Source organism: Agrobacterium sp. NPDC058088 (assembly GCF_042885035.1).
Lineage (GTDB): Bacteria > Pseudomonadota > Alphaproteobacteria > Rhizobiales > Rhizobiaceae > Agrobacterium.
Genome location: NZ_JBHVSU010000004.1, coordinates 1 through 57671 on the forward strand (window position 1 = coordinate 1; position 57671 = coordinate 57671).

Genomic DNA, 57671 nt, shown 5'->3' on the forward strand with positions numbered 1-57671 from the left:
GGAACTGAATTTAAAAGGAAATTTGAGATTAGTCATACAGATTAATCAATTTTAACGCCTTTGGCCGTGCAAACGATAAGCAGGACGGGCCTTCCCCTATATGGGGTTTCCATTTCGCAATTAAAGGACGCGGGCGACCTTAAGGGATATCAGTCGGAAGACGGGCTGAAACGGGCAACCAGGGCATGTGCATTACCGGGATAGGTGAAGCGCACATAGGTCACGGCACCGGAATTGCTCCAGGTGCGACGCTCGACCACAAGACAGGCCTGCCTGTCTGAGATGCCGAGCAGACGCGCGATCTCCTTCGATGGCGACTCGGCGCTGATCCGATGTTCGGCAGTACTCCACGGAACATGGCCGAGCAGCCAGGGCCCCGGCGCGATTTCAGTAAAGTCGGTTTCAGCCGCTTCCGGCACTGCCGTCAGACTGATGAGGCGCTGCTCGACGCAGAATTCGCGCGCGCCGGCAAAATGGATGCAGAGAATGTCAAGCAACGGTGTTCCGACGGAAACATCCAGCCGCTCACGATCCACGCTTTTTGCACTGCGTCTATCGCGCCCCACGATCTTGAAGCCATATTCGAGGCCAAGGGATTCGACTTCCGCCCCGATGTCATGAATTTGGAGGACCGCAGACTGGATCTGCGGCTGACGAACGAAACTACCTGACTTTTTGCGGCGTTCGATCAAACCGGCCTTGGCGAGCTGGCCCATGACTTTATTCACCGTCATCCGCGAACAGTGATATTGATCAGCGAGGTCTACCTCGAAAGGCAGCCGGTGGCCCGGCGGCCATTCTCCTGAAACGATCCGGCCCTCTATATCGCTGAGGATACGCTGGTGAAGGGTCTGTCCGGCCGATGCTTTCGTCACGTCCGCAGTACCTTTCCCCATTGGCTTTTTTCCGTTTCCGTCGAGCCCATATCAGCTATCGAGGAGTTCGACTATGACCTCGTTGAAACGTGCCGATATTTCGCGGCGGTGGATATGCCGACCGGCTTGCACCTGTTTCTTGCCGCGCACCCAGACGGAATCGACGCCGACACCGCCCGCAAACATCCACTGATCGAGAATTTGGGATATTGAAAGATAAGGAACGGCGGAAATATCAAGGGCCACAAAGTCAGCGCTTTTCCCGCTTTCCAAGCCATTTGGCGACGCCAGAGCCCTGCCACCGCCTTCAAGCGCCTGTCGGAAGAGTTTTTCTCCGGTAGAATGGCCGGCATCGGCGATGACATTGCGTGCCCGATTCGAGAGGCGCTGCGAATATTCAAGCATTCGCAACTCTTCCGGCACTGAAATCAGAATATTGGAGTCGGATCCGACACCGTAATGCCCACCTTCGGCAAGAAAGACCGGAGCCGGGAAGATGCCGTCGCCGAGATTGGCCTCCGTGATCGGGCAGAGGCCGGCAATCGCACCGGTCTTTGCCATGCGTCTCGTTTCGGTTTCCGTCATGTGCGTCGCATGGATAAGGCACCAGCGGCCATCGACTGGCGCATTGTCCAGCAGCCATTCCACCGGCCGCGCACCGGAAAAAGCGAGCGAATCGTCCACTTCCTTCGTCTGTTCCGCCACATGAATATGGATCGGTCCGTCTTTTGCCAGCGGCTCGATGGATGCCAGCTCGGCGCCGGTCACGGCGCGGAGGCTATGCGGCGCGATACCGAGTGTAGCACCCGGCAATTTCTCCACTACGCCTTGCGCGCCCTGCATCAGCTTACCGTAACTGTCGAGCGAATGAATGAAGCGTTTCTGTCCGTCGATCGGCGCCTGACCGCCGAAACCGGAATGGGCGTAAAAGACTGGCAGCAAGGTGAGGCCGATGCCCGTTTGCGAAGCGGCAGCCCCGATACGCTCCGCCATTTCGGCAATATTGCTGTAATGCGAGCCGTCGCTGTCATTATGCAGGTAGTGGAATTCACCGACCCGACCGAAACCCGCCTCCAGCATTTCCATATAGAGCTGAGCGGCGACCGCCTCGACATGATCTGGCGTCATGGAGAGCGCAAATTTATACATGACGGTACGCCAGCTCCAGAAACTGTCGTCACCGGGACCGCGAGTTTCAGCAAGCCCGGCCATAGCGCGCTGAAAGGCGTGGCTGTGGAGATTGGGCATGGCCGGAACGATGACGGCGTGACGCTCATCCTGCGACTGGGGGGAAGCACCGGTTTCGACGGATGAAATAACGCCGTCCTTGCAGATAATGCGAACATCCGTCGCCCATCCACCCGCCAGAAGCGCTGCGCCCGCGTGAATTGCCGTCATGCCACCCTCTCCTTTGGTTCTTTCCGGCAAGGCCATTTCAAACCCGAAATTGCGGCTTGCCAAGCCGATTATTATGTATATACATTTAAGCCATAAAGGAAAGGCGAAAAGCAAATGCCAGGGAACAAATCTGCAAATGGAATGGCGACCGGGAACGCCACGGCTTTGTGGCGCAATGCCCGGCTGGCGACTTTCGATCCTGCCATGGATGGAATCGGCGCTGTCGAAAATGCCGCCATTGCCGTGCGTAACGGCCGCATTGCCTTTGCGGGCCCAGAAAGCGATCTGCCTGCTGATCTCGCGACGACCGATGAGACCACCGATTGCGGCGGCCGCTGGATCACACCCGCCTTGATCGACTGCCACACCCATCTCGTCTTCGGCGGCAATCGCGCCATGGAATTCGAGATGCGGCTGAATGGCGCCACCTATGAAGAGATCGCCAAAGCGGGCGGCGGCATCGTTTCTTCGGTGCGCGACACGCGCGCCCTTTCGGAAGAGGTTTTGGTGGCGCAGGCCCTGCCGCGTCTCGACACGCTTCTTTCCGAAGGTGTTTCCACCATAGAGATCAAATCCGGTTACGGTCTCGACATCGAAACCGAACTGAAGATGCTGCGCGTTGCACGCAGGCTCGAGACGCTGCGGCCCGTGCGCATCGTCACCAGTTATCTCGCCGCACACGCGACACCCGCGGACTACAAGGGTCGCAACGCCGACTATATTAACGAAGTCGTTCTGCCCGGGTTGGAAAAGGCCCATGCGGAAGGGCTGGCGGATGCGGTGGACGGTTTTTGCGAAGGCATCGCTTTTTCTGTCGCGGAGATCGACCGGGTGTTCGCCGCGGCAACGCAGCGCGGACTTCCTGTCAAGCTACATGCCGAGCAGCTTTCCAATCTCGGCGGTGCAGAGCTCGCTGCCTCCTACAACGCGCTTTCGGCCGATCATCTGGAATATCTCGACGAGGCTGGTGCGAAGGCGCTGGCAAAAGCGGGAACCGTGGCCGTGCTTCTGCCCGGCGCCTTTTATGCGCTCAGGGAAAAGCAGCTGCCGCCGGTGCAGGCGCTGCGGGATGCCGGAGCCGAGATCGCGCTTGCAACGGACTGCAACCCCGGCACGTCGCCGCTTACCTCGTTGCTCCTGACCATGAATATGGGCGCCACGCTTTTCCGCATGACCGTGGAAGAATGCCTGACGGCAACCACACGTCATGCGGCAAAGGCGCTCGGACTGCTTGCGGAAACCGGCACGCTGGAAGCCGGAAAATCCGCGGATTTTGCCATCTGGGATATCGAGCGCCCGGCCGAGCTTGTCTATCGAATCGGCTTCAATCCGCTCCATGCCCGCATTTTCAAGGGACAGAAGGTTTCCCCATGACCATGAAAACCATCACGCTTCATCCGGGCGCCGTGACGCTTGCTGAGCTTGCCGCAATCTACTGGGAAAACGGCACGGCAAAGCTCGACCGCTCCTTCGATGCGGGCATTGAGAAGGCAGCGGCCCGCATTGCCGAAATCGCCGCCGGCAATGCGCCGGTCTACGGCATCAATACCGGTTTCGGGAAACTTGCCTCCATCAAGATCGACGCAGCGGATGTCGCGACGCTGCAGCGCAATCTCATACTGTCGCATTGCTGCGGGGTTGGCGCACCGCTTCCTGAAAATATCGTGCGGCTGATCATGGCGTTGAAGCTGGTTTCTCTCGGCCGCGGCGCATCCGGTGTGCGGCTGGAACTGGTTCGGTTGATCGAGGGCATGCTGGAAAAGGGCGTCATCCCCGTCATTCCTGAAAAGGGATCGGTCGGCGCATCCGGCGACCTCGCGCCGCTTGCCCATATGGCGGCAGTGATGATGGGTGAAGGCGAGGCCTTTTATGAAGGTGCGCTTGTTCCCGCCGGCGCAGCGCTTGCGAAGGCCGGGCTGACGCCGGTGGTTCTTGCGGCAAAAGAAGGTCTCGCTCTGATCAACGGCACGCAAACATCGACCGCACTGGCACTTGCCGGTCTTTTCCGCGCCCATCGCGCTGCACAGGCAGCGCTTGTGACCGGCGCGCTTTCCACCGACGCCGCCATGGGGTCGTCTGCTCCTTTCCACCCCGATATTCACAGCCTACGTGGTCATAAGGGCCAGATTGATGCGGGAGCAGCGCTTCGCAATCTGCTGGAAGGTTCGGAAATCCGCGTCAGCCATATCGAAGGCGACGAGCGGGTGCAGGACCCCTATTGCATCCGCTGCCAGCCGCAGGTCGACGGCGCCTGCCTCGATCTTCTGCGGCAGGTGGCCCGCACGCTGGAAATCGAAGCCAATGCGGTAACCGACAATCCGCTGGTGCTTTCAGACAATTCCGTCGTTTCCGGCGGCAATTTCCATGCCGAGCCGGTCGCCTTCGCCGCCGATCAGACGGCGCTCGCCATCTGCGAAATCGGTGCAATCGCCCAACGCCGCGTGGCGCTGCTGGTCGATCCGGCGCTTTCTTATGGCCTGCCGGCGTTTCTTTCCAAAAAACCGGGCCTGAATTCTGGCCTGATGATCGCCGAAGTCACATCCGCCGCGCTGATGAGCGAGAACAAACAGATGGCGCATCCGGCCTCGGTCGATTCGACACCGACATCGGCGAATCAGGAAGACCATGTGTCGATGGCCTGCCACGGTGCGCGTCGGTTGCTGCCGATGACGGACAATCTCTTTGCCATTCTCGGGATCGAAGCGCTTTCAGCCGTGCAGGGCGTGGAGTTGCGTGGGCCGCTGAAAACGAGCCCAGAATTGCAAAAGGCAATTGCCGCGTTGCGTGCCGTAGTCCCGTCACTGGAGGAAGACCGCTATATGGCACCGGATTTGAAGGCTGCAGCGGAGCTCATTGCGTCCGGCGCGCTGGTTTCGGTGATTTCTGGCGGCATTCTGCCGAAGCTGGAGGTTTGAGAATGATGCACGTTTTATCCTCCTCCTCCAACTCTGGTCGTGCACTGGGTTTGCCCCCCTCTGCCCTGCCGGGCATCTCCCCCTCAAGGGGGGAGAACAGATGCCGTGCCCGCTCGTTCAATAGATACAGAGTTATCCGCTTGCCGATCTCCCCCCTCAAGGGGGAGATGCCCGGCAGGGCAGAGGGGGGTAACCCCACGGCAAAGAGGGGCAATCGATGAACACGCCCTTCACGCTTCATCAAGGCACCTCGCCGATCATCCTCGGGCTGCCCCACACCGGCACGGATGTACCAGCCGACATTTGGGATCGTCTCAACGACAACGGCAGGCTCCTCGCCGATACGGACTGGCATATCCATGAGCTCTATGACGGGCTTATCGAGAATGCGACGACGGTTCGGGCGACGTTCCATCGTTATGTGATCGACGCCAACCGCGACCCGGCGGGGGTGAGCCTCTATCCTGGCCAAAACACGACCGGTCTCGTTCCTGAGACTGATTTCGATGGTAAGTCGATCTGGACTAAAGGGCAGGAGCCCACAGAGGGCGACATCGCCTATCGCCTTGAAAACTTCCACGCGCCTTATCACGCCGCCCTTGGGGCGGAAATCGAACGGGTCAAATCCATCCATGGCATCGCCATTCTCTATGATTGCCATTCGATCCGCTCGCATATCCCCTTTCTGTTCGAGGGCAAGCTGCCGGATTTCAACATCGGTACGGATATGGGCAAGACCTGCGATCCGGCGATCGAGAAAATCGCCGTTGAGGTCACCGCTGCGGCACAGGGTTATGACAGCATTCTGAACGGCCGCTTCAAAGGTGGCTGGACGACGCGCCATTACGGAAATCCGAAGACCGGCGTGCATGCCATTCAGATGGAGCTGGCGCAGTCCACCCATCTTCAAACCGAGCACCCGCCTTTTGCCTATGACACGGGCAAAGCCGAACGGCTCCGCGCCCATCTCAAGACCATTCTCACGCGCATGGAACAATTTGCGCTCGACACAAAATGATAAGGGGAAAGCACATGAACAATCCACGCCACAATATTCGCGATGTCCGCGCGCCGCAGGGCACTGAACTCAATGCCAAAAGCTGGATGACGGAAGCGCCGCTGCGCATGCTGATGAACAATCTCGATCCTGACGTCGCCGAGCGCCCGCATGAGCTTGTCGTTTATGGCGGCATCGGCCGCGCCGCCCGCACCTGGGACGATTTCGACCGCATCGTCGCGACGCTGAAGGATCTGAACGAGGATGAAACCCTCATCGTACAGTCCGGCAAGCCGGTCGGCGTGTTTCGCACCCACAAGGATGCGCCGCGCGTCCTGATCGCCAACTCCAACCTGGTGCCGCATTGGGCGAACTGGGATCATTTCAACGAGCTGGATAAGAAGGGCCTTGCGATGTATGGCCAGATGACGGCCGGTTCGTGGATTTACATCGGCACGCAGGGCATCGTGCAGGGCACCTATGAAACCTTCGTGGAAGCCGGCCGCCAGCATTATGACGGCAACCTGAAGGGCAAATGGATCCTGACCGGCGGTCTCGGCGGCATGGGCGGCGCACAGCCGCTGGCTGCCGTCATGGCCGGCGCCTGCTGCCTGGCCGTCGAATGTGATGAAACCCGTGTCGATTTCCGCCTGCGTACCCGTTATGTCGATGCGAAGGCCCACACACTCGATGAGGCGTTGGCGCTGATCGACCAGTGGACCAAGGCAGGCGAAGCGAAATCCGTCGGCCTGATCGGCAATGCCGCGGAAATTTTCCCGGAACTCGTCCGTCGCGGCGTTCGCCCCGATATCGTCACCGACCAGACCTCGGCGCATGACCCGGTCCATGGCTATCTTCCCGCCGGATGGACCGTTGCCGAATGGCGCGCCAAGCAGGAAAGCGACCCGAAGGCCGTCGCCGCTGCCGCCCGCACCTCGATGAAGGTGCATGTTCAGGCCATGGTCGATTTCTGGAACGCCGGTGTCCCAACGCTTGACTACGGCAACAATATTCGCCAGGTCGCCAAGGATGAGGGGCTGGAGAACGCATTCGCCTTCCCGGGCTTCGTGCCTGCCTATATCCGCCCGCTTTTTTGCCGGGGCATCGGCCCGTTCCGTTGGGCCGCCCTTTCTGGTGACCCGGAAGATATCTACAAGACCGACGCCAAGGTGAAGGAACTGCTGCCTGATAACAAGCACCTGCACAACTGGCTGGACATGGCGCGTGAGCGCATCGCATTCCAGGGCCTGCCGGCGCGCATATGCTGGGTCGGGCTTGGCGACCGCCATCGGCTGGGGCTTGCCTTCAACGAAATGGTCAAGAACGGCGAACTGAAGGCACCAATCGTCATCGGCCGCGACCATCTCGACTCGGGCTCGGTCGCTTCGCCCAACCGCGAAACTGAAGCAATGAAGGACGGTTCGGATGCCGTTTCCGACTGGCCGCTCCTCAACGCTCTGCTCAACACCGCATCCGGTGCTACTTGGGTATCGTTGCACCACGGCGGCGGTGTCGGCATGGGCTTCTCGCAGCATTCCGGCATGGTCATCTGCGCCGACGGCACCGATGATGCGGCACGCCGGCTGGAGCGCGTGCTGTGGAACGACCCGGCAACCGGCGTCATGCGCCATGCCGATGCCGGTTATGACATCGCCGTGGAATGCGCCAAGGAGCAGGGCCTGCGCCTGCCCGGCATTCTGGGTAATTGATTATTGTGCCGCGCGGTCCATCGCCGCGCGGCTTTCGCCTTCCGCAAACCAAGCCGGACGACTAGTATCCAACCCGCTCCTCCGTCTGAAACTTCCGAGTCGATTTTCTCGTTGTTACTGTCGCTCAGGCATAACGGTTCATTTTCGCGCCGACTATAACGCGGCGAGCTTTGATGGAGTGCGGAAGATAAGCATGGCACCACGACGTATCTCATTTGGCCTTTCCTTTTTGATTGGTGCAATTTTTCCCGCTTTCTCTTTCACCGTCGCTGCAGCCTCCGAAGCCCAAAAGGCCGTTCCGGTAAGAATTGATGTCGGCGGATACAAGCTGAACAGCCTGTTGATCGAACCGCAGAAAAAGGAAGACCTGCCGCCGATCGTTTTCCTGCACGGCGCGAGTGCAAGTCTTTATGATCCGCTATTTTCCTTCGCGGACAAACTGCGCGGCCGCGCAAGACTCCTATTCATAGACAGGCCGGGCCATGGCGGCTCCGACACTGGCGGCAGGGACAATATTCTGCCGGATGGGCAGGCTGATGCCGTGGCTCAGGTGATGAAAAAGCGCGGCATCCACAAGGCCATCATCGTCGGCCACTCCTTTGGCGGCGCCATCACCGCGGCATTCGCGCTTCGCCACCCGAAGATGGTGTCCGGCCTGGTGTTTCTTTCTCCTGCGGTTTACCCTTGGCCGGGAGGAATTGCCTGGTATTACACGGCAGCAAGCGCCCCGGTGACTGGCCCGCTTTTTTCGGCCTTCGTCGCGCCACCGGCGGGTTTCCTCGCACTCGACCAGGCGACGCGCGGGGTTTTTGCTCCTAACAAGCGTCCCCCAGACTATATCGAGGCAACCCGAGCATGGGCGGCATTGCGGCCGAAAGCTTTTCGCCATAACGCGCAGGAAGTTGCCGCGTTGAATGCATGGGCGCGGAGCACCGCGCCGAATTACTCCAAGATCAAGGCGCCTACCATCATCATAACCGGCGACACGGACAATGTGGTTTCACCAGAAATTCACTCTCGCCAGCTAGCACGCGATATCGACAAGTCGGTCCTGATCGTTGTGAAAAATCTCGGACACAAGTCAGACTACGTTGCGCGTGATCTTGTTGTCGAGGCGATCGAGAAACTCGCCGGAAAAAGGGTCGATCTACACACAGCGCAAAAGCGGCTTGAAGAACTTATCGCCGGCGATGGGAACTAACGCCCTCCTATCCAGCCGAACGCCTAGGGAATGCAGAAGATGAGGCACCTCCAAAAAAGCACCTACACGTCAATGCCCTGGAAAAATGGCGGCGGTGTAACAACCGAGATCATCGTTCATCCCGCAAACGCCTCGATGGCGGATTTCGACTGGCGCATCAGCATGGCCAACGTTGCGCAAGACGGGCCATTTTCAATATTTCCAGGGATTGACCGCACGCTCTGCATCCTCCAGGGGAACGGTATGAGCCTCGGTATAGACGCGCATGCGCCTGTAGCGTTGACCACGGAGAGCGACCCCCTGCCCTTCGCTGCGGATGTTCCGGTAGACGCCGTTTTGACGGATGGTCCCATCGTCGATCTCAATGTCATGTCTCGTCGCGGACACTATGCGCATTGCGTCGAAAGACACCGCGGCGCGCTCACTGTTCATTCAACTGTTTCAACGGTGACATTAATTTTTGCCACTGATCCTGTCAGCGTCTCATCGACCGGAGAAACCATGCATCTGCAACCACGCGACAGCCTTCTGCTCGAGCCCGGTGCCGGATTTGCCGTAAACGGCGGTGAAGGGAATGGTCGTTTCTTCGTCGTGATGTTTGATCAGGTCTAAAGCTGCGTCCTCTCAATCAAGCCCAAGCGGATCGGTAACCCGTGGCCATAACCCAAGGCTCGCCTTGCGGTAGGGCGTTTTTGCCGGATCGGTGGGATAGGAGGTGGGGGCTGCTATATAAACGATCTCCGCCGCGATGGGCGCGAAACCCGCGTGAAAGTGGTTGGTGGACTTGACGAGCAGAGCGTCTTTTTTCGCAAAATCGATCCCGAGATTGGAAAAGATATCCGGCTCATAAGTTTGCGTTCGGCTGGTGATGAGAATGATATCGATTTCGGTGCCGATCGGCCGGACGACGGCGGCGCGGCCGAGCGTGACACGGCTGTTGCGAAAACTCTGCCAACCGGCTTCGACCGTCCGCATGACCTTGATCCGGAAATCAAGCGGCTCCCCCCCTTGCGGACTGGATTTGCCGCCGATGCGCAAATCGATCTCCGCTCCCTCGCCCGCAGCGTGACAGAAGGACACTGCAATCGGATCCCAAATGGTTGCGACGGCGAAATTGTCCATGCCGCGCTCCACCATGCGCCGCAGAATATGTGTGGCGTCGCCGGCGACACCGCCGCCAGGATTATCCCAGATGTCCGAAACAACGACCGGCTTCTCCGGATTGTTGCTGCGAATGGTGAGAACAAGGTCCAGACCCGATTCCGTATCCAGCATCGGCATCGCGGTCAGTTTCCGCATCGCATAAAGCTCACGTCCGAGTTCTTCGGCCAGTGCATCACCCTTTTGCTTGTCATTGTCGGTGACGACAACGATACGGGTTCCCATATCCGGCACGTCGCCGGCCATGAAACCGTGAATGACGGAAATGGACAGGATACCGTCTTTGCCCTCCATCGCCTTCAATCGGTCGACATAAGAGCGCATCGGTTCGCGGCTGGTCGGGTAGATGGTGATCATACGGCAATCGAAGGTGGAGATGACCGGACTGATCTCCCCCCGAAGCGTGCGCAGCGCCATTTCCACGACATGCTCACCGCGCTCTTCGAAATCCGTATGGGGGAATTCCAGAAACGTCGCCATGATATCGAGATTTTTGACCCGAAGCGCCGTTAGATGACTGTGGGGATCAAATTCTGCCGCGACCAGCACATCCGGCCCGACCATTGCCCGGATGCGGGATAGAAAATCTCCTTCCGGGTCGTCATAACCCTGCGCCACCATGGCGCCGTGCAGGCCAAGCACCACGGCATCCACCGGCAGTGCAGCGGCAAGCTCGGCAAGAATGGTATCCCGCAGCGTTTCATAGGTCTGCCGCTGAATGAGACCCGCCGGTTCCGCCCAGCAGGACGTGCCTTCGATCACCGTAAACCCTTCCGCTTTCCCGCGGCGGCGCAGAATAGGCACGGGCGACGAGCAGAGTGTCGGCGTTTCCGGATGCTCCCCCGGACCGGCATAAAAAGCCGCGCGAAATGCGTCCATATCCGTCGGAACGGGTGAAAACGTATTGGTTTCAGTGGCGAGCGACGCCGTGAAGATGCGCATGTCTTTCGATTCTCGTTGCCGGTATCTGCATTCTCGCAGCTTCCGATTCATAATTTAATTAGCCGGGTAATTTTACCAGACCGTTCCCCGTGCCGCGACCTGTTCCACCCGGGTTACAACGCCATTTCGATGGAACACCATCCGGTCGAACAGATTGCTGACGACGCAGGTGTGGTTCGGTACGACTTGAACCACATCACCGATTTCAGGTCGGCTCGAAACGCAGCCGGATAGATCGACAACCGCGTGTTCTTCCGAAAGTGAAGTGATTTTTGCGCCTTCATAACCTTCGATCAGCCCATAATCGGTGAAACCAAGAAGATCCGAGGTCAGGGCCTTGGAGCCGCAATCCAGCACTGCCCGATCGGCCGTCGGTTTTGATACGACGGTGGCGAGAACATGCATCGCAAGATCCCAAGCGCTACAGTGCCCGGCGCGCAGCATCGAACGGTCATTATAGACATAGGTGCCGGCCCGATGTTCGGTGGCGGAAGGAACAAGATGGGCGGAATAGAAATCCGGTGAGCCGCCGCTGGATCGAACTGGGCAGTCTATGCCCTTTGCCGCAAGCAATGCCATGGTCCTGCGAATGAAGTTTTCCACCGTCTCGGCGCCGCCCGGTGCCGGATAGGTCAAAATGCCCTTGAATATGAGGCCCGGTGCCGCGACGATCTGTTCCGCAAGCGCCAATGCCGCTTCCGGCGTCTGCACGCCGCAGCGCTTGCCACCCGTATCGCATTCGACCAGAACGGCCAGCGGTCTTTCCGCATCAAATGTATCCGCAAGACCGGCAATCGTCACGGAGCTGTCGGCCACGACACTCAGCCTGCCGATGCGTGCATTCAGCGCCTTCAGCCGTGAGAGCTTGACCGCACCGAGAATATTGTAAGTGATCAGAATATCCTCGAAGCCGGCATCCGCAAAAACCTCCGCCTCGCTGACCTTCTGGCAGTTGATGCCGATCGCACCCGCCTGAAGCTGCTGCTTGGCAATGGCTGGTATCTTGTGCGTCTTGATATGCGGCCGAAAGGCCTTGCCATGCGCATCAAGATACGATTGCGCCTTGAGGATATTGGCTGCGAGCCTGTCCTCATCAATAACGGGCATGGGCGTCGAAATCGCATTGAGGGCTGTGCCCGCATCCGGCCAGGGATAGCTCATCATCTACTCGCAAAATTGTAAAACGGGGGCCTCAAACCAGCGGTTTATAGGCGATAACGTCCATTTCCACCTTGGCGTCCACCATCAGCGGCGATTGAACGGTCGAGCGCGCCGGCGGATGATCGATGAAATGTTTCTGGAAAACAGCGTTAAAGCTCGAGAAATCCCGGGCATCATCCAGCCAGACATTCACCTTGACCACATCGGCCAGCGTACAATCGGCAAGCGCCAGAACATCCCTGATATTCGCGACGACCTGCTCGGTCTGCGCTACGATGCCTCCAGTTACCACCTCGCCATCGACGGTAGGAACCTGGCCTGAGACGTAAACGAAATCGCCCGCACGCACGGCCTTGGAAAAGGGCCGGCGCTGTCCACCAGCCTGATTGTCCGCCGCCTCGTACCTAATCAGCTTCTGCTTTTCCACAAGACCTCGCAAATTATTTTCATAATGTTACAATATTTCGAGCTTTATAGCCCGTTTCGCGTCGTATTTCCACAACTGATGTAAATTATTTAGCAAACAAGCTTTCATAGACGTCATCTGGCCATCGATGACCAGTTTTTATGTACAATCAGGAAATATACCCGTCGTCCGCTGAAAGCGGAAGGCAATGCGCGCCTTCTATTATAGCGAGCTGCTGTTGCCGACATCACGCAAGTCGCCGGCACGCCAGCACGCAAAGTTTGCCGCGGCTAACACGGTGCGTGATAGGTCCTCGCGACCGCGGGAGACTATATGCTCTCGCTGGCCTTTAAGCCGTTCAACCCTGGGCGGAAACCCTGTCCGTTGTTGAGCCGATCCTATCCGTAACGGCCTGCGCGATCTTCTGCGCCTGCACGCGAATATCTGGAACAGCCGTTATCTCCCAAAAACGTCCCGCCGTCAGCGCACCCGCGGCGAAAAGACCGGGCCAGCTCTCCCCATCCCTTTGTAACAAACGGGACTGGTCATCTACCTCGACGCCCAGGCCGAAGGGATCGAGCAAGAGAACCTCGTCATCCCGCATGGTTTCCAGAAGGCGAGAATGGCCAATACCTGCGCGTTCCATGCCTGTACAATTAATCACCCAATCGACCTGCAGCTCTTTCAGTATCTGCGTGTGCCTGCGGCGATAACGCAAGGTGACCCCTTCCGCCTCTTCATCGATCGAGCGAAGGTAACCCGCGTGGATCTCGAGAACACCCTCCAAAAGCAACTTTGCGAAAGCACCGGAAACCTCAGGCGCAATGCGGTGCCGGTGAATATTCCACCATGGCAGGGCATGTCGAAGAAAGCGGCTGCGCTGCGCTGCCGTAAGGCTCTGCCAGAGCGCTTGCGTTTTCGGCCGTAAACCATCCATTACGGCGCGCCATGGTGCTCCCTCTCTCACCTGCCTGCGCAGGCTCTGCAAAATCAGGCTGATCTCGGTCGTCCCGTGAGGCAGAGATACTTCCGCAGGAGGCAATGGCGGGCTGACATGCGGGTGCGGCACCAACCCGCGGCGGGACAGGACATGGATTGGGCCCCAATGCCCCTTCCCGCGCAGGGTCAAAACCTGATCAATCATCGTCAGGCCTGAACCCAGAATACAGATTCGATCACTAGCTTTGACTTTGGACAGCCATCCCGGTTGCCAGCAATGGCTGATAATCCGGCGCGGTTCACCTTCATCTTTTGCGACAGTTTGCACCGGCAAACTCGCCGAGCCGACACCGAGACATAGGATCACATTCTTTGCATTCAGCTGCTCATCATTTTCGAGGACAAAGGAAAAGCCACCCGCGCCGTCGGGCCGACAGGATGAAGCTTTGGCCCGGATGAAATCCACCCTCGCCCGCTGCTCCCTGCTTCTCAGCAAGTTTGCCAGCCTGTCTCGCAGATAGAGGCCATAGTCACCGCGCGAGGCAAAAGCCAGGGGGTCTGTGGTGATACCGTTTTCCCCTAGCCAATCGACGAAGTCGTTCGGCCGATCAGGAAAGACGCTCATTCTTCCCGCCGGCACATTCAGCCGGTGATAGGGCAGCTCTGTACGATAAGCAGTACCACGCCCGAAATCCGATTCGTCACCGACGATGGCGATGGAGGCCTCCGCCGGCAGGGACGATAAAAGATGGGCGGCGGTACAGATGGCCGAGAAACCCGACCCGACAAGAGCGACATCATAGGACATATATTCCTCCAACCTGCGACAGTCCAGGACGGCCGACCGACAAGCGCGGCCGAACAATACCCTAGTCAGCAAGTAGAGATTAAACACATGCCAATGTCCACCCCACACTTCCTGCCATTATAATTCTCGAAGCGGGTAGCCAGTCGAGCCTGAAGTTAGCCGCGGCTAACTTTGAAAATGACGCGAAGAGCATGCCAGAAATATCCGGATTTCACGTCTCCATATACTCACAAAAGAAAAGTTAGCCGCGGCTAACCGTCAAACGGTCACAAAAAGCAAATGTGATTCTTCCACAATGCTTTAGCGGCGGTTTCGCACCTGAGAAAAAAGCCTATTGCGCCGAAAAGAGAATCGGCGCTTATATCTCAGTTGCGGAAAAAACCGCCTTTTTCGAAAAAAACCGCTACTGCAATTTTGAGCGAAAGAAGACCGATGACACAGAGTGCCGATTTAAGACGTGCCGCAGGAGCACCTGACCTGACGAGTCTTATACAACAGCATTCGGCTGCGTTGTCAGCCCAATTGCAGGCTCATAATGCAAATACATTTTCCCCGCATACCGAAAAGAGCATGCGGCATTTTTCTCCAGCCGAAACCGCACGATTAATTGGCATCGGCGAGGCCTATCTTCGCCAGATCGCTTCCGAACGCCCCGAGCTCGATGCCGCCCAGGCGTCAGGCCGTCGTTCCTATTCTGTAGAGGATATGGACGAGATTAGAAAATTTTTGGACCAGGGTGCCCGCGGTACCCGACGTTATCTGCCGCATCGCCGTGAGGGTGAAGAGTTGCAGGTCATCGCGGTCATGAACTTCAAGGGCGGTTCGGGGAAAACCACGACCTCGGCGCATCTGGCGCAATATCTGGCGCTGCGCGGTTACCGCGTTCTCGCCATCGATCTCGACCCGCAGGCCAGTCTCTCCGCTCTCTTCGGCCACCAGCCGGAAATTGACGTCGGCCCGAACGAAACGCTTTATGGTGCGATCCGTTACGACGACGAGCGTCGGCCGATCGCCGAGATCGTTCGCGGTACCTATATTCCCAATCTCCATATCGTTCCCGGCAATCTGGAGCTGATGGAGTTCGAACATGATACGCCCCGTGCGCTGATGCGCCGTGCGCCGGGTGATACGCTATTTTTCGCCCGCATCGGCCAGGCCATCGCCCAGGCGCAGAATTTCTACGATGTCGTCGTCATCGATTGCCCGCCGCAGCTCGGTTATCTGACGCTTTCGGCGCTCACGGCTGCGACATCCGTTCTCGTTACCGTTCACCCGCAGATGCTGGACGTGATGTCCATGAACCAGTTTCTTGCCATGACCGGTGATCTTCTCGCCGAAATCGGCAGGGCCGGAGCGCGCTCGGACTACAACTGGATGCGGTACCTGATCACCCGTTTCGAACCGAGCGACGGGCCGCAGAACCAGATGGTCGCCTTCCTGCGCTCCATCTTCGGCGAAAACGTCCTCATCCACCCCATGCTGAAAAGCACAGCGGTTTCGGATGCCGGATTGACCAACCAGACACTTTTCGAAGTGGAAAGAACCCAGTTCACGCGGTCCACCTATGACCGTGCGCTGGAAGCCATGAACAACGTAAACGCTGAAATCGAAGGACTGATTAAAAAAGCGTGGGGTAGGGCAGCATGAGCAGAAAACAAATCTTCGCCAATCTTGGCACCCCGGCCGGCGACAGCAATGAGACCGCATCCGAGCGGTCACGTCCGCGTATCAGGCCCATTCTCGGCTCTCCTGAGCTGGTGACGGATGTTCTGAATTCTCCTGTCGGCATGATCGGCCAGTCGCTTAGCGAGGTATCGGAACGCGCCAAGCGCGCAGAAGAGATCGAAAAGCAGCTCGCGGAAGGTCTAACGATCGTTTCGCTCAATCCTGCCGATATCGATCCTTCCTTCATACCGGATCGCATGCCAGCCTCCGAAGAGGCGGATGCCGGACTGGTTGAAGCCATTCGTGAGCAGGGCCAGCAGGTTCCCATTCTCGTGCGCCCGCATCCCGATTTTCCGGGTCGTTATCAGGTTGCTTTCGGCCATCGTCGCCTGCGCGCCGTCTCCCGCCTCGGTATTCCGGTCAAGGCGGTCGTTCGTGATCTCAGCGACGAGCAGCTCGTCGTGGCCCAGGGACAGGAAAATAACGAGCGTCGCGATCTCACCTATATCGAAAAGGCACGCTTCGCCCAGAAACTGCAGATGCGGTTTCCGCGGGATACGATCATGGCCGCCATGTCGCTGTACAAGGGCGACCTTTCCAACATGCTGTCGGTTGTCGGCCGCATTCCTGAGGATCTGGTCGATCTCATTGGCCCCGCCCCGACTGTCGGCCGGCGTAACTGGATGGACCTGGCCGATCAGCTCTCCTCTTCACAGGTCAAGGAAGCGGCTCGTGCCTATGTGAAGGATGCTTCGGTTGCAGCCCTGCCATCGGAAGAACGCTTCAAATCGCTACTGGATTTTCTGAAGCCCAAAGCGCAGGCCAAAAAAGCCGGCGTTTGGTCATCAGAAACCGGAGGGCGACTGGCAAAGGTGGTCGAGAGCGACCGCAAGCTGGATATTTCTATCGACAAGAACGAAGCGCCGGAATTTGCCGAATTCGTTCTCGAACATCTTCAGACGCTGTTTGCCGAATACCGGTCCAAACAGTGAGTTTTAACGTGAACCACTAACAGGAGACGCATCACAAAAGAAAAAAGCCCCCGAACGTTGCCGCGCGGAAGCCTTTCTTTGATTTAAGCACCCGAAGAATCTCATTTCCGCGAATCATAGTCAAGAGTCTTGGCATCGAATTTTTCGGTGAGCGATTTTCTTTTGCCTTGTGAAAGGTGAAAGACATGGACAGCACATGTGTAACGACGCCCTTTGGGCGGCGAGCGATGTCCTTTGGCGTCCTCGCAACCCAGTTTGCCGCGCAAAAGGCCAGAAAAGTCGAAGCGGTCGACAAATGGAAACTCTATCGTTCGGTCTGCGAAGCCAGGCCTCTGCTCGGTGTGACCGACCGCTCGCTTGCGGTTCTAAACGCGCTTCTGAGCTTTTACCCAAAGAACGAGCTTTCGAGTGAAGCCGGTCTGGTGGTGTTCCCATCAAACACGCAATTGTCGCTGCGAGCGCATGGCATGGCCGAACAGACATTGCGCCGGCATCTTTCGGCGCTCGTCGAGGCCGGTCTTATCATTCGCAAGGACAGCCCGAACGGCAAACGTTACGCCCGCAAACACAGGGGAGGCGAGATCAGCGAAGCCTATGGTTTCTCACTGGCTCCGCTTCTTGCCCGCAAAACTGAAATCGAGGACCTGGCCGAGCGTATCATTCGCGAAAGGCTCGATCTTCAGCGGCTTCGTGAAAGCATCAGCCTTTGCCGCCGCGATATCCAGAAACTTTGCGACATGATTGCCGCGCGTGGTGACCTTAAAACCTTCGAGAGGTTTCAGACCCGTTACAACGCAATCGCAAACTCTCTTGGCCGCAATTCGAAGCCCGCAGAACTCAACGAAATCGCCGGATTCCTGGCCTCGTTGCGTGCGGAAGTGACCAACTATCTGGAAAATATTGAAAAATCGGAAAAAATGGGCGGCAATGACTGCCAAAATGAGCGGCTCATAAAGAATTCAGAATCCGAATCCATATCTGAACGGCCAGATTTGCGTGAAGCGGTTATAGTTGCACCTGCCAGCACCGCCATCGCCCAGCCGGCATATGTCCCACCCGTCAGTACGACGTCTTCACCACCATCGCCAAAGCCTGTTCTTCATAAGCAATTTTTTGTTCCTGATATTGTTTTGGTTTTGAAAGCTTGCCCAGACATCTCGCTCTATGCACCGGGTGGAGCGGTCACCGGCTGGCGTGACCTCGAAGTCGCGACCTCGGTGATCAGAACCATGTTCAACATCAGCCAGTCCGCCTATCAGGAGGCACTTACGACCTTCGGCCGACAGGGAACCGCGGCAATCCTCGCCTGCCTGCTGCAGAAGGCCGATCAGATTAGCTCGCTCGGCGGGTATCTGCGGAATCTGACGCGCAAGGCCAAGGACGGCGGTTTCGAGGTGCAGACCATGCTTCTGGCGCAGCTGCGCGGGCGTCAGGACAGAAGGGAGGCGGCTGTGGCGGGGTGAGGCCAACAAGGACCGGAAAATGGTCGTAGCTTGCGGAAAAACCGGCTGGAAGGTACATTAACGCCGTTTCCACAGGTACCCAAAGATTCGCGCGGCTGCCGATGTTGAGCGTCGAGCAGAGCTTCCTATGGTTAATGCGAAGTAATGAAAGTTAAGTGTCGATTAGCTTTCGTTTGCGTTTTTCCGTGATTGATTTCAAACGCTTGAGTCTGCAGGGTTTTTATGAAGAGTTGCCCCGACAGCGGCAGAAGAAGACATGTTTCGGTACCAATTGCCGTTCCGGACACCGCTGGTTGGAGCTTGACGTGTTGCCCTTGGCAGCACGATTAGATCCTTAGAAAAGGTCCTTCAACAGGAAGGCAATCTTTTCCGCGTCCCGTCAGGCGATTGAACCTTCTGGAAGGTTCCGCGTTTGAATAAATTGTTTCGAAGGATCGCTGCGCTGATGATTTTTCCTGATGATGTAGAACTGGCTATCGCTCTTTATATGGCGGACCATGCCTTGCCACGGCAGGCGGCCATTGCAAAACTCGTGAGAGCGGAGCTTGAAAAAACTGGCCATCTGCCCGGTGGCGAGGGTCGGCCCCCTGAAATCATCGATGGGCGGCCGAGCACGGACTATGTCCAATATCGCTCCTATCTTGAAGGAGATGCCTGAAAGGCGGCGGAACCAAAGCAGCTGCAGGCTGTTTAGACGCAAATAATTGCGCCCGGATATTTGCTTATGCCTCTCAGATCGTCTTTTCTCGTACCTGCGTTTGCCGTCTTGGCCGTAATGCCTGCAGCGGCCCAGCCAGTGGAGATCAGCACGCTGGAAACTTCCAAAACACCGAGCAACCAGATCGCGCCTCCACTCATCGGCCCAAACTACATTACCGATATTTCCGGAAAGAGGGTCCGGCTGGTCGGGCCGCGTTTTTATCCCGACAGCGCACGGGCTCTGAAATTTCCGGGACGGAGCTTGCAGCGCACCGCATCAACAAGCGAAGAAGCGCTGTCGCAACGGTGAGGGATAGTGGCGAGGAAACGGTTCTAGCGGACCTGTATCGGATGGCAGGGGCGGAATGAACACTGAAAACAAGACGTCCAGAGGTAAACCGGCGACTGACAGCTGGATAAGGCAGGAGGGTGAGGATGCCGAAAAGGCGAGCTTTCCCGAACTTTTCTTTGATCTGGTTTTCGTCTTTGCACTCATCCAGCTCTCCCATGCGCTTGCCAAGGATTTCGGGCCGACGGCGGCGCTTGAGGCCGGCATCCTGATCCTGTCGCTGTGGTGGTTATGGATACACACCACCTGGACCACCAATCTTTTGAAGACGGAGAAGGAGCCGGTCCGGCTGCTTTTATTCGCTCTGATGTTCGGCGGGGTTCTGTTGGCCATTGCCTTGCCGAAGGCCTTCGCGGAGCAGGGTCTCGTCTTTGCGCTGATCTATAGTGCCATGCAGGTGGGACGAAGCCTTTTTGCGCTTTACGCCTTCAAGGACGAAGATCGGCAGTCCTTCCTGGCCTTTGTGCGGGTAACGATATGGCTCACCATATCAAGCCTGTTCTGGCTGGCTGGCGGCCTGGTCGATCTCTCGGACCGAATTCTTCTCTGGGGCATCGCCCTTGCCATCGAATATGCCGGGCCCGCCTGCCGTTATGTTGTGCCGGGCGTTGCTTCCAGCGATGAGGACAGGCTTCATCTTTCCGGCGAACATCTGGCGGAGCGTTGTGCGCTCTTTGTCATCATCTGTTTGGGCGAAACCATCCTCACCACTGGCCGCACGGCAACGGAATATATGAATTCGGCTTTGACCTTCCTGGTCTTTTGCTCGGCCTTTGTCAGCACCGTGGTAATGTGGTGGATCTATTTTCACCATGGCCAGGAAGAGGCTTCCAGAAAGGCCGAGAATGCCGAAGAAAAGACGAAGATCGCGCAAAACCTCTTCAATTATGGGCATCTGCCCATCGTTGCCGGCATCATCCTGACGGCAGTGGGGGAGGATTTCAGTCTTTCCCATGCCCGTGAGGGCGCAATGATGCGGGAGGCTATCGCCATTCTCGGCGGCCCGGTTCTCTTTCTGGCGGGAAACATCGGCGTCAAGATCGCCGCCACCTATCAGCGACCCATTTCACATTTCGCCGGCGTTGCGGCGCTGTGCCTGCTTTTGCCGGTGCCGGGCATTCCGCTTTTCGTGCTGCAACTGGCAAGCACGGGAATTCTGCTCGCCGTTGCCGTTTGGGAATATCTGGCGCTGAAAAGTGCGGTGGCCAATGCCTGATCCTATAAGGATTGGTGAAGCTGGTGCTTCGCGGGCGAAAATGAGCAATTCGACATTCGCGTGGAATTTCAGAGGCGTCGGTAGGGCGCATTTTTTTGACTGTCGACCTATTGACCTCAACTATAGTTGAGGAATTATATCGGCTGCTCTTCAATGTGTTTCCGCATCTTCCGAGCGGAAATCGTTCCGGAAGCAGGAGCCAGAATGGAAAATACCATATTCAAACACAGCCTGTCGGTGGGGGATGTTGCGCGCCGCAGCGGTATTGCCGTTTCCACCATCCATTTTTATGAAGCGAAGGGGTTGATAGAAGGCTGGCGCACCGCCGGCAACCAGCGTCGTTATCACCGCGCCGTCCTGCGACGCATCGCCATCATCCGCATCGCGCAGCGTGCCGGCATTCAGCTCAGCATTATCAGGGACGCGATGGCTGATCTACCGCAAGACCGGGTGGCGACAACGGCAGACTGGCGCAGGTTCTCCCAGTCTTGGCGAGAAATGCTTCAGACTCGCATCAGCAATCTGGTGATGCTGCGAGACCAGTTGACCGGCTGTATTGGTTGCGGTTGCCTGTCGCTCGATGATTGTCCACTGCGCAACCCGAACGATGTTCTGGCTGATGACGGCGCCGGTCCGCGCCGCCTCGTATCCGCGGAATGAGCGGCTGAGCCGCTTCCTATTCGCTATCGACGGGAATCCAGACGCTGACGCTGCCGCAATCTGTGGGGAAGATACCCTTGCCGCTCTCATCCAGGGTTATCTCTTCCTTGCGGTGGCCGAGAAAATCGCGCCAGATCGATCCCCCACGTTCGGGGCCGAGGTCGGCCTGCTTTTCGCCCGGGTTGCCATTCGACATCACCACCACGCAGCCGGGCGCATCGGCAGTGCCGTGGCGGATAAAGGCGATGCAGCTGGCATCGTCGAAAATATCCGTCTGGGCTCCGTTGGCGAAGCGGCTGCGGGCTTCGATGAGCTTCGGCAGGCATTCGATGGCAGGCATGTCGATCTTATATTCGTTTCCGTCATTGCCGGTGTCGGTGTAACCAGTGCCGAACAGATCGGGATAAAAGACGCAGGGGACACCGTCTTCACGCAACAGGATAATCGCGTAGGCGAGCGGCTTGAACCAGGGCTCGACAGGCGCTTCCAGCGATTGCAGCGGCTGCGTATCGTGATTGTCGACCAGCGTGACCGCATGATCGGGAACGGCTGATACGAGCGAGCCGTCGAAGAGGCTGCGCATATCGAAGTCGCCGCCCTGTTTCGAAGCTTCGTGGAAACTGTGGTGAAGGGCGACGTCAAAAAGCATCAACTGTTTGTCGACCAGCTCGAGATAGCTTTTCAGCGCTTCCAGATCGGGGTGCCAATATTCTGCCACGACGAACAGATCGGGATCGACCGTCTCACGCATATGCCCCACCCAATCCCGGAAGAACCATGCCGGAATATGTTTGGCAGCATCGAGACGGAAGCCGTCGACCTGCACCTGCTCGGAGAGCCACCGGCCCCAATATTTGAGCTCCTCATAAACCGCCCGGTTGCGGAACTCGACGTCCGCGCCCATCAGATAATCGAAATTACCGTTTTCCTGATCGACTTCCTCATTCCATTCGCCGTCGCCATATTCGTTGACGAGGCGGAATATGCCGTCTTCAGTCGGCTCCTCGATGTGGTCGACACCGCTGAAGCACTTCAGGTCCCAGATAAATTTGGAATGTTTGCCGTTACGGCCGGGGAAGGTGAAGCGCGTATAGGCAAGCGCCGGGAAATCCGCATCGTCAATATCTGTGCGGTCTTCTGGATTGACGCGGCGAACCCGTACCTTTTCCTTCTCGTCGGCACCCATCTTGTGATTGAGAACGACGTCGTGAATGACACGGATGCCATTCTCTTTCAGCGTCTTGCCCGCATGCTCAAGGGCGCCACGATCACCATATTTGGTGGCGACGGTGCCCTTCTGGTCAAATTCGCCAAGGTCGAAGAGATCGTAGGTGTCATATCCCACCGAGTAACCGCCGGCGGCGCCCTTGTAGGCGGGCGGCAACCAGACATCGGTAATGCCCATTTTGGCAAGGCTTTCGGCCTTCTCGGCCACCTCGCTCCATAGTTTCCCTCCGTCCGGATAATACCAATGGAAGAATTGAAGCAAGGTGCGTCCGGCCATATGTCCCTCACGATGGTTAGCAGGTCGCGCCATAAACGGCCCGGTGGCGAAAGGGTTCCGCCGCCGGTGCCGCGCGATCTGCGATTGTGAGGCCGATGCGCCGGTTTATATCAGCCGGCTATTTCGAGCACCGCCGCGCCCGCCTGCAGATAGTCGCCTTCTTTGCCGATGAGGCGAACCTTGCCGGCTTTGGTGGCGACAATCTGCGTCTCCATCTTCATGGCTTCCATGACCGCCAGAAGATCGCCTTCGGAGACAGTGTCACCATCTTTTACCTTGAAGGATTGCAGAGTGCCGGAAACGGGGGCGGTGATTTCACCCTCCTTTTCCCTGGTAGCGGCCGCAGAAGTGGTTGCATTGCTTCCGCTAACTGTGCCGAGGCTGGAGAGTAGAATGTTCGGCAGCCCGACCGAAACACGCTTGCCGTCGATTTCGAGATAGGTGCGGGTCATCGACGGGTCGTCGGACGGTGTCGGGCGCTCCATAGCGTCGGGCATGGCGGCGAAATCGGTTTCGATCCAGCGGGTGTGAACCTTGAACCCATCCGTGCCGATGAAGTCGTCCGTCTCGATCGCGGCGCGATGGAACGGCAGTACGGTCGCTATACCCTCGATGCGGAATTCCTTCAGCGCGCGGCGGGCACGGCGCAGAACCTGATCTCGGTCGACACCGGTCACGATGAGCTTTGCCATCAGCGAGTCGAAGACACCAGGCACGCTGGAGCCGCTGACGACGCCGCTATCCATGCGGATGCCGGGACCGGAAGGCGCATCGAAAACCGAGATCGAACCGGGCGTCGGCAGGAAGCCGCGGCCAGGGTCTTCGGCATTGATGCGAAATTCCATGGAGTGCCCGCGCGGTTCGGGTGTTTCGAGGACACGCAGCTTCTGGCCTTCGGCAATACGGAACTGTTCGATGACGAGATCGATGCCGGTGGTTTCCTCGGTGACGGGATGTTCCACCTGCAGGCGTGTATTTACCTCAAGGAAGGAAATCGTGCCATCGACGCCGAGCAGGAATTCGACGGTGCCAGCGCCGGAATAACCGGCAGCAGCGCAGATCGCCTTTGCGGCCGCATGGATTTTCTGGCGCTGTTCATCGGACAGGAACGGCGCGGGAGCCTCTTCGATCAGTTTCTGATTCCGTCGTTGCAGCGAGCAGTCGCGAGTGCCGAGGACAAGCACATTGCCGTGTTTGTCGGCCAGAACCTGCGCTTCGATATGGCGCGGTCGGTCGAGGAAACGTTCAAGAAAACATTCACCGCGGCCAAAGGCGGCTGTCGCCTCGCGCACAGCGGATTCGTAGAGATCGGCGATCTCCTCCATCTTCCAGGCAACCTTCAGGCCGCGCCCGCCGCCGCCATGGGCAGCCTTGATGGCGACCGGCAGGCCGTGCTGTTCGGCAAAGGCGGTGACTTCCGCGGCGGAAGAGACGGGGCCATCACTGCCGGCAACCAGCGGCGCACCAACGCCCGTGGCGATGCGCCGTGCCTCGACCTTATCGCCCAGCGCCTCTATGACATGAGGGGCTGGACCGATCCAGATCAGGCCGGCATCGATGACGGCCTGGGCAAACTCCGCGCGTTCGGACAGGAAACCGTAACCGGGATGCACGGCGTCCGCACCGGCGCGTTTGGCAATCGCGATCAGCTTGGCGATGTCGAGATAGGTCTCGGTGGGGCGCACGCCCTCCAGCGCGTAGGCCTCATCCGCCAGCAGGACGAAAAGCGCGTCCTGATCGGGATCGGCATAAACGGCGACCGATTGCAGGCCGTAATCGCGACAGGCGCGGATGATGCGCACCGCGATCTCGCCGCGATTGGCAATCAGCACTTTTTTCATCGCTTTTCTCCTCGGAACTATGTGTTTTTGGCCGCGATTTCGGCAAAGGGGCCGATTGGGCGGAATTTGATTTTGGCGTTGACCGGGATCTGCCCGGCAAGATCGAGATGATATTCGGCTACTGCGCCGATGACGGGATAACCACCGGTCAGGGGGTGATCGGCAAGGAAAAGAACCGGCTGGCCGCTATGGGGAATCTGGATTGCGCCCGTTGCCGTGCCTTCGCTCGGCAATTCGGCGCTGTCCTGGCGTTCCACCGGCACGTCGCCGGCAAGGCGAATGCCGACGCGGTTCGATTGCGGGGTGACCTGCCAGAGCTGCCCGGTCAGCGTCTCGATACCCTTCTGCGTAAACCAGTCCGCTCTGGGGCCGAGAACGATATCCAATGTCACGATCTCGCCCATTGCCGGCGGCTCGAAAGCCGGAACCTCGTTGATCGATACGCTGGATAGACCTGACTTTTCGCCCTTAAGCGGCAGGATGGCACCTGCACCCACTGACTCGGGACCGACGACAGCCAGAGTATCAGTTGCAAAACTGCCGAGCACCGGCTCGACATCGAAGCCGCCGCGTACCGCAAGATAACTGCGCATGCCCTTGGGCGGCTGGCCGAAAGTGATCACGTCACCGGCTTCAAGGGAGACCGGGCCAGGGGTTTGGGCGAGGAAACCGCGGTCTGCCGTCCTGATCGTCACGGGGCAGGGGGCGCCGGTGATGCCGATAACGGCGCGGCTTGCACTTTTGAAGGAAAAGCCGCCGAGAGTCAGTTCGAGACAGGGCGTGTTGACCGGATTGCCGACGATACGGTTTGCGGCATTAAACGCACCACGATCCAGCGCGCCGGAGGCGGAGACACCCTGCCCGGTCTGGCCGAAACGGCCGAGATCCTGAAAGATGGCTGGCATTGGCGCGGCAAGCACCTCGAAATGCGGGCCATCCTTTCTTGGTACTTTCCTGTCCGGTGCCGGAGCTGGGATATCGACCGTTCGGCCGGCTTTGTCCATGTCGAAGAAACGCACACGGTAGCCCGGCTGAAACAGCGCGCCGGGCTCACGGTCGATGTCCCACATCTTCACCGGCGTGGTGCCGATGATCTGCCAGCCGCCGGGGCTGTTTTGCGGGTAGACGCCGCTGAAAGCACCGGCCAATGCTACGGAGCCGGCCGGAATACGGGTGCGCGGGCTTTGCCGCCGCGGCACATGCAGTGCCGGATCGCCGCCGACAAGGTAACCGAAGCCGGGGGCGAAGCCGCAGAAGGCCACGGTGAATTCGCTTTCAGTGTGGCGGCGAATGACCTCTTCGACGCTCATTCCGGTCAGTCCGGCAACATCGACGAGGTCTTCGCCATTATAACGGACGGGGATTTCGACAAGATTGTCCGATGGCGCGATCTTTGCCGAGAGATCGCGGCTCGCAAGCCGCGCAGCCAGCGCTTCGGAGCCGATCTTCTCGGGCCGGAACCGGATCATCAGGGTACGGGCAGCCGGCACCGTCTCTTCGATGCCCTCGACCGGATCATTCTGAAGCGAGGCGAACAGCGCCAGCGTTTCATCGAGATCGGCGAGTTCGACAAGAATGGTGGTGAGGCTGACGGGAAGAAAACGCATCATATCCTCACGCGTGATAGGCGGTGTCGGGAATGTCGGTGATGAACATGTGGCCCGGCGCATGGGTAATGGCAAAGGGAACACCGGATGCCATCACGGCGGCCTGTGGGGTCACGCCGCAGGCCCAGAACACCGGCACCTCACCGGGTTCGATCCGTACGGCATCGCCGAAATCAGGTTTTGCAAGGTCGGAAATGCCGATCTCCTCCGGTGCGCCGACATGTACCGGCGCGCCATGCACAGCCGGAAAACGCCCGGAAATCGTGGCAGCATCGGCCACGCGCGATGCCGGGATAGGCCGCATGGAAACGACCATGTTGCCTTTCAGCCGACCGGCGGGGCGGCAGGGCCGGTTGGTGAGGTACATCGGAACATTGCTCTTGTCGGTCATGTGGCGGATTTCGATGCCTGCTTCCACCATCGGCGTTTCGAAGGTGAAGCTGCAGCCGATGAGGAAAGCGACGAGATCGTCGCGTTCCGCCCAGGCGGCGGTGGCGTCGGCCGTTTCCTCGGCAAGCTTGCCATCCCGCCAGATGCGGTAGAGCGGCAGATCTGTTCTGAGGTCGGCACCGGGGGCCAGAAGCGTGGTCGGCGAACCGGGATCGGAGACATCAAGGACCGGGCAGGGTTTTGGATTGCGTTGCGCATAAAGCAGGAAATCGAAAGCCCAGTCGCGCGGCAGCACGATCATGTTTGCCTGTGTGAAGCCGGGTGCAATGCCTGAGGTGGGGGCGACAAGGCCATCGCGATAGGTCGCGCGGGCCTTTCGTGCGGCCTCGGCATCTGTATGGTTGAGATAGGATGTTGGTATCGTCATCGACTACCCCTTTCAGCGATCGAGAACGAAGGAACGGATATCGATGCCATCAGCTTCGAAACGGCGGCGGATTTCCTGGGCGATCGCGACCGCACCGGGGCTGTCGCCATGGACGCAGATGGATTGCGCCTCGATTTTTATGACGCTGCCATCGATTGCCTCCAACGTGCCTTCGCGGGCAAGCTGCGCCATGCGGTCGGCGATTTTTGCCGCGTCATGCAATACGGCACCGGCTTCCCGGCGGGAAACGAGTTGTCCTTGAGGCGTATAGGCGCGGTCGGCAAAGGCTTCGGCAACGACGGCAAGACCGGATTTGCGGGCGAGATCGAGGATGGGCGCGTTGGCAAGACCCATCAGCACCAGTGAAGGATCGATCGCCTTGATGCCGTCGATGACGGCCTGTCCCTGTTTTGCATCATTGGCGATGCGGTTATAGAGCGCGCCATGCGGCTTGACGTAACGCACCGTGGTTCCGGCCGCGGCGGCAACACCCTTCAGCGCGCCGATCTGGTAGATGACATCGGCAATCAGTTCTTCCGAGGTGGCGTCCAGATCGCGGCGGCCGAAGCCGACGCGGTCAGGATAGGAGACATGGGCGCCAACGACCACGCCCTTTTCGGCAGCGGCCTTGACGGTGCGGTAAATGCCGGCCGGGTCACCTGCGTGAAATCCGCAGGCAATGTTGGCGCTGGAAACGATAGCGAGCATTGCCTCGTCATCACCCATGCGCCATGCGCCGTAACTTTCGCCAAGATCGCTGTTGAGATCGATAGCGGCCATGTTTGCCTCCCTTATTCTATCAGTAGCCGAGCAGGGCAAAGATCGCGCCCGCCGATTTATACGCCATATACCAGGTGAGTGCGCAGGTCAGCACGCCGAGCACCAGCAGCCAGCGCGGGTAATGATATCCGTGCATCAGATCCGCGCGTTTCCATGCGGCATACATGAAGATCGAAAGGCCGATCGGCAGAACGAGACCGTTGAGGCCACCCACGAAGACGAGCATGGCTGCAGGCGGCGTGGTAATGATGATATAGGCAATCAGCGAAATGGCGATGAAGCCGACGGTCGCGAGGTTACGCTGGCGCTCCGTTATGTCAGGCTTGAAAGCTGTCAGGAATGACACGGAGGTATAGGCCGCACCAATGATGCTGGTCATTGCCGAGGCGAGGAAAACCGCACCGAAGAGGCGGAAGCCGATATCGCCGGCAGCGGCATGGAAGGCCTGGCCTGCCGGGTTTGCTCCCTTGCCCGAGAGATCGATGACCACGCCGCTTGCGACGACGCCCAGAATGGCAAGGAACAGGATGTAGCGCAGCACGCCCGTTATCGCGATGCCGCTCAGCGCCGCGCGGTTGACCGCACTGATGTTTTCAACGCCCACCATGCCCTTGTCCAGCAGGCGATGCGCGCCGGCATAGGTGATGTAGCCGCCAACGGTGCCGCCGACGATGGTGGTGATGGTGACGAAATCGATCGTGTCGGGCAGGAAAGTCTGGCGGAAGGCTTCCGCTACCGGCGGGCCGGAAACGTATGCCGCATAAACGATCAGCGCCAGCTTGACGAAGGCCGCGACGAAAACCACGCGGTCCATCGCGATACCTGCGCGACGGGACAGGAAGATGCCGATCGCCGCCAATGCGCCAATGGCGCCGCCGATCTTCGGATCGAGATCGATCATGGCGTTGAAGCCGAGGCCCGCGCCGCCGATGTTGCCGATATTGAAGAACAGGCCGCCGATGATGACGAGAATGGCGAGCAGATAACCTGAGCCCGGAATGGCGGCATTGGCAATCGCCGGTGCCCGCATGCGAGTGATGGTGACGATACGCCAGATATTGGCCTGCACCACGAAGTCGATCAGGATGGAAATGATGATGGCGAATGCGAAGGCGGCGCCCAGTTTTACCGTGAAATTCGCAGTCTGAGTGATGAAGCCCGGCCCGACGGCCGACATAGACATCAGGAACATTGCCGAAAGCAAGGCATAACGCTGGGTTTTCGCCTTCTTTGCCGCCTCATTCGGGTCGGCGGGCGTGGGCATTTTCTGCTCCATGGATTTTCTCCGCTTCTCGCAATCCGCCCCTCGCGGATGCTTTATACGGTTGATCTTGTCCTGTTCTGTGAAATTGTCAACTTTGTTGAACAATATAAAGTTATCGTTCTTTCATTTTGTCTATTTGTTGGACGTGATGACCGCGATTTAATCACGTTTTTTTCGTGCTTTGCTAATGCTTTGTGCTATGGGCAGAACATGCCGTGTCCGAACATGCCTGTCACGGAACTCCCGATGCCGTATTGCTCTTAGGAAAGGAGCGCCATGACGGAAACGATAGAAGGTCTGCCGCTTGCGGATCGATTGGCCAAGGGTATCCGCACCCTGCTGATTTCAGGTGAGCTGGCGCCGGGGCAGCGCCTTTCAGAGGCGGCTTTCAGCGAACGTTTCGACGTCTCGCGCAATTCGCTGCGCGAAGCTTTCCGGCTTTTGACCAAGGACGGGCTGCTGCGCCATGAAGCCAATCGTGGTGTCTTCGTTGCCGTGCCCACCATGTCTTCGGTCATCGATATCTACCGGGTGCGACGCATGGTGGAATGCGGTGCGTTGCGGCAGGCCTGGCACAAGCACCCTGCTATCAAGACGATGCGCGCAGCCGTCGAGGATGCCAAGGTAAAGCGCGAGGTTGCCGATTGGCTGGGCGTGGGCAGCGCCAACATGAAATTTCACGCCGCCGTGGTCGATCTCCTCGACAGTGCCCGGATCAGCGACTTTTACGAGCGTATCGCTGCGGAACTGAGGCTGTGTTTCGGCCTCCTGAAAGATCCCGAACAGCTTCATTCTCCATTTGTCGACATGAACAGCAAAATCCTGTCGCTGATGGAGGAAGGCAAGGCGAAGGAGGCGGGCGACGAGATGGATATCTATCTCAATCTTTCCGAGCGCACCGTACTGAAGGCGCTCGAACGCGCCGTCGAACACGCCTCTTGAGGTGCGGGCGGCAAGTTGAGAAACGTTCCTTGCCGTACCGTTCCACTTTTGCAGATCGAGGCGATTGCCAAGTTTGTTGCGGTGCGTCATCAATGCCGACATGACGCTTCGCGACCTCACCATTCTCGTTATAGACGAAAACGCGATCCGCGCCTCGATCATCGAGGAGGGGCTGCGCGAGGCCGGGTATAATCGCGTGACGGTCATCCATGAGGTGCACGGCGTGGCGCGGACCATCGAGACGCTGCAGCCCGATGTCATCTTCATCGATCTTGAGAATCCCAACCGCGACATGATGGAGCATCTGTTTCAGTTGACACGCACGGTCGGCCGGCCGATCGCCATGTTTGTCGACCGCTCCGATACCGCGTCCATCGAGGCGGCCGTTGAGGCCGGTGTTTCCGCCTATGTCGTTGACGGGCTGAAGAAAGAACGCGTCAAACCCATCCTCGATATGGCGGTCAGCCGCTTCAACGCTTTCAGCCGTCTGCGACAGGAACTTGCCGAAGCAAAATCGGCGCTTGAGGAGCGCAAGGTCATCGAGCGCGCCAAAGGCATTTTGATGAAAATGCGTGGCCTGTCCGAAGAGGAGGCTTTTGCGCTTCTGCGGCAAACGGCGATGAACGAGAAAAAGAAAATATCCGAGATCGCGCAAAGCGTGGTCACCGCGGCCGGTCTGTTGATGTAACGAACCCGCCGGCGGGACAGTCGAGGAGTGTATGATATGGCGGCACAGGAAAAATCGGCCGGTTCAAAAGCGGGCGCGCCGGCAAGTGTTGGCAGCGACCGGCAAAAAATCCTGCGGGCAGGTTTTATTCCTCTTGTCGATGCGTCCGTCCTCATTGCTGCGGCGGAATTCGGCTTTGCCGAGCGCGAAGGCCTGACGCTCGATCTCGTCAAGGATGTGTCCTGGGCGAATGTGCGCGACCGGCTGGCATTCCGGCAATTCGACGTTGCCCATATGCTGTCGCCGATGCCGGTTGCCTCCATGCTCGGACTCGGCTCGAACCCTTCGCCGACGATCACGCCGTTTTCACTTGGGCGCGGCGGCAATGCTATAACGCTTTCGACGCGGCTTTTTGCCCGGATGAAGGCGTTGACGGGGCTTTCCGAAACGGCGGGGGCGCTGGAAAATGCGAAGGCCTTAAAGCAGGTGCTGGATGACATGCGAGCGCGGGGCGAAGCTACACCGACGCTCGGCATGACCTACCCGTTTTCCTCGCACAATTACGAATTTCGCTATTGGCTCGCCGCTGGTGGCATTCATCCCGATCACGACGTCAAACTGGTGGTTGTACCACCGCCATTGACGTCGGATGCATTGGCGGCGGGCGCCATAGATGGTTTCTGTGTCGGTGCGCCGTGGAACATCGTTGCCGCCGAGCGCGGTGTGGGCAGGATCGTCGCTGCCAAGCAGGATTTGTGGCCGTCCGCGCCGGAAAAGGTGATCGGGATGCGGCCTGAATGGGCTGAAAGCCAGCAGGAAACGGTCAGCCGGCTGCTGATGGCGCTCGATGCCGCCGCACGTTGGTGCGACCTTGCGGAAAATCACGATGATCTGAGCAGGATACTTGCCGATCCGCGTTATATCGGTGCGCCGCAAAGCATCATCCGCCATGTGCTTGCCGGTGAATTCAACATCGACAGCCAGGGCAACCGCCGGGTCATCGACAAATATTTCCTCTTCCACGGCGGCCATGCCAATTATCCGCGCCAGAGCCAGGCACTGTGGATTTACAGCCAGATGATCCGCTGGGGGCAGACGGAGTTTTCGCAGGGTGGCGTGGAGGCCACCCTGTCCGCTTACCGTCCAGATATTTATCGGGCGGCACTGGGCGATGCCAATGCGCCCGATGATGCCGATATTCGAGTCGAAGGACAGGAGGCGGGTGACCGGTTCGTGGACGGTTTTGTTTTCGATCCCGCAGACATTGCTGGCTATGTGAATGGCTTTTCCGTGCGCAGTTCTGCCCCGTTTTCCATCTCCCAAGGCGAGGCCTGACAGCCGTCGGCCGGGCAAGCTGCGCAAATTTCAAGCGCGGAATTTATCCATTTGCGCAAACCATAGACAAAATTTCTACTGATTAAAATTTAATCGTCCAATTCAATCTCGGAAATTCCTTTTTTTTCCAAGGCGATAGCTTCCACAAGTAAAACTGGCACGCCTCTTGCGTCGTCGTCTTTGCACTGGTCAACGGCGATCGGGGCGAGCAGGGCGCGGCATAAGCGCTTTCACAGACATAGACGTCGCAAGGTTTTGCTGCCCGGAACATTTCCCGTTCCGAAGGCGCAAACTCCGAGCGGCGTTTTTTTTATTTCAGGTTTTTTCGCAAGCGAACGCGCCACCCATGCGGTGGTCCAATAAGGGGAAGATGCGAATGAAAAAGATATTCTCGGGCGATGTCAGCCGCCGCACCATACTGAAGACGACAGCCGCCGCAGCTCTTGTTACCGCCGTGCGCACCGCTTTTCCGTCAGGCGCTTTCGCAGCCACGGCTGAGCCGGAAGTGAAGGGCGCGAAAATCGGCTTCATCGCGCTGACCGACGCCGCCCCGCTTATCATCGCGGCGGAAAACGGACTGTTCGCCAAGCATGGCATGCCGGATGTCGAGGTTCTCAAACAGGCATCCTGGGGTGCGACACGTGACAATCTCGTGCTAGGCGGCGCATCGAACGGCATTGATGGCGCGCATATCCTGACCCCGATGCCCTATCTCATGCATACCGGCAAGGTGACGCAGAACAACGTGCCTGTGCCGATGGCGCTTATCGCCCGCCTCAATCTAGACAGCCAGGGTATTTCCGTCGCCAAGGAATATGCTGAAACCGGCGTTCAGCTCGACGCGTCCAAGCTGAAGGCAGCTTTCGAGAAGAAGAAGGCAGAAGGCAAGGAAATCAAGGCTGCCATGACATTTCCCGGCGGCACGCATGATCTGTGGATCCGCTATTGGCTGGCCGCCGGCGGCATCGACCCGGACAAGGACGTCTCCACCATCGTCGTTCCGCCGCCGCAGATGGTCGCCAACATGAAGGTCGGCAATATGGACGTCTTCTGTGTGGGCGAACCCTGGAACGAGCAACTCGTCAATCAGGGCATCGGCTTCACTGCCTGTACCACCGGGGAACTCTGGAAAGGGCATCCCGAGAAGGCGCTCGGCATGCGCGCCGACTGGGCGGAAAAGAACCCCAACGCCACCAAGGCGTTGCTGATGGCCGTGATGGAGGCCCAGCAATGGTGCGATGAGATGGCGAACAAAGAGGAGATGTCCACGATCCTCGGCAAGCGCCAATGGTTCAACGTGCCACCGAAGGACGTTCTTGGCCGCCTCAAGGGCAATATCAATTACGGCAACGGCCGCGTGCTGGAAAATACCGGTCTGCAGATGAAGTTCTGGCAGGATCACGCGTCCTATCCCTTCCGCAGCCACGACAGCTGGTTCATCACGGAAAACATCCGCTGGGGTAAATTTGCACCCGATACGGACGTGAAGGCGCTGGTTGCCAAGGTCAACCGCGAGGACATCTGGCGCGACGCTGCAAAGGATCTCGGTGTTGCCGATATTCCCGCCTCCACGTCGCGCGGCAAGGAAACCTTCTTCGACGGCAAGGTCTTCGACCCGGAAAACCCGTCGGCCTATCTCGAAAGTCTTTCCATCAAGGCAGCCTCCTGAGGAGGAGACACGGGTGTCGCCCCTCCTCCGTCGGGTTGCCATTTACTGATGGACACCAAAGGCCGGATGAGGGGCGAGACCCTGACCGCAACCGAAATCCAAAGGAAACGCCATGTCCGCATTGGCACGAAATTTCAAGGAACAGCCGCAGCAACCGGTGGTACAAAAGGCAAACGTCGTGACCCTTCCGCCCAAACATCCCTCGCGGTTCAATCTGCGTAAACTGGGTGCTGCGGCGGCCCGCAATATCATACCGCCATTTGTCGTCCTCGCCGTTCTGCTGGGCGTCTGGCAGGTGCTCTGTTCCGCCCCCGGCTCGTCCCTGCCGCCGCCAAGCCAGGTATTCGAGGAAAGCTACGATCTCATCGTATCACCGTTCTTCCATAATGGTTCGCAGGATATCGGCCTCGGCTTGCGCGTGCTGGTCTCGCTGGAGCGCGTGGCATACGGTTTCGGCCTTGCGGCCATCGCCGGCATCATTCTCGGTGCGGTCATCGGCCAGTCGGTCTGGGCCATGCGCGGCCTCGACCCGATTTTTCAGGTCCTGCGCACCGTCCCGCCGCTCGCCTGGCTGCCGCTTTCACTTGCCGCCTTTCAGGACAGCAATCCGTCGGCCATTTTCGTGATCTTCATCACCTCCATCTGGCCCGTCATCATCAATACGGCGGTCGGCGTGCGCAACATTCCGCAGGATTATCGCAACGTTGCGAAGGTGCTGCGGCTCAACCAGATCGAATTCTTCTTCAAGATCATGCTGCCGTCGGCCGCGCCTTACATCTTCACCGGTCTGCGCATAGGCATCGGCCTCTCCTGGCTCGCCATCGTGGCTGCGGAAATGCTGACCGGCGGCGTCGGTATCGGCTTCTTCATCTGGGATGCGTGGAACTCCTCGCGCCTGCCCGACATCATCGTGGCGCTCGCTTACATCGGCGTTGTCGGCTTCATGCTCGACAAGCTGGTAGCGGCGCTCGGCAAGGTCATCACCCGCGGCGCTGCGGCCAACTAAAAGGGCGACCATCATGAACGCTTATCTGAAACTCGATCATATCGACAAATATTTCGACAAGGGCGGTTCGCGCGCCGAGGTGCTGAAAGACATCAACCTGACCATCGGCAAGGGCGAATTCGTCTCGGTCATCGGGCATTCCGGCTGCGGCAAGTCCACCATGCTCAACCTCATCGCCGGGCTGACCAAAGTCTCAGCAGGCGTCGTGCTTCTGGAAAACCGCGAGGTCAACGAACCTGGCCCGGAACGCGCCGTCGTCTTCCAGAACCACAGCCTGCTCCCCTGGCTTTCGGTTTATGAAAACGTCAACCTGGCCGTCGCGAAGGTCTTCAGCAGTACCAAGACCAAAGCGGAACGCCACGACTGGGTCATGCGCAATCTGGATCTCGTGCAGATGGCCCATGCCAAGGACAAGAAACCGTCTGAAATTTCCGGTGGTATGAAACAGCGCGTCGGCATTGCCCGGGCGCTCGCCATGGAGCCGAAAATCCTGCTGCTGGACGAGCCTTTCGGCGCACTGGATGCGCTGACTCGCGCCCACCTTCAGGACGCCGTGATGGAAATCCACGCCCGGCTTGGCAACACCATGGTCATGATCACCCACGATGTGGATGAGGCGGTGCTGCTTTCCGACCGTATCGTGATGATGACCAACGGTCCCGCCGCCCATATCGGCGAAGTGCTTGACGTGCCGCTGCCGCGCCCGCGCAACCGCATCGAGCTTGCATCCGACAAGACCTATCTCAAATGCCGCGAGGCCGTGCTGAAGTTCCTTTACGAACGTCACCGCTTCGTCGAAGCTGCGGAGTAACCATCATGGCGCAAAAACTCGTCATCATCGGCAATGGCATGGCGCCGGGGCGCATGCTGGAAAACCTTTTCGAAACCGCCCCCGGCCTATACGACGTCACCATTTTCAACGCCGAGCCGCGCGTCAATTACGACCGCATCATGCTCTCACCAGTACTCTCAGGCGAAAAGAGCTATGAAGATATCGTCATCCACAATGACGAATGGTACGCGGCCAACAATGTGACGCTGCACAAGGGCGCCAAGGTCACCGGCATCGACCGCGACAACAAGACCGTAACAAGTGAAAACGGCATCACCGTTTCCTACGACAGGCTGGTGATCGCCACCGGTTCCCTGCCCTTCATCATTCCCGTCCCTGGCCATCAATTGCCGGGCGTTCTCGCCTATCGCGATCTCGACGATGTCACGAAGATGCTTGAAATCGCCGAAGGCAAGGGTCGCGCCATCGTCATCGGCGCCGGCCTTCTGGGTCTGGAAGCAGCTTATGGGCTGAAGCGCCAGGGAATGGACGTCACCGTCATCCATCTGATGCCGACGATCATGGAGCGGCAGCTCGATCCGGCAGCGGCCTATCTTCTGGAAAAGGCGCTGAACGAGCGCGGCATCGACATCATCACCAAGGCCAATACCAAATGCATTCTCGGCGCGGAGAAGGTCGAAGGCATCGAGCTGGAAGACGGCCGCGTCATTAAAGGCGACATGGTGGTGATGGCGGTCGGCATCCGTCCCGCCTCGGGTCTCGCCAAGGAAGCCGGCATCGCCGTCAATCGCGGCATCGTCGTGGATGATGGCATGATGACGTCGGATGCCTCGATATATGCGCTTGGCGAATGCGCCGAGCATCGCGGCATGTGCTACGGGCTGGTCGCGCCGCTCTATGAATCTGCGCGGGTGCTGGCGGACCGGCTTTGCGGCGGTTCAGCCGAGTATCATGGTTCGGTCACCAATACCAAACTGAAGGTCACCGGCATCAACCTGTTTTCCGCCGGCGATTTTGCCGAGGGCGACGACCGCGAGGAAATCGTGCTGCGCGATGCCACCGCCGGTGTCTACAAGCGCTTGATCCTCAAGGAAAATCGCATCATCGGCGCGGTTCTTTACGGCGAGACGGCGGATGGTTCGTGGTTCTTCGACCTGATGAAGAAATCGACCGACATTTCCGCCATGCGCGAAACCCTGATCTTCGGCCAGGCCTATCAGGGAGGGTTCCCGCTGGACCCTATGGCGGCCGTTGCAGCCTTGCCGGATGATGCGGAAATCTGCGGCTGCAACGGCGTCTGCAAGGGCAAGATCACCTCGGTCATCACCTCGAAGGGGCTGACCTCGCTGGATGATGTGCGCGCCCATACCAAGGCGTCCGCCTCCTGCGGCAATTGCACGGGCCTTGTCGAGCAACTGATGACGCTGGCGCTTGGCGACAGCTACAATCCCGCTGCCGTGCAGCCCATGTGCAAATGCACAGATCTCGGCCACGATGATGTGCGCCGTCTCATCAAGGCCAAGGGCCTGAAGACCATTCCCGCCGTGATGCAGGAACTGGAATGGAAGACCTCCTGCGGCTGCGCCAAATGCCGGCCGGCGCTCAATTATTACCTCGTCTGCGACTGGCCGGATGAATATGCTGACGATTACCAGTCGCGTTTCATCAATGAGCGTGTCCACGCCAACATCCAGAAGGATGGCACCTATTCCGTCGTGCCGCGTATGTGGGGCGGGGTCACCTCCTCCTCCGAACTTCGCGCGATTGCCGATGTAGTCGACAAGTTCGATATCCCGATGGTGAAAGTGACCGGCGGCCAGCGTATCGATCTCCTCGGCATCGAGAAGGAGAATCTGCCCGCCGTCTGGGCCGATCTTGGCAAGGCCGGATTCATTTCGGGTCAGGCCTATGCCAAAGGCTTGCGGACGGTGAAGACCTGTGTCGGCCAGCAATGGTGCCGCTTTGGCACGCAGGATTCCACCGGGCTTGGCATCCGCATCGAAAAGTTCATGTGGGGCTCGTGGACGCCCGCCAAGCTGAAGCTTGCGGTTTCCGGCTGTCCGCGCAACTGCGCCGAGGCCACCTGCAAGGATATCGGCGTCATCTGTGTCGATTCCGGCTTCGAAATCCATTTCGCCGGTGCCGCGGGTCTCGATATCAAGGGCACGGAAATTCTAGGTCTCGTCAGAACCGAGGATGAGGCGCTGGAGCATATCGTGGCGCTCACTCAGATGTATCGAGAGCAGGCGCGCTACCTTGAGCGCATCTATAAATGGGCCAAGCGCATCGGTTACGACGAGGTTCGCCGCCAGATCATGGACGATGCCGAAAAGCGCGAAGCCTATTTCGACCGCTTCATCTTCAGCCAGAAATTCGCGCAGGTCGATCCCTGGTCGGAGCGTGTGTCCGGTCATGACAAGCACGAGTTCAGACCCATGGCGACGATCGGTTTCAATCAGGCGGCGGAGTGAGAACGATGGACAGCAACTGGATCGATATTGGCGATATCTCCGACATTCCCCTGCGCGGCGCGCGTTGCGTAAAAACGCCGATGGGCAAGATCGCCGTGTTCCGCACGGCAGAAAATCAGGTTTTTGCGATTGAGGACCATTGCCCGCACAAGGGCGGGCCTCTGAGCCAGGGCATCGTGCATGGGGCTTCGGTGACCTGTCCTTTGCACAACTGGGTGATTTCGCTGGAGACCGGCAAGGCTTTGGGGGCGGATGAGGGTGAGGTGCGGACCATTCCGGTGCGTAATCTGGATGGGCGGCTTTCGATTGCGCTTGAGACTCTGATGATTGCGGCGGAGTGAATGGCGATGGCAATGAGTTTACCCCCCTCTGCCCGGCCGGACATCTCCCCCACAAGGGGGGAGATCATTTGCGGCGCGAACCTCCATTCACAACTGGTTTCGTCGCCAGTGGAGAGGAAACGAGGAGCCTTCCGCTTTTCGATCTCCCCCCTTGAGGGGGAGATGCCCGGCAGGGCAGAGGGGGGTAACCGCCACGCACTGAGAGGGCAAACCCATGCCCGTTGAAACAAAAACCACCTGTCCCTATTGCGGCGTCGGCTGCGGCGTCATCGCCACCGTTGCCGATGACGGCGTCGTTTCCGTCAAAGGCGATCCGGACCACCCCGCCAATTTCGGCCGCCTGTGTTCCAAAGGTTCGGCTCTGGCCGAAACCATCGATCTCGAAGGACGTCTGCTTCATCCGCTGATCAATGGCAAATCGGTGGCATGGGACGAGGCGCTCGATCTCGTCGCTTCCCGTTTCTCAAGGACCATTGCCGAGCACGGCCCGGACTCGGTCGCCTTTTATGTCTCCGGTCAATTGCTGACAGAAGATTATTATCTGGCGAACAAGCTGATGAAAGGTTTCATCGGTTCGGCCAATATCGACACCAATTCAAGGCTGTGCATGTCGTCCTCCGTCGCCGGCCACCGCCGCGCCTTCGGGGCGGATACGGTGCCGGGCACCTATGAGGATATGGAGCTGGCCGATCTGGTGATCCTTACCGGTTCCAACCTCGCCTGGTGCCATCCCGTTCTTTATCAACGCCTCGCCGCCGCGAAAGCGGCAAGGCCGGAGATGAAGGTGGTCGTCATCGATCCACGCCGGACGATGAGCGCTGATATTGCCGATTTGCACCTTGCCATCCGCTCGGACGGAGATGTGGCGCTGTTTACCGGCCTTCTGGCGCACCTCTCGGGCGGCAGCGCCATGGACCGCGGTTACGTTGAAAGCCACACGGCCGGTTTTGAGCCCGCCCTACAGGCAGCAAGCCAGCACAGCCTCCCAGAAATCGCCGAGGCTACTGGCCTTCCTATTGCCGACCTGATTTCCTTTTACGAGTTGTTTGAGCGTAAGGAAAAAACCGTTACCTGCTATAGCCAGGGCGTCAACCAGTCTCAGAGCGGAACCGACAAGGTCAACGCGATCATCAATTGCCACCTTGCCACGGGTCGGATTGGCAGGCATGGCATGGGACCTTTTTCGCTGACGGGCCAGCCCAACGCGATGGGCGGGCGCGAAGTGGGTGGGCTGGCCAACATGCTGGCCGCCCATATGGCTATCGAAAGTGCTCAGGATCGCGACCGCGTGCAGCGCTTCTGGGCCTCGCCCGCCATTGTGCAAAAACCCGGTCTCAAGGCAGTGGATATGTTTCAGGCGGTGGCCGATGGCCGCATCAAGGCGCTGTGGATTATGGCCACGAACCCTGTCGTATCCATGCCGGATGCGGGTGCCGTCGAGGCGGCAATCAAGACCTGCCCTTTCGTCGTCGTCTCTGATGTCATGGCTGATACCGATACGGCCCGCCACGCCCATGTTCTCCTGCCGTCGCTCGGCTGGGGAGAAAAGGACGGCACGGTGACCAATTCCGAGCGGCGCATTTCCCGTCAGCGCGGCTTTCTGCCGGCCCCCGGTGAAGCCAGGGCCGACTGGTGGCAAATGGCGGCAGTGGCACGGCGCATGGGTTTCGGCGCCGCGTTCGCTCATCGTCAGCCGTCGGAGATTTTTGCCGAACATGCCGCTCTTTCCGGTTTCGAGAATGCCGGCAGTCGCGATTTCGATATCAGCGGCGTCGAGCGGAATTCCTATGATGCGATGACGCCGTTTCAATGGCCGAAGGCCGGACCGGGCGATGCCGTCGTCACCCGCTTTTTCGCGGATGGGCGGTTTTACCATGCCGATGGCAAGGCGCGGTTCATCGCCACCGCTTTGCCGGAGACCGGCAGGACATCGGCGGATTATCCGCTGACACTGAATACCGGCCGCATTCGCGACCAGTGGCACACCATGACCCGCACCGGCAAAAGTGCTCGCCTCACCGCCCATATAGCCGAACCTTTCGCCGAGCTTCACCCGCGCGATGCGCAGGCGCTGGGAATAGAAAGCGCGGATCTGGTGGAATTGGAAAGCCCGCATGGCAGGGTTCTGCTGCGGGCGTTGATCAGCGAAAGGCAGGCGCGCGGATCGGTCTTCGCGCCGATGCACTGGAATGACAAGTTCGCCGCGCGGGCGCGGATCGATACGCTTGTGGCCCCGGTCACGGACCCGCATTCCGGCCAGCCCGCCTCGAAAAACACGGGCGTGAGGGCAAGGCGTTTCGAAGCGAAGGCATACGGTTTCGCCATTTCCCGTACTCGGCCCGATGCGCCGGATTGCCCCTATTGGGCGATTGCCAAGGCGGATGGGGGCTATCGCATGGAGTTGGCCTTTGCGGAAGAGCCGCAGGACTGGACGCTCTGGGCGCGACAGGTTTTCGGCATCGATGTCAGGATCGAGCCGCTGGGATATAGCGACCGGCAGACCGGTGATCTGCGCCTCGCCTTCTTTGATGGCGATACCCTGATCACGGCACTGTTTATCGCCAGGGAGCCGGTGGCCGTCGCCCGCAACTGGGCCATTTCGCAATTGACCGAACGCCATGGGGATTTGCGCATGCGTTTTGCGCTGGTCGCGGGGCGTCCGGGGGCAGGGCGATCCGATCCGGGTGCAACTGTCTGCTCCTGTTTTAATGTCGGGGTGAACCAGATCACGGCCACCATTCGTGACGGTTGTCACAGTGTTGAAGCCATAGGCAAGGCGCTGAATGCCGGAACCAATTGCGGCTCCTGCCGCGCCGAAATCAGGGGGATCATCGATGGATGCCTTAAAACCGCAGCGGAATGAACCGGCCCGCATGGAGAGGCTCGCCAAATTGCCGGTCTTCTGGGGGCTTGAGGGGAAGCGGGTAGTGTTAGCGGGCGGATCGGATGGGGCCGCCTGGAAGGCGGAACTGCTGCTGGCCTGCGGGGCTAAACTTGATCTTTATTGCGAAGAAAGCGCGCTTTCGGGAAGCCTTGCGGCGCTCGCCGCGAGAAGCCCGATGCTGAGATGGCATGACCGTCCGTGGGGTCCGGATACCTTCGGCGGCGCGGAACTGGCGCTGGCGGATTGCGAAACCGATGCGGAAGCCGAGAGCTTCTACGATGCCGCGCGCACCGCCGGCGTGCCCGTCAATGTCATCGACAAGCCGGAATTTTGCCAGTTCCAGTTCGGCTCCATCGTCAATCGCTCACCGGTGGTGGTGTCGATCTCAACCGATGGTGCGGCGCCCATTCTGGCGCAGGCCATTCGCCGACGCATCGAGACATTATTGCCGCTGTCGGTGAAGCATTGGGGCGCTCTTGCCCAGACGATCCGCGAGCAGGTTAATCTGCGCATTGCACCCGGCGCGGCGCGACGGTCTTTCTGGGAAAAATTCGTCGACCGGGCTTTTACCGAAAGACTGGACGAAGGCAGCGAAAAGCGACTGCTGACAGATATGGGGATGCTGGCGGGACAGGCAGGATCGGCATACGGCCTGGTAACGCTGGTGGGTGCAGGGCCGGGTGATGCGGAGCTTTTGACGCTGAAAGCAGTGCGTGCCCTGCAGGCGGCCGATGTCATCCTGTTCGATGATCTCGTCTCAGCGGAGGTGCTGGAACTGGCGCGGCGGGAGGCCAAGCGTATGCTGGTCGGCAAGCGCGGCGGACGGGAAAGCTGCCGGCAGGAGGATATCAATGACATGATGATCCGCTTCGCCAAGGCTGGTAAACGGGTGGTGCGGCTGAAATCCGGAGATCCGATGATTTTCGGACGCGCCGGCGAGGAGATTGCGGCGCTGGAAGCTGAAAATATCCCGGTCGAGGTGGTGCCCGGCATCACCGCCGCAAGCGCAATGGCATCCCGTCTCGGCGTTTCCCTCACACATCGAGACCACGCCCAGTCCGTTCGGTTCGTTACCGGACATTCCCGACAGGGAAAACTGCCGGAAAACATCGACTGGCAGTCTCTGTCGAACCCTTTCGCGACCACGGTCTTTTATATGGGCGGGCGAACCGCTCCGGACATCCAGTCTTTCCTGCTCGCCCATGGCATGCCCGCCTCGACCCCGGTGGTGGTAATGATTTCCGTCAGCCGGGCTAACGAGCAAAGCTGGTGCGGTTCGCTCGTGCAACTGGCTGCGGCAGTCGAAAGGCTGGGCGTCAACGAACCCGTGCTGATTGGCGTCGGTAATGCGTTCCGCTCCGCGTCCGTCAACCGCGGAGAGCAGACCGCAACTGCGCCTTTCAAGAAAACCGGCTAACGAGTTTTCGATTGGGCCCTACATCCTTCAGGCAAATCCGTGATGGCCATCTTCGCCATCAAACCCTCCCTTGACATTGGTTTTTCGTTCGCTCTTCAATAAAACGAAAAAATTGAAAGAGGAGGGAGGCCGAAATGCTGCTCACACCGCGTCAGGACGAAATCGTTGTGCTGGCGAAAGCGAACGGCCGGGTGCTGGTCGATGAACTGGCGGCGCGGTTTTCGGTGACGCCCCAGACGATCCGCAAAGACCTCAACGATCTGTGCGATACGCGGGTGCTGACGCGCATCCATGGCGGCGCGCTTTTCCCAAGCGGCAATGAAAATGTCAAATACGAAGCGCGCCGGGCGATTGCTTCGGTCGAAAAACAGGCAATCGGGGCCGCCGCCGCCGCCCTCATCCCCAACAACTCTTCGCTTTTCATCAATATCGGCACGACGACCGAAGCGGTGGGTGAAGCGCTGGCGGACCATCACGAACTGATGGTGATCACAAATAATATAAATGTCGCCAACAGGTTACGAGTTTTCCCGGGTATCGAGGTGGTGATTGCCGGCGGCGTGGTCCGTGGCTCAGATGGCGGTATCGTCGGTGAGGCGGCGGTGGATTTCATCCGTCAGTTCAAGGTCGATTTCGCCGTGATCGGCGTTTCGGCGATTGATGAGGACGGAGCCCTGCTCGACTTCGACTTCCGGGAGGTCAAGGTGGCGCAGGCGATCATCTCCAATGCCCGTCACGTCATTCTGGTCTCGGATTCGCTGAAATTCGAACGCACGGCCCCGGTCCGCATCGGCCATCTTTCGCAGGTCCATACTTTTATTACCGACCATTGCCCGGTCGATTCCATCCGCAGCATCTGTGCTGATCACGATGTCCGCTTGATCGAAACCGAGGCGCAGAGTGGCTGATTTAGCCACCTCGGAATTTCGTTTGACATTCGTTTTGTCTTCGAATTAGATTGCCGTGCTTTCAAAATATCGATGGGGAGAGCATCGATGAAAGCGCGGGAGGGGCGATGTCTGACGAGGCAATCCACGATATTTTCGTGATCGGCGGCGGCATCAATGGCTGCGGCATCGCACGTGACGCCGTCGGGCGCGGCTATTCCGTGGCGCTTGCGGAAATGAATGACTTTGCCTCCGGCACGTCATCCGCCGCGACCAAACTCATCCATGGCGGTTTGCGTTATCTCGAACACTATGAATTTCGCCTCGTGCGTGAAGCCTTGATGGAACGCGAGGTATTGTGGGCCATGGCGCCGCACATCATCTGGCCCATGCGCTTCGTATTGCCATTCCAGAAGGGTGGGGTGCGTCCGGCCTGGCTCGTACGCCTCGGGCTTTTCCTTTACGATCATCTTGGTGGCCGCAAGCTTCTGCCCGCGACCCGTTCACTCAACCTGCGCCGGGATCCCGCCGGAAAACCGCTGAAGCCGATTTTTGCACGCGCCTTCGAATACTCGGATGGCTGGGTCGATGATGCCCGTCTGGTGGTATTGAACGCCCGTGATGCGGCCGATCGTGGCGCCCTGATCCTCAACCGCACGCAGGTGGTTTCGGCGCGACGCGAAGGCGCCTTCTGGCGGGTCGAAACGAAAAACGCCGCCGGAGAAACGAAATCCTACAAGTCGCGGATGCTGGTGAATGCCGCTGGCCCTTGGGTGGACCAGGTGCTGTCGCGGACTTTCGGTAAAAACAACGTCCACAATGTCCGCCTCGTTCAGGGCAGCCATATCATCGTCCGCAAAAAGTTCTCTGATCCGCGTGCCTATTTCTTTCAGAATCCAGACGGGCGCATCATCTTCGCCATCCCCTATGAGCAGGATTTCACCCTGATTGGCACGACGGATCGCGACTACACCGCCGATCCCAGGGCTGTTAAGATCAGCGATGAGGAAATCAGCTATCTCTGCAATGCCGCGAGTGAATATTTCGCTGAACCGGTAACGCCTGCCGATATCGTCTGGACCTATTCCGGTGTACGGCCGCTTTTCGATGACGGCGCGTCAAAAGCACAGGAAGCAACCCGCGACTATGTGCTGAAAACCGAAGGGGCGGAAGGCGAAGCGCCGCTCCTCAATATCTTCGGTGGCAAGCTCACCACCTATCGGCGGCTTGCCGAACATGCTCTTGAAAAAATCGGCGACGCACTGGGTGAGAAGGGCGCGCCTTGGACGGCGGGTTCGCATTTGCCGGGCGGTAATTTCGGTGCCGAGGCCTATGCGGAAGAGGTCAGGGCCCTGCAGTCGCGGTATCACTTTCTCGATAAACGTCATGCCGAGCGGCTAGTCCGTTGTTATGGAACGGATGCGATGGCCATAATTGGCTCCGCTACGGATATGGCTGCTTTGGGCCAGCATTTCGGCGGGACGCTTTATGAGGCCGAGGTTCGCTGGCTGATGGCGCGGGAATGGGCGCTGACGGCGGAAGATATTCTATGGCGCCGCACCAAACAGGGGCTTTTCCTGACCCCTGAAGAGGCGCGCGGGCTGGAGGATTACATCGAAGGCATTGCAGGTGGACGCTTGAAGGTAATCTGACGATCCGATCGAAAAGCGGAGGAGGCTTTGGATCACCATGCTTGAATTGCGAAACGTCTCGAAGATGGTTGGTGGTGAATATCATATTCACCCGACCAATCTGACGTTGCAGCGCGGAAGCCTGAACGTCCTGCTTGGACCGACGCTTTCGGGCAAGACGACGCTGATGCGGCTGATGGCCGGGCTGGACAAGCCGAGTGCCGGCTCGATCTTTTTTAATGGCGAGGATGTGACCGGCTGGCCGGTGCAGAAGCGCAACGTCGCCATGGTCTACCAGCAGTTCATCAACTATCCGGCGCTCAGCGTTTATGAAAACATCGCTTCGCCGATGCGGGTTGCCGGCAAGGATCAGGCAACCATCGACCGGGAAGTGAGGAAGGCCGCCGAGCTTCTGCGGCTGACGCCCTATCTTGACCGCACACCGCTCAATCTTTCCGGTGGCCAGCAGCAGCGCACGGCACTTGCCCGCGCCATCGTCAAGAACGCCAATCTGGTGCTGCTCGATGAGCCGCTGGCCAATCTCGATTACAAGCTGCGCGAGGAGCTGCGCGAAGAACTGCCGCGCATTTTCGCGGAATCCGGCGCGATTTTCGTTTACGCCACTACTGAACCTTCAGAGGCGCTGCTTCTGGGCGGAAATACGGCGACACTCAATGAAGGAAGAGTGACGCAGTTCAGCCGCACGATCGAGGTTTACCGGCAGCCGGTGGATATCGTAACTGCGGAAATCTTTGCTGATCCGCCGCTTAACACCATCGAGGTCATCAAGGCGGGTAACGCTTTCACGCGCGCCGACCAGGCGGTGGTTGCGGTGCCGGCGCATCTTGCCGCCGTGCCGGATGGGCCTTTGACCATCGCTTTCCAGCCGCATCATCTTTTTCCGCAGGCGAAGGGCGATGCGCGGCAATCCATCCGGGCCCGGACGCTGATTTCGGAAATAGCCGGCTCTGAGAGCTTCGTGCATGTGGAGTTTTCCGGCCGGCGCTGGGTCATGCTGGCGCATGGCATACACGACATCGAACCGGACAGGGATATCGAGCTATTTCTCGATACGAAACACCTGATGGCCTTTGACGCGAATGGTCGCGCCATCGGCGAAGCGGCGTAAGGGGAGATCGGTCATGGCACGTATCACGCTCGATCACATACGCCACGCCTATAACGCCAAGGCACAGGCTGCCGGCGATTATGCGCTGAAGGAAGTTCATCATGAATGGGAGGACGGCGGCGCCTATGCGCTGCTCGGCCCTTCCGGCTGCGGCAAGACCACGCTGCTCAACATCATTTCCGGCCTGCTGCGTCCCTCCGAAGGCCGCATCGCGTTCGACGGAACAGACGTGACGGATTTTGCGACTGAAGACCGCAATATTGCGCAGGTGTTTCAGTTCCCGGTCGTTTACGACACGATGACGGTTTATGACAATCTCGCCTTTCCGCTGCGCAACCGGCAGGTGCCGGAAGCGGAGGTCGACCGCCGGGTGCGGGAAATCCTTGAAATGACCGATCTTTCCGGCATGGCCAAACGCCGTGCGCGCGGATTGACGGCAGACCAGAAGCAGAAGATTTCGCTGGCACGCGGCCTCGTACGCTCCGACGTCAACGCCATTCTCTTCGACGAGCCGCTGACGGTCATCGATCCGCATATGAAATGGGTGCTGCGCTCACAGCTGAAGCGGCTGCACCGCCAGTCCGGTTTCACCATGGTCTATGTCACCCATGACCAGACCGAAGCGCTGACCTTCGCTGACAAGGTGGTGGTCATGTATGACGGGCAGATCGTTCAGATCGGCACGCCGGCTGAGCTTTTCGAACGGCCGGGACATACATTCGTCGGTTATTTCATCGGCTCGCCGGGCATGAACGTGCTGCCCGCAAATATCGAGGGGACGACGGCTGTGGTCGGCGGTCTTGGTGTACCGCTGGCAGGGGCGCCGACGATCGCATCGGGGCAGCGCATCGAAATCGGCATCCGCCCGGAATTCGTCCGGCTGGAGCGCGGCGGCATGCCCATCACTGTCGATAAGGTCGAGGACATCGGCCGGCAGAAGATCGTGCGCGCCCGCTTTGCCGGCCAGAAGCTGGCAATCGTTGTCGCTGAAGACGAGGAAATTCCGGCGGAAGCGGGTGTGCGCTTCGACCCGGCCGCGATCGGCGTTTTCGCCGATTCCTGGCGTGTAAAGATGGGGGCCTGACCATGGAAAAGAGCTGGAACAACAAGGCGTGGTTCATGGTGCTGCCGGTGCTGGTGCTGGTCGCCTTTTCCGCCGTCATTCCGCTGATGACCGTCGTGAATTATTCGGTGCAGGACACCTTCGGCAACAACCAGTTCTTCTGGGCGGGAACGCAATGGTTTGAGGAAATTCTGGCCTCGGACCGGTTCTGGGATGCGCTGGGTCGCAACCTCCTGTTCTCCGGCATCATCCTCGCGATTGAAATTCCGCTCGGCATCTTCATCGCGCTCAAAATGCCGAAATCCGGTATCGGCGTGCCGATCTGCCTCGTCACAATGGCACTGCCGCTGCTTGTGCCGTGGAATGTGGTCGGCACCATCTGGCAGGTCTTCGGGCGCAGCGATATCGGGCTGCTCGGCTATTACGCCAATCAACTCGGGCTCGATTACAACTATGTCAATGATCCCGTCGATGCCTGGATCACCGTCGTCATCATGGATGTGTGGCACTGGACGAGCCTTGTCGTCCTTCTGTGTTATGCCAGCCTCGTTTCCATTCCGGATGCCTATTATCAGGCGGCAAGGATCGATGGCGCGTCGCGTTTTGCGGTGTTCCGGTTCATCCAACTGCCGAAGATGAAGCGCGTGTTGCTGATCGCCTTCCTGCTGCGCTTCATGGATAGCTTCATGATCTACACCGAGCCTTTCGTCGTCACCGGCGGTGGCCCGGGCAATTCCACCACCTTCCTGTCCATCGATCTCGTGAAGATGGCACTCGGTCAGTTCGATTTAGGACCGGCGGCGGCCATGTCGCTGATCTACTTCCTCATCATCCTGCTGTTGTCTTGGGTGTTCTACACCGTGATGACCAGCCACGACGCGGAGACCTGAGACATGAGCGCCTCCAATGTCATCACAGGTGTGGAACGTAATGGCTTGGGCACTGGCTCAGCGGTGTCGGTACGGCCCAGCTTTGCCACAACGGCGCGGTCACGCCGCCACCATGGACCATCACGCTTTTCCTGGCTGGTGCCGACGATCTACATCATCCTTCTGCTCGTGCCGATCTACTGGCTTATCAATATGAGCTTCAAGACGAATGCGGAAATCGTATCGTCAATGACGCTTTATCCGCACCAGCCGACGCTGCAGAACTACCGGACGATCTTTACCGATTCCTCCTGGTATTCGGGTTACATCAACTCGATCATCTACGTTGTCATGAACATGGTGATTTCGGTCGCGGCAGCACTCCCGGCGGCCTATGCCTTTTCGCGTTACCGTTTTCTCGGTGACAAGCACCTGTTCTTCTGGCTTTTGACCAACCGCATGGCGCCCCCCGCCGTCTTTGCGCTGCCGTTCTTCCAGCTTTATTCCGCTTTCGGGCTGATCGACACGCATATCGCTGTCGCGCTGGCGCATTGCCTGTTCAACGTGCCTTTGGCGGTGTGGATCCTCGAAGGCTTCATGTCCGGCGTGCCGAAGGAAATCGACGAAACCGCTTACATTGACGGCTACTCCTTCCCGAAATTCTTCGTGAAGATCTTCATGCCGCTCATCGCTTCCGGCATCGGCGTTGCCTGCTTCTTCAGCTTCATGTTCTCGTGGGTCGAGCTTCTGATCGCCCGCACGCTGACGACGACCGACGCCAAGCCAATCGCCGCGACCATGACGAGAACCGTTTCGGCCGCCGGTATGGACTGGGGCCTGCTTGCCGCTGCCGGTGTGCTGACGCTGATACCGGGTGCCCTGGTTATCTGGTTCGTGCGCAATTACATCGCCAAGGGCTTTGCGCTGGGGAGGGTTTGATCATGACGAAGATGCCCGATTTTACCTGGATGGCGTGGACCTGGCAGACGGGTGCGTTTTTTGGCGCCATCGCCGTGCTGCTTGTTGGCATGTGGATATGGGAGCAATTCTCCCCTGGCGGCAATCCCCGTTACGGCCTCTTGCGCTTCGAAACGACGCGCGGTGACAGGTTGTTCATCTCGCTGCTCGGCAGCGCCTTCATTCATCTCGCATGGCTCGGGCTGGTCGGCCCGAACCTGTGGTGGGCTCTCGCTCTGTCCGTGGTCTACGCCATCGGCGTTTTCCGTTTCGTCTAGAGCAGGAAATGGTGCGGCGGAGGAAAACCGCACCCGCAGACTTCATGCAATCGCAAACCCTTGGGAGGACTGATATGCGACGGCATCTGATGACGACGACGGCAGCCATGCTGCTGGCAATGACAGGTTCCGCTTTCGCCGGAATGGAGGAGGCAAAGCAATTTCTGGACAAGGAAATCGGCGATCTATCGTCGCTTTCACGCGCCGATCAGGAAAAGGAGCTACAATGGTTTATCGATGCCGCGAAACCTTTTTCGGGCATGGAAATCAAGGTGGTTTCCGAATCCCTGACCACACATGAATATGAATCCAAGGTTCTGGCACCGGCCTTTACCGCGATTACCGGCATCAAGGTCACGCATGACATCATCCAGGAAGGTGACGTCGTCGAAAAGATTCAGACCCAGATGCAGACCGGCCAGAACCTCTATGATGGCTGGGTCAACGACAGCGACCTCATCGGCACCCATTGGCGCTACCAGCAGGTGCGCAACCTGACGGACTTCATGGCCAATGAAGGCAAAGACGTCACCAATCCCGGTCTCGACCTCAAGGATTTCATCGGCAGCGCGTTCACCACGGCGCCGGATAAGAAGCTATATCAGCTTCCCGACCAGCAATTCGCGAACCTCTACTGGTTCCGTTATGACTGGTTCAACGACGACAAGAACAAGGCGGATTTCAAGGCCAAATACGGATACGACCTCGGCGTTCCCGTCAACTGGTCGGCCTATGAGGACATCGCCGAATTCTTCACCGGCCGCGACGTCGGCGGCAAGAAGGTCTTTGGCCATATGGACTATGGCAAGAAGGACCCGTCACTCGGCTGGCGCTTCACCGATGCCTGGCTTTCCATGGCCGGCAACGGCGACAAGGGTCTGCCAAACGGCCTGCCGGTCGATGAATGGGGCATCAAGGTCAATGAAAAGTCGCAGCCGGTCGGTTCCTGCGTGGCACGAGGCGGTGATACCAATGGCCCGGCTTCGGTCTATTCCATCGAGAAATATCTTGAATGGCTGAAGAAATATGCGCCGCCGGAAGCGCAGGGCATGACCTTCTCCGAATCCGGTCCGGTGCCAGCGCAGGGCAATATCGCCCAGCAGATCTTCTGGTACACGGCCTTCACCGCCGATATGGCCAAACCAGGCCTACCGGTCGTGAGCGAGGACGGTTCGCCGAAATGGCGCGTCGCACCTTCGCCGCATGGCGTCTACTGGAAGGACGGCATGAAGCTCGGTTATCAGGATGTGGGTTCCTGGACGCTGATGAAATCCACGCCTGACGACCGCGCCAAGGCCGCATGGCTTTATGCGCAGTTCGTGACCTCGAAAACCGTGGATGTGAAGAAGAGCCATGTGGGTCTGACCTTCATTCGCGATACGACCATCCATCACAAGAGCTTCACGGACCGGGCTTCCAAACTCGGTGGTCTCGTCGAGTTCTACCGCTCGCCGGCCCGCGTGCAATGGTCGCCGACCGGCACCAACGTTCCTGATTATCCGAAGCTCGCCCAGCTGTGGTGGCAGGCAATCGGCGATGCATCCTCGGGTGCGAAAACCGCCCAGGCGGCAATGGACTCTCTCTGCGCCGAGCAGGAAAAGGTCATGGCCCGTATCGAGCGTGCCGGCGTGCAGGGCGATATCGGCCCGAAGCTGGCGGAAGAGCATGATATCGACTACTGGAACAAGGATGCCGTTTCGAAGGGCCATCTGGCGCCGCAGCTGAAGATTGCGAACGAAAAGGAAAAGCCGGTCACCGTCAATTACGACGAACTGGTCAAAAGCTGGCAGAAGTAATGTCTGCATGAAATCTTGAAACCGGGGCGGCTCTGCCGCCCCGTCATTGCGTTTAAAAGGGAGTGACATAATGGGCGGTTATATTCTGGCGATCGATCAGGGAACGACATCGACAAGGTCGATGGTCTTTGATCGCGACATGCGGGTCATCGGTGTCGGGCAGCGAGAATTTCCGCAGCATTTTCCGGCCTCCGGCTGGGTCGAACACGATGCCGAAGATATCTGGAAAAGCGTGCTTGAAACCATCCGGTTGGCGCTTGCCGATGCCGGTATCGCCGCAACTGATATAGAGGCGATAGGCATCACCAATCAGCGGGAAACGACGGTGCTTTGGGACCGCAACACCGGCGAAGCGGTGCACCGCGCCGTGGTCTGGCAGGACCGCCGTGCCGCCCCGGTCTGCGAGGATTTGAAAAGAAGGGGGCTGGAACCGCTCTTCTCTAAAAAGACGGGACTGCTGCTCGATCCATATTTTTCCGGCACGAAGCTGAAATGGCTTTTGGACAGCGTCAGCGGTCTTCGCGAAAGGGCGGGCAAGGGAGAAATCTGCTTCGGTACCGTCGACAGTTTCCTGATCTACCGTCTCACCGGCGGCCGCCGGCACGTGACCGATGCCACCAACGCCTCGCGTACGCTGATCTACAATATCGAAGACAATTCCTGGGATGACGAACTCCTGTCTATCCTCGATATTCCCCGCGCCATGCTGCCGGAAGTGCTTGATTGCGCTGCCGATTTCGGTGTGACGGACAAGTCGCTGCTGGGCGCGGAAATTCCGATCCTGGGTGTGGCCGGCGACCAGCAGGCGGCCGTGATCGGTAATGCCTGCTTCGAGCCGGGCATGATGAAATCCACCTACGGCACCGGCTGCTTTGCGCTCCTTAACACCGGCACCGACCGGGTCGCCTCGACAAACCGGTTGCTGACGACCATTGCCTATCGCCTCGACGGCGTGACCACCTATGCGCTGGAAGGCTCGATCTTCATTGCCGGCGCTGCCGTTCAATGGCTGCGCGACGAGCTTGGCTTCATCTCGGTTGCATCTGAAGTCAGCGCGCTTGCGGAAAAGGCCGATCCCAAGCAGCGCGTTTATCTCGTGCCGGCTTTCACCGGTCTTGGTGCGCCCTATTGGGATGCCGAAGCGCGCGGTGCGATTTTCGGCCTGACGCGCGGCACCGGCCCCGCGGAATTCGCGCGCGCGGCGCTCGAAAGCGTTGCCTATCAGACGTTTGATCTGCTGGATGCCATGCGCAAAGACTGGGCGGGTGACAACGGCAAGACGGTGCTAAGGGTCGATGGCGGCATGGTCGCCTCCGATTGGACGATGCAGCGGCTGGCGGATATTCTTGCCGCGCCGGTGGACCGACCGGTCTTCCTGGAAACGACCATTCTCGGTGCAGCCTGGCTTGCGGCCTCCCGCGCCGGCATCTGGCCGGACCGCAAGGCCTTTGCCGAGCATTGGCGGCGCGACCGCCGCTTCAGCCCCGAGATGGAGGAAAGCGAGCGGAAGAACGCCATCGCAGGCTGGCGCGATAGCGTTGGCCGTTGCCTCTCGAAACGCGAAAGCTAAGGCGTTTCGAGTAGAACTGCGTGGCGGCTTTACGTCCGGATAATGCGCGTTGAACTCTATACGAAGCTGCCGGGTGCGATGCTCTTGCTGGACACGAGATCGGAAAGGGCGCGCACCAGCTTCATGTCCGCACCTTTGCTGGGTTGCAGCACAAATTCCACATCTTCCAGAACCGGCAGCACACCCGCTGCAATTTCCTTGAGGCCTGCTGGCGCCATGCTGCGCGGTTGCACCAGAATGCCCATGCCCGCTCTTGCCGCAGCTGTAAGTCCACTCAGGCTGCCGCAGGTGCAGACGATCCGCCAAGATAGCCCGGCCCGGTCCAATGCTTCCTGTGCCGCCTTTCTGGTGATGCTTGGCGGCGGAAAGGCGATCAGCGGCAGGGCGTCCGGCTGGTTCAGCATGCGATGCGGGTCGCGCGCCAGCCAGACAAGCGGTTCGCGATAAAGAAAGTGACCCAGCTTGTCGCCCAGGCGGCGTTTGGCCAGCACCACATCCAGCTCACCATTATCCTGCATCTGGTAAAGCACGCCGCTCAGCGAAACCGTCAGCTCCAGATCCACAAGGGGATAAAGGCGGATAAATTCCTCCAGGATGGCCGTCAGCCGGCTCGCGACAAAATCTTCCGACACGCCCAGTCGTAGCCGCCCACGCAGACGGCTTTCGGTGAAGAGCGACGACACTTTGCTGTCGATTTCTAGCATATTGCGGGCGTAACCAAGCAAGGCCTCACCCTCGCCCGTCAGCTTCACCTGATGCGTGTTGCGTGCGATCAACCGTCGACCAAGCGATGCCTCAAGCCTTTGAATATGCTGGCTGACGGTCGATTGCCCAATGCCGAGCCGCTCGGCAGCGAGGGTGAAACTGCCGGTTTGCTGAAGCATGACGAAGCTGGCAAGATGTTGGAGGTTCAGCATTATCTCAAATCATGATAACTGTTAATCTTTGCATCCGAAATCATGATGAGCGAGAGTGGCGCGCGTTTCAAGCAAAACCGATGCCGGAAAGACCTCCTATGACCCGCTTCCTGCCCGACCGTTTCACCATGATGCTGGTGGCCACCGTGATTTTGGCTTCCATCCTGCCGATCAGCGGCACGCCGGCGGAGTATTTCGGGCTTGCGACAAAGCTCGCGATCGCTCTGCTGTTCTTCCTGCACGGCGCGCGGCTTTCGCGGGATGTGGTGATCGCGGGCATCCTGCACTGGCGTCTGCATCTGGCCATCCTGCTTGTTACTTTCGGCCTTTTCCCGCTTCTCGGTGTGGCGATCGGTTTCATTCCCGAAAGCATCCTGCCGGCACCGCTTTATATGGGCGTGCTGTTTCTCTGCGTGCTGCCATCCACCGTTCAGTCCTCCATCGCCTTCACCTCCATGGCGGGGGGAAACGTGCCGGCGGCGATCTGTTCGGCTTCGGCTTCGAATATTTTCGGCATGTTCCTGACGCCATTGCTGGTCGGCTTCCTTTTTACTGTCGGCGGCCATGGCGGTGGCTTTTCGCTGGATGCTTTCCTGCAAATCTTCCTGCAGTTGCTGTTGCCCTTCATTGTCGGCCAGGTGCTGCAGCCCTGGATCGGGGAGTGGATCAGGGCGCGCAAGAAGCTGCTTTCGCCGGTCGATCGCGGTTCGATCCTGATGGTTGTCTATCTGGCGTTTTCCGACGCGGTCATCGAAGGCATCTGGCACACATTTTCTCTCCGCGATATCGGTGTCGTTATCCTCATCAACATCGTTCTTCTGGCGTTGGTTCTGTGTGTGACGATGTTCGGCAGCCGCCTGCTGGGTTTCAACAAGGCGGATGAGATCACCATCACCTTCTGCGGCTCAAAGAAGAGCCTAGCAAGCGGCGTGCCGATGGCGGGTGCGATCTTTGCGGGCCAGAGCATTGGCGCCATCGTGCTGCCGATCATGCTGTTCCACCAGATTCAGTTGATGGTCTGCGCGGTTCTGGCCCAGCGTTATGCCCGCAAGGCCCATGAAAAGGCAGCGATCGCGCAAGCGGCTGCTGCGGCGGAAGGCGCTGCCACGCCCGCTCGATGACAGGCACTTTCGCAAACAAAAACGGCCCCTCAAGGGGGCCGTTCGTCTTGCATGTCACAAAAACTTAGTTGACCTGAGCCGGTGTAACCTGAGCTTCGATCGTCTTCGGCGCATCGGCGCTGTCGGACGAGATCGCGATGCGGCGCGGCTTCATGGCTTCGGGAATATTGCGAACGAGGTCGATGTGGAGCAGGCCGTTCTTCAAGGAAGCGGTCTGGACTTCGACGTGGTCTGCAAGCTGGAAGCGGCGTTCAAAAGCGCGCGTGGCGATGCCGCGATACAGGAATTCGCCTTCGGTCGTTTTTTCGTCCGTGGCCTTCTCGGCCTTTACCGTCAGCGCATTGGCGCGGGATTCGATGCTGAGTTCGGTTTCATCAAAACCGGCAACGGCCATCGTGATGCGATAGGCATTTTCACCTGTCCGTTCGATATTATAGGGCGGATAGGACTGAGCCTGTTCAGGCTGGCCAAGGCCGTCGAGCATCGAGAAAAGACGGTCGAAGCCGACGGTGGAACGATAGAGAGGGGAAAAATCAACGTGGCGCATGGTGTCCTCCTTAAGAAGCGACTGTTTGCGGTTAAGCCCGGCATCCCGTTCTGGCGATGGCCGGACATAGGGTGCGGTCCCGTTCTGGCGACCGCATGAATGAGATGGGAATGGCTTGCCGCTGCGTCAAGGGGGCGTGAAAAAGTGAAAGCAACATGAACCATGGCTGAACGTCAGGTTCCGGCATCGTTCAGTTTGAGCGCCATAAAACTGCGGTCATCGGAGACATTCTCCGTCGGCAGAAGCAATAACGTCCCTTCTTCTTCTGTCTTACTGGCCGGAACCGCGACTGCTTTAACCGACGGTTCCGGCAATTTTTTCTTTGACCTTCCCGCGCCGCCGACCTATCCCGAAAAGGCACAAAAGCCGGAAAAGACCGATGATCGAAGCCACATTGCGCGCCAGTGAAGATAACCCGGTTCCCGGCAACCATACCGTCGGATATTTCACTGGTCATGGCGGCAAACAGCTTCGATATGCGATCTTCCGTTCCAGTCGTCATATTGCCCGCGGAACGGTAGTTCTGCTGCATGGCAGGAACGAATGTATCGAGAAATATTTCGAGACCGTCGCCGATCTGACGGCCATGGGCTTCTGGGTCGCAACCTTCGACACGCGCGGGCAGGGCGGTTCCGAAAGGCTCCTGAAAAAGCCGGGTGTCGGGCATGTGCGGCGCTTTTCGGACTACATGCGCGACATCAGCCTGTTTCTCGAGCAGGTTGTCCTGCCGGATACGCGACTGCCCTTCTTCATGATCGCCCATTCCACCGGCGCGCTTGCGGCCCTAGCGGCTGCGCCCGGCCTTTCGAACCGGATTGACCGTCTGGCGCTGTGTTCACCTTTCATCGAGCTGGATAGGCAGCAATCGGTTTCACCGTCCGTCATCCGGCTGGTTGCGACGGCCTTGAGCCTTATCGGTCTCGGCAGGATTCAACTCGGCAGGGACCAGCGCGAGCGGGATTTCGACGGTAATCCGCTCACCTCTGATGCCAGGCGTTTCGCCAGAAATCTCACCCTGCACCGGCAATTTCCGGAGCTGTTTATCGGCGCACCGACGGCGCGCTGGGTCTATGAAGCGCTGAAGACCATGGGCCGCGTGACCCGCCAGGATCATCTGACGAACATCACCGTTCCAACCCTCATTCTGGCGCCAATGCTGGATACGATCACGCCCTACAAGGCACAGGAAGAGCTCTCACGCAATTTCCGGGCAGCGCAGCTTCTTCCCATAACCGGCGCGCGCCACGAATTGCTGCATGAGCGTGATGTGTTCCGCAAACAGGCGCTGGCGGCCATCGACGCGTTTTTCGCGCCGGAGTGATGGTCGCTCAAGCAGGCTGTCTAGAGTTTGGAGAGAATAGCAAGCGCTTCTTCGTGCACGGCCTTTGAGCCAGCTGCGAGAATACGACCGCCGTTTTCCGGACGACCGCCATCCCAGGTGGTCATGATGCCGCCGGCCTGTTCGATGAGAGGGATCAATGCGCCGACATCATAGGGCTTCAGACCGGATTCGATCACCAGATCGACATGACCCGCTGCGAGCAGGCAATAAGCGTAACAATCCACGCCGTAGCGGAAAAGGCGGACCTGATCCTGTACCTTTTCATAGAAGGGCTTTTCTTCCGCAGTGAAGATATGCGGGGTAGTGGTGAACAGCACCGCATCCGACAGAGATGCGCAATCACGCGTGCGGATTTTCTTTTCGGCGTCGGGTCCGAAATACCAGGCTGTCTCGCCATCGGCGAAATAGCGCTCCTTCGTAAAAGGCTGGTCCATGATGCCCATCGTGGCGCGGCCGGCCGACTGAAAGCCGATCAACGTGCCCCAGACCGGTACGCCGGAAATAAAGGCGCGAGTGCCGTCGATCGGGTCGATGACCCAAATATGGTCGCGGTCGAGACCGACGTTGCCATGTTCTTCGCCAAGAATGCCGTGCTGCGGAAAACGCTCCTCGATAAGCGCGCGAATGGCAGTTTCCGCTGCCTGATCGCCTTCCGTCACCGGATCATAGC

49 protein-coding genes (1 of these 49 running past the window's edge) are annotated in these 57671 nt (G+C 58.8%); 34 read left to right on the plus strand and 15 right to left on the minus strand.

The features are described 5' to 3' along the window. Positions 1-149 precede the first annotated feature (149 nt). Positions 150-896: a histidine utilization repressor gene (hutC, locus tag ACFVTJ_RS13185; RefSeq protein ID WP_386908047.1), complete on the minus strand. Its 747-nt coding sequence runs from the start codon at positions 894-896 to the stop codon at positions 150-152. Between the two features lie 30 nt (positions 897-926). Then, positions 927-2273, minus strand: coding sequence for a formimidoylglutamate deiminase (locus ACFVTJ_RS13190; protein ID WP_386908049.1), 1347 nt, complete (start codon positions 2271-2273; stop codon positions 927-929). A 141-nt stretch (positions 2274-2414) separates the two neighbouring features. On the opposite strand from ACFVTJ_RS13190, the gene hutI reads away from it, so the two are divergent. From hutI to ACFVTJ_RS13220, 6 genes are all read left to right on the plus strand, one after another. Next, positions 2415-3647, plus strand: coding sequence for an imidazolonepropionase (gene hutI, locus ACFVTJ_RS13195; protein WP_386908051.1), 1233 nt, complete (start codon positions 2415-2417; stop codon positions 3645-3647). Then, the gene (hutH, locus tag ACFVTJ_RS13200; protein WP_386908053.1) at positions 3644-5188 is read left to right on the plus strand and encodes a histidine ammonia-lyase; all 1545 of its coding nucleotides are present in this window, start codon (positions 3644-3646) and stop codon (positions 5186-5188) included. The genes hutI and hutH overlap by 4 nt, the downstream gene beginning before the upstream one ends. Positions 5189-5405: 217 nt before the next feature. Further along, the gene (gene hutG, locus ACFVTJ_RS13205) at positions 5406-6206 is read left to right on the plus strand and encodes an N-formylglutamate deformylase (RefSeq protein ID WP_386908054.1); all 801 of its coding nucleotides are present in this window, start codon (positions 5406-5408) and stop codon (positions 6204-6206) included. 14 nt (positions 6207-6220) lie between these two features. Beyond that, complete coding sequence (gene hutU, locus ACFVTJ_RS13210; protein ID WP_386908056.1) at positions 6221-7894, plus strand: urocanate hydratase; 1674 nt, start codon at positions 6221-6223, stop codon at positions 7892-7894. Between the two features lie 193 nt (positions 7895-8087). Then, positions 8088-9095 carry an alpha/beta fold hydrolase gene (locus ACFVTJ_RS13215; RefSeq protein WP_386908651.1) on the plus strand — a complete coding sequence of 336 codons (1008 nt, stop codon included), beginning with the start codon at positions 8088-8090 and terminating at the stop codon, positions 9093-9095. Between the two features lie 39 nt (positions 9096-9134). After that, positions 9135-9707 (plus strand): HutD family protein, encoded by a 573-nt coding sequence (locus ACFVTJ_RS13220; protein WP_386908653.1) that lies wholly within the window; start codon positions 9135-9137, stop codon positions 9705-9707. A 12-nt stretch (positions 9708-9719) separates the two neighbouring features. On the opposite strand, the gene ACFVTJ_RS13225 is transcribed toward ACFVTJ_RS13220, so the two are convergent. From ACFVTJ_RS13225 to ACFVTJ_RS13240, 4 genes are all read right to left on the minus strand, one after another. Further along, on the minus strand, positions 9720-11198 hold the full coding sequence (locus ACFVTJ_RS13225) for a M81 family metallopeptidase (protein ID WP_386908058.1): 1479 nt from the start codon (positions 11196-11198) through the stop codon (positions 9720-9722). Positions 11199-11270: 72 nt separating this feature from the next. After that, positions 11271-12359, minus strand: a complete 1089-nt coding sequence (locus ACFVTJ_RS13230) for a D-TA family PLP-dependent enzyme (RefSeq protein WP_386908059.1) — start codon at positions 12357-12359, stop codon at positions 11271-11273. A 31-nt stretch (positions 12360-12390) separates the two neighbouring features. Beyond that, positions 12391-12786 (minus strand): RidA family protein, encoded by a 396-nt coding sequence (locus ACFVTJ_RS13235; RefSeq protein ID WP_386908061.1) that lies wholly within the window; start codon positions 12784-12786, stop codon positions 12391-12393. Between the two features lie 337 nt (positions 12787-13123). Then, positions 13124-14512: an FAD/NAD(P)-binding protein gene (locus ACFVTJ_RS13240; protein WP_386908063.1), complete on the minus strand. Its 1389-nt coding sequence runs from the start codon at positions 14510-14512 to the stop codon at positions 13124-13126. 432 nt (positions 14513-14944) lie between these two features. Here ACFVTJ_RS13240 and repA point away from each other — a divergent pair, with 432 nt between their 5' ends. The 6 genes from repA to soxR all read left to right on the plus strand — a co-directional run bounded on the left by repA (position 14945) and on the right by soxR (position 21556). Next, entirely contained in the window at positions 14945-16159 is a 1215-nt protein-coding gene (gene repA / locus ACFVTJ_RS13245) for a plasmid partitioning protein RepA (protein ID WP_269710975.1), read from the plus strand. Beyond that, positions 16156-17169, plus strand: a complete 1014-nt coding sequence (gene repB, locus ACFVTJ_RS13250; protein ID WP_386908065.1) for a plasmid partitioning protein RepB — start codon at positions 16156-16158, stop codon at positions 17167-17169. The genes repA and repB overlap by 4 nt, the downstream gene beginning before the upstream one ends. A gap of 185 nt (positions 17170-17354) precedes the next feature. Continuing rightward, positions 17355-18632, plus strand: coding sequence for a plasmid replication protein RepC (gene repC / locus ACFVTJ_RS13255; protein WP_386908067.1), 1278 nt, complete (start codon positions 17355-17357; stop codon positions 18630-18632). Between the two features lie 445 nt (positions 18633-19077). Then, entirely contained in the window at positions 19078-19290 is a 213-nt protein-coding gene (locus ACFVTJ_RS13260) for a hypothetical protein (RefSeq protein ID WP_386908069.1), read from the plus strand. A gap of 406 nt (positions 19291-19696) precedes the next feature. Further along, entirely contained in the window at positions 19697-20896 is a 1200-nt protein-coding gene (locus tag ACFVTJ_RS13265; RefSeq protein WP_386908070.1) for a low temperature requirement protein A, read from the plus strand. Positions 20897-21100: 204 nt separating this feature from the next. Then, a complete protein-coding gene (gene soxR / locus ACFVTJ_RS13270) occupies positions 21101-21556 on the plus strand; it encodes a redox-sensitive transcriptional activator SoxR (protein ID WP_386908072.1) in 456 nt (151 codons plus the stop codon). Positions 21557-21572: 16 nt separating this feature from the next. Here soxR and amyA read toward each other — a convergent pair whose 3' ends face one another. From amyA to ACFVTJ_RS13300, 6 genes are all read right to left on the minus strand, one after another. Beyond that, positions 21573-23060 carry an alpha-amylase gene (gene amyA / locus ACFVTJ_RS13275; protein WP_386908073.1) on the minus strand — a complete coding sequence of 496 codons (1488 nt, stop codon included), beginning with the start codon at positions 23058-23060 and terminating at the stop codon, positions 21573-21575. A 110-nt stretch (positions 23061-23170) separates the two neighbouring features. Continuing rightward, on the minus strand, positions 23171-24901 hold the full coding sequence (locus ACFVTJ_RS13280) for an acetyl/propionyl/methylcrotonyl-CoA carboxylase subunit alpha (protein ID WP_386908075.1): 1731 nt from the start codon (positions 24899-24901) through the stop codon (positions 23171-23173). Positions 24902-24918: 17 nt separating this feature from the next. Further along, positions 24919-26508 (minus strand): 5-oxoprolinase/urea amidolyase family protein, encoded by a 1590-nt coding sequence (locus tag ACFVTJ_RS13285; protein WP_386908077.1) that lies wholly within the window; start codon positions 26506-26508, stop codon positions 24919-24921. Positions 26509-26515: 7 nt separating this feature from the next. Further along, positions 26516-27325: a putative hydro-lyase gene (locus tag ACFVTJ_RS13290; protein ID WP_386908079.1), complete on the minus strand. Its 810-nt coding sequence runs from the start codon at positions 27323-27325 to the stop codon at positions 26516-26518. A gap of 12 nt (positions 27326-27337) precedes the next feature. Further along, positions 27338-28105 carry a LamB/YcsF family protein gene (locus ACFVTJ_RS13295; protein WP_386908081.1) on the minus strand — a complete coding sequence of 256 codons (768 nt, stop codon included), beginning with the start codon at positions 28103-28105 and terminating at the stop codon, positions 27338-27340. A 19-nt stretch (positions 28106-28124) separates the two neighbouring features. After that, entirely contained in the window at positions 28125-29381 is a 1257-nt protein-coding gene (locus ACFVTJ_RS13300) for an NRAMP family divalent metal transporter (RefSeq protein ID WP_386908083.1), read from the minus strand. Positions 29382-29645: 264 nt separating this feature from the next. Here ACFVTJ_RS13300 and ACFVTJ_RS13305 point away from each other — a divergent pair, with 264 nt between their 5' ends. The 19 genes from ACFVTJ_RS13305 (at position 29646) to glpK (ending at position 53074) form a co-directional block, all read left to right on the plus strand. Continuing rightward, positions 29646-30311 (plus strand): GntR family transcriptional regulator, encoded by a 666-nt coding sequence (locus ACFVTJ_RS13305; RefSeq protein WP_386908085.1) that lies wholly within the window; start codon positions 29646-29648, stop codon positions 30309-30311. A 100-nt stretch (positions 30312-30411) separates the two neighbouring features. Then, on the plus strand, positions 30412-30999 hold the full coding sequence (locus ACFVTJ_RS13310; protein WP_065660503.1) for an ANTAR domain-containing response regulator: 588 nt from the start codon (positions 30412-30414) through the stop codon (positions 30997-30999). A gap of 36 nt (positions 31000-31035) precedes the next feature. Then, positions 31036-32313, plus strand: a complete 1278-nt coding sequence (locus tag ACFVTJ_RS13315; RefSeq protein WP_386908087.1) for a CmpA/NrtA family ABC transporter substrate-binding protein — start codon at positions 31036-31038, stop codon at positions 32311-32313. 376 nt (positions 32314-32689) lie between these two features. Further along, positions 32690-33982: a CmpA/NrtA family ABC transporter substrate-binding protein gene (locus ACFVTJ_RS13320; protein WP_386908089.1), complete on the plus strand. Its 1293-nt coding sequence runs from the start codon at positions 32690-32692 to the stop codon at positions 33980-33982. A gap of 112 nt (positions 33983-34094) precedes the next feature. Beyond that, complete coding sequence (gene ntrB / locus ACFVTJ_RS13325) at positions 34095-34988, plus strand: nitrate ABC transporter permease (RefSeq protein ID WP_035199774.1); 894 nt, start codon at positions 34095-34097, stop codon at positions 34986-34988. A 13-nt stretch (positions 34989-35001) separates the two neighbouring features. Further along, complete coding sequence (locus ACFVTJ_RS13330; RefSeq protein ID WP_386908092.1) at positions 35002-35799, plus strand: ABC transporter ATP-binding protein; 798 nt, start codon at positions 35002-35004, stop codon at positions 35797-35799. A gap of 5 nt (positions 35800-35804) precedes the next feature. Then, on the plus strand, positions 35805-38252 hold the full coding sequence (gene nirB / locus ACFVTJ_RS13335) for a nitrite reductase large subunit NirB (RefSeq protein ID WP_386908094.1): 2448 nt from the start codon (positions 35805-35807) through the stop codon (positions 38250-38252). A gap of 5 nt (positions 38253-38257) precedes the next feature. Further along, positions 38258-38593, plus strand: a complete 336-nt coding sequence (gene nirD / locus ACFVTJ_RS13340; protein ID WP_003519747.1) for a nitrite reductase small subunit NirD — start codon at positions 38258-38260, stop codon at positions 38591-38593. A 214-nt stretch (positions 38594-38807) separates the two neighbouring features. Then, the gene (locus ACFVTJ_RS13345; protein ID WP_386908096.1) at positions 38808-41456 is read left to right on the plus strand and encodes a molybdopterin-dependent oxidoreductase; all 2649 of its coding nucleotides are present in this window, start codon (positions 38808-38810) and stop codon (positions 41454-41456) included. Next, entirely contained in the window at positions 41428-42894 is a 1467-nt protein-coding gene (cysG, locus tag ACFVTJ_RS13350; RefSeq protein ID WP_386908098.1) for a siroheme synthase CysG, read from the plus strand. Before ACFVTJ_RS13345 ends, cysG begins: the two co-directional genes overlap by 29 nt. Before the next feature lie 134 nt (positions 42895-43028). After that, positions 43029-43802 (plus strand): DeoR/GlpR family DNA-binding transcription regulator, encoded by a 774-nt coding sequence (locus tag ACFVTJ_RS13355; protein ID WP_386908100.1) that lies wholly within the window; start codon positions 43029-43031, stop codon positions 43800-43802. A gap of 107 nt (positions 43803-43909) precedes the next feature. Next, the gene (locus tag ACFVTJ_RS13360) at positions 43910-45433 is read left to right on the plus strand and encodes a glycerol-3-phosphate dehydrogenase (RefSeq protein WP_386908102.1); all 1524 of its coding nucleotides are present in this window, start codon (positions 43910-43912) and stop codon (positions 45431-45433) included. Between the two features lie 37 nt (positions 45434-45470). Beyond that, positions 45471-46541 (plus strand): ABC transporter ATP-binding protein, encoded by a 1071-nt coding sequence (locus tag ACFVTJ_RS13365; RefSeq protein ID WP_386908104.1) that lies wholly within the window; start codon positions 45471-45473, stop codon positions 46539-46541. Positions 46542-46554: 13 nt separating this feature from the next. Continuing rightward, positions 46555-47625 carry an ABC transporter ATP-binding protein gene (locus tag ACFVTJ_RS13370; protein ID WP_386908106.1) on the plus strand — a complete coding sequence of 357 codons (1071 nt, stop codon included), beginning with the start codon at positions 46555-46557 and terminating at the stop codon, positions 47623-47625. A 2-nt stretch (positions 47626-47627) separates the two neighbouring features. Next, positions 47628-48494: a carbohydrate ABC transporter permease gene (locus ACFVTJ_RS13375; protein WP_004437268.1), complete on the plus strand. Its 867-nt coding sequence runs from the start codon at positions 47628-47630 to the stop codon at positions 48492-48494. Positions 48495-48497: 3 nt separating this feature from the next. Continuing rightward, complete coding sequence (locus ACFVTJ_RS13380) at positions 48498-49412, plus strand: carbohydrate ABC transporter permease (RefSeq protein ID WP_386908109.1); 915 nt, start codon at positions 48498-48500, stop codon at positions 49410-49412. Positions 49413-49414: 2 nt separating this feature from the next. Next, a complete protein-coding gene (locus tag ACFVTJ_RS13385; RefSeq protein ID WP_386908110.1) occupies positions 49415-49708 on the plus strand; it encodes a DUF2160 domain-containing protein in 294 nt (97 codons plus the stop codon). A 74-nt stretch (positions 49709-49782) separates the two neighbouring features. Then, the gene (locus tag ACFVTJ_RS13390) at positions 49783-51504 is read left to right on the plus strand and encodes a carbohydrate ABC transporter substrate-binding protein (protein ID WP_386908112.1); all 1722 of its coding nucleotides are present in this window, start codon (positions 49783-49785) and stop codon (positions 51502-51504) included. A gap of 70 nt (positions 51505-51574) precedes the next feature. Continuing rightward, positions 51575-53074 carry a glycerol kinase GlpK gene (gene glpK / locus ACFVTJ_RS13395; RefSeq protein WP_386908114.1) on the plus strand — a complete coding sequence of 500 codons (1500 nt, stop codon included), beginning with the start codon at positions 51575-51577 and terminating at the stop codon, positions 53072-53074. A 56-nt stretch (positions 53075-53130) separates the two neighbouring features. Here the strand turns inward: glpK and ACFVTJ_RS13400 are convergent, their stop codons facing one another. Continuing rightward, a complete protein-coding gene (locus tag ACFVTJ_RS13400; RefSeq protein WP_386908116.1) occupies positions 53131-53991 on the minus strand; it encodes a LysR family transcriptional regulator in 861 nt (286 codons plus the stop codon). Between the two features lie 98 nt (positions 53992-54089). Between ACFVTJ_RS13400 and ACFVTJ_RS13405 the strand changes: the two genes are divergently transcribed. Next, positions 54090-55112, plus strand: a complete 1023-nt coding sequence (locus ACFVTJ_RS13405) for a bile acid:sodium symporter family protein (protein WP_386908118.1) — start codon at positions 54090-54092, stop codon at positions 55110-55112. A gap of 64 nt (positions 55113-55176) precedes the next feature. On the opposite strand, the gene hspL is transcribed toward ACFVTJ_RS13405, so the two are convergent. Further along, entirely contained in the window at positions 55177-55659 is a 483-nt protein-coding gene (gene hspL / locus ACFVTJ_RS13410; RefSeq protein WP_386908120.1) for a heat shock protein HspL, read from the minus strand. A 162-nt stretch (positions 55660-55821) separates the two neighbouring features. On the opposite strand from hspL, the gene ACFVTJ_RS13415 reads away from it, so the two are divergent. After that, positions 55822-56067 (plus strand): hypothetical protein, encoded by a 246-nt coding sequence (locus ACFVTJ_RS13415; protein ID WP_386908122.1) that lies wholly within the window; start codon positions 55822-55824, stop codon positions 56065-56067. Continuing rightward, positions 56039-56980: an alpha/beta fold hydrolase gene (locus tag ACFVTJ_RS13420; RefSeq protein WP_386908124.1), complete on the plus strand. Its 942-nt coding sequence runs from the start codon at positions 56039-56041 to the stop codon at positions 56978-56980. Before ACFVTJ_RS13415 ends, ACFVTJ_RS13420 begins: the two co-directional genes overlap by 29 nt. A gap of 20 nt (positions 56981-57000) precedes the next feature. Here the strand turns inward: ACFVTJ_RS13420 and hisN are convergent, their stop codons facing one another. Beyond that, positions 57001-57671 carry the 3' portion of a histidinol-phosphatase gene (hisN, locus tag ACFVTJ_RS13425; protein ID WP_386908126.1) on the minus strand. The gene runs 106 nt beyond the window's last position, so only the last 671 of its 777 coding nucleotides appear in the window; its start codon lies beyond the right edge, outside the window; its stop codon occupies positions 57001-57003.

Bases quoted from the DNA above. Each gene is read 5' to 3' on its own strand.
- hutC (WP_386908047.1), bottom strand. From the start codon at position 896: ATGGGGAAAGGTACTGCGGACGTGACGAAAGCATCGGCCGGACAGACC.
- ACFVTJ_RS13190 (WP_386908049.1), bottom strand. From the start codon at position 2,273: ATGACGGCAATTCACGCGGGCGCAGCGCTTCTGGCGGGTGGATGGGCG.
- hutI (WP_386908051.1), top strand. From the start codon at position 2,415: ATGGCGACCGGGAACGCCACGGCTTTGTGGCGCAATGCCCGGCTGGCG.
- hutH (WP_386908053.1), top strand. From the start codon at position 3,644: ATGACCATGAAAACCATCACGCTTCATCCGGGCGCCGTGACGCTTGCT.
- hutG (WP_386908054.1), top strand. From the start codon at position 5,406: ATGAACACGCCCTTCACGCTTCATCAAGGCACCTCGCCGATCATCCTC.
- hutU (WP_386908056.1), top strand. From the start codon at position 6,221: ATGAACAATCCACGCCACAATATTCGCGATGTCCGCGCGCCGCAGGGC.
- ACFVTJ_RS13215 (WP_386908651.1), top strand. From the start codon at position 8,088: ATGGCACCACGACGTATCTCATTTGGCCTTTCCTTTTTGATTGGTGCA.
- ACFVTJ_RS13220 (WP_386908653.1), top strand. From the start codon at position 9,135: ATGAGGCACCTCCAAAAAAGCACCTACACGTCAATGCCCTGGAAAAAT.
- ACFVTJ_RS13225 (WP_386908058.1), bottom strand. From the start codon at position 11,198: ATGCGCATCTTCACGGCGTCGCTCGCCACTGAAACCAATACGTTTTCA.
- ACFVTJ_RS13230 (WP_386908059.1), bottom strand. From the start codon at position 12,359: ATGAGCTATCCCTGGCCGGATGCGGGCACAGCCCTCAATGCGATTTCG.
- ACFVTJ_RS13240 (WP_386908063.1), bottom strand. From the start codon at position 14,512: ATGTCCTATGATGTCGCTCTTGTCGGGTCGGGTTTCTCGGCCATCTGT.
- repA (WP_269710975.1), top strand. From the start codon at position 14,945: ATGACACAGAGTGCCGATTTAAGACGTGCCGCAGGAGCACCTGACCTG.
- repB (WP_386908065.1), top strand. From the start codon at position 16,156: ATGAGCAGAAAACAAATCTTCGCCAATCTTGGCACCCCGGCCGGCGAC.
- repC (WP_386908067.1), top strand. From the start codon at position 17,355: ATGGACAGCACATGTGTAACGACGCCCTTTGGGCGGCGAGCGATGTCC.
- ACFVTJ_RS13260 (WP_386908069.1), top strand. From the start codon at position 19,078: ATGATTTTTCCTGATGATGTAGAACTGGCTATCGCTCTTTATATGGCG.
- ACFVTJ_RS13265 (WP_386908070.1), top strand. From the start codon at position 19,697: ATGAACACTGAAAACAAGACGTCCAGAGGTAAACCGGCGACTGACAGC.
- soxR (WP_386908072.1), top strand. From the start codon at position 21,101: ATGGAAAATACCATATTCAAACACAGCCTGTCGGTGGGGGATGTTGCG.
- amyA (WP_386908073.1), bottom strand. From the start codon at position 23,060: ATGGCCGGACGCACCTTGCTTCAATTCTTCCATTGGTATTATCCGGAC.
- ACFVTJ_RS13280 (WP_386908075.1), bottom strand. From the start codon at position 24,901: ATGAAAAAAGTGCTGATTGCCAATCGCGGCGAGATCGCGGTGCGCATC.
- ACFVTJ_RS13285 (WP_386908077.1), bottom strand. From the start codon at position 26,508: ATGCGTTTTCTTCCCGTCAGCCTCACCACCATTCTTGTCGAACTCGCC.
- ACFVTJ_RS13290 (WP_386908079.1), bottom strand. From the start codon at position 27,325: ATGACGATACCAACATCCTATCTCAACCATACAGATGCCGAGGCCGCA.
- ACFVTJ_RS13295 (WP_386908081.1), bottom strand. From the start codon at position 28,105: ATGGCCGCTATCGATCTCAACAGCGATCTTGGCGAAAGTTACGGCGCA.
- ACFVTJ_RS13300 (WP_386908083.1), bottom strand. From the start codon at position 29,381: ATGGAGCAGAAAATGCCCACGCCCGCCGACCCGAATGAGGCGGCAAAG.
- ACFVTJ_RS13305 (WP_386908085.1), top strand. From the start codon at position 29,646: ATGACGGAAACGATAGAAGGTCTGCCGCTTGCGGATCGATTGGCCAAG.
- ACFVTJ_RS13310 (WP_065660503.1), top strand. From the start codon at position 30,412: ATGACGCTTCGCGACCTCACCATTCTCGTTATAGACGAAAACGCGATC.
- ACFVTJ_RS13315 (WP_386908087.1), top strand. From the start codon at position 31,036: ATGGCGGCACAGGAAAAATCGGCCGGTTCAAAAGCGGGCGCGCCGGCA.
- ACFVTJ_RS13320 (WP_386908089.1), top strand. From the start codon at position 32,690: ATGAAAAAGATATTCTCGGGCGATGTCAGCCGCCGCACCATACTGAAG.
- ntrB (WP_035199774.1), top strand. From the start codon at position 34,095: ATGTCCGCATTGGCACGAAATTTCAAGGAACAGCCGCAGCAACCGGTG.
- ACFVTJ_RS13330 (WP_386908092.1), top strand. From the start codon at position 35,002: ATGAACGCTTATCTGAAACTCGATCATATCGACAAATATTTCGACAAG.
- nirB (WP_386908094.1), top strand. From the start codon at position 35,805: ATGGCGCAAAAACTCGTCATCATCGGCAATGGCATGGCGCCGGGGCGC.
- nirD (WP_003519747.1), top strand. From the start codon at position 38,258: ATGGACAGCAACTGGATCGATATTGGCGATATCTCCGACATTCCCCTG.
- ACFVTJ_RS13345 (WP_386908096.1), top strand. From the start codon at position 38,808: ATGCCCGTTGAAACAAAAACCACCTGTCCCTATTGCGGCGTCGGCTGC.
- cysG (WP_386908098.1), top strand. From the start codon at position 41,428: ATGGATGCCTTAAAACCGCAGCGGAATGAACCGGCCCGCATGGAGAGG.
- ACFVTJ_RS13355 (WP_386908100.1), top strand. From the start codon at position 43,029: ATGCTGCTCACACCGCGTCAGGACGAAATCGTTGTGCTGGCGAAAGCG.
- ACFVTJ_RS13360 (WP_386908102.1), top strand. From the start codon at position 43,910: ATGTCTGACGAGGCAATCCACGATATTTTCGTGATCGGCGGCGGCATC.
- ACFVTJ_RS13365 (WP_386908104.1), top strand. From the start codon at position 45,471: ATGCTTGAATTGCGAAACGTCTCGAAGATGGTTGGTGGTGAATATCAT.
- ACFVTJ_RS13370 (WP_386908106.1), top strand. From the start codon at position 46,555: ATGGCACGTATCACGCTCGATCACATACGCCACGCCTATAACGCCAAG.
- ACFVTJ_RS13375 (WP_004437268.1), top strand. From the start codon at position 47,628: ATGGAAAAGAGCTGGAACAACAAGGCGTGGTTCATGGTGCTGCCGGTG.
- ACFVTJ_RS13380 (WP_386908109.1), top strand. From the start codon at position 48,498: ATGAGCGCCTCCAATGTCATCACAGGTGTGGAACGTAATGGCTTGGGC.
- ACFVTJ_RS13385 (WP_386908110.1), top strand. From the start codon at position 49,415: ATGACGAAGATGCCCGATTTTACCTGGATGGCGTGGACCTGGCAGACG.
- ACFVTJ_RS13390 (WP_386908112.1), top strand. From the start codon at position 49,783: ATGCGACGGCATCTGATGACGACGACGGCAGCCATGCTGCTGGCAATG.
- glpK (WP_386908114.1), top strand. From the start codon at position 51,575: ATGGGCGGTTATATTCTGGCGATCGATCAGGGAACGACATCGACAAGG.
- ACFVTJ_RS13400 (WP_386908116.1), bottom strand. From the start codon at position 53,991: ATGCTGAACCTCCAACATCTTGCCAGCTTCGTCATGCTTCAGCAAACC.
- ACFVTJ_RS13405 (WP_386908118.1), top strand. From the start codon at position 54,090: ATGACCCGCTTCCTGCCCGACCGTTTCACCATGATGCTGGTGGCCACC.
- hspL (WP_386908120.1), bottom strand. From the start codon at position 55,659: ATGCGCCACGTTGATTTTTCCCCTCTCTATCGTTCCACCGTCGGCTTC.
- ACFVTJ_RS13415 (WP_386908122.1), top strand. From the start codon at position 55,822: ATGGCTGAACGTCAGGTTCCGGCATCGTTCAGTTTGAGCGCCATAAAA.
- ACFVTJ_RS13420 (WP_386908124.1), top strand. From the start codon at position 56,039: ATGATCGAAGCCACATTGCGCGCCAGTGAAGATAACCCGGTTCCCGGC.